The sequence below is a fragment of the Leptotrichia sp. oral taxon 223 genome (assembly GCF_013394795.1).
Taxonomy (GTDB): domain Bacteria; phylum Fusobacteriota; class Fusobacteriia; order Fusobacteriales; family Leptotrichiaceae; genus Leptotrichia.
Genome location: NZ_JABXYU010000001.1, coordinates 2,076,172 through 2,133,842, shown reverse-complemented (window position 1 = coordinate 2,133,842; position 57,671 = coordinate 2,076,172). Strand labels below are relative to the sequence as shown.

General features: G+C 32.7%; 53 protein-coding genes, 4 pseudogenes and 1 riboswitch (1 of these 58 running past the window's edge). Of the genes and pseudogenes, 20 read left to right on the top strand and 37 right to left on the bottom strand.

Features of this window, described 5'->3' with window-relative positions; genetic code table 11:
• The 9 genes and pseudogenes from HW275_RS10040 to HW275_RS09995 form a co-directional block, all read left to right on the top strand.
• On the top strand, positions 1-76 hold the final stretch of the coding sequence (locus HW275_RS10040) for a hypothetical protein (protein ID WP_001009056.1). The gene continues 146 nt to the left of window position 1, outside the view; only the last 76 of its 222 coding nucleotides appear in the window; its start codon lies off the left edge, out of view; its stop codon occupies positions 74-76.
• A gap of 116 nt (positions 77-192) precedes the next feature.
• Positions 193-690, top strand: a complete 498-nt coding sequence (locus HW275_RS10035; RefSeq protein ID WP_000342539.1) for an antirestriction protein ArdA — start codon at positions 193-195, stop codon at positions 688-690.
• 88 nt (positions 691-778) lie between these two features.
• Positions 779-1,171, top strand: coding sequence for a conjugal transfer protein (locus HW275_RS10030; RefSeq protein ID WP_000723888.1), 393 nt, complete (start codon positions 779-781; stop codon positions 1,169-1,171).
• A complete protein-coding gene (locus HW275_RS10025) occupies positions 1,155-3,602 on the top strand; it encodes an ATP-binding protein (RefSeq protein ID WP_000331160.1) in 2,448 nt (815 codons plus the stop codon). Before HW275_RS10030 ends, HW275_RS10025 begins: the two co-directional genes overlap by 17 nt.
• A gap of 2 nt (positions 3,603-3,604) precedes the next feature.
• Positions 3,605-5,746: pseudogene (locus HW275_RS10015) on the top strand (CD3337/EF1877 family mobilome membrane protein).
• 49 nt (positions 5,747-5,795) lie between these two features.
• Positions 5,796-6,745: pseudogene (locus tag HW275_RS10010) on the top strand (lysozyme family protein).
• A pseudogene (locus HW275_RS10005) lies at positions 6,742-7,676 on the top strand (conjugal transfer protein). The pseudogenes HW275_RS10010 and HW275_RS10005 overlap by 4 nt, the downstream one beginning before the upstream one ends.
• Before the next feature lie 221 nt (positions 7,677-7,897).
• Positions 7,898-9,816: pseudogene (tet(M), locus tag HW275_RS12465) on the top strand (tetracycline resistance ribosomal protection protein Tet(M)).
• Positions 9,817-9,934: 118 nt separating this feature from the next.
• The gene (locus HW275_RS09995) at positions 9,935-10,102 is read left to right on the top strand and encodes a cysteine-rich KTR domain-containing protein (protein WP_000336323.1); all 168 of its coding nucleotides are present in this window, start codon (positions 9,935-9,937) and stop codon (positions 10,100-10,102) included.
• A gap of 59 nt (positions 10,103-10,161) precedes the next feature.
• Here the strand turns inward: HW275_RS09995 and HW275_RS09990 are convergent, their stop codons facing one another.
• Positions 10,162-10,515: a helix-turn-helix transcriptional regulator gene (locus HW275_RS09990; RefSeq protein WP_001227347.1), complete on the bottom strand. Its 354-nt coding sequence runs from the start codon at positions 10,513-10,515 to the stop codon at positions 10,162-10,164.
• Positions 10,516-11,019: 504 nt separating this feature from the next.
• On the opposite strand from HW275_RS09990, the gene HW275_RS09985 reads away from it, so the two are divergent.
• A complete protein-coding gene (locus HW275_RS09985) occupies positions 11,020-11,442 on the top strand; it encodes a sigma-70 family RNA polymerase sigma factor (RefSeq protein WP_000804885.1) in 423 nt (140 codons plus the stop codon).
• Entirely contained in the window at positions 11,439-11,669 is a 231-nt protein-coding gene (locus HW275_RS09980) for a helix-turn-helix domain-containing protein (protein WP_000857133.1), read from the top strand. Before HW275_RS09985 ends, HW275_RS09980 begins: the two co-directional genes overlap by 4 nt.
• A gap of 225 nt (positions 11,670-11,894) precedes the next feature.
• Here HW275_RS09980 and HW275_RS12520 read toward each other — a convergent pair whose 3' ends face one another.
• Positions 11,895-12,146 carry a hypothetical protein gene (locus HW275_RS12520; RefSeq protein WP_001845478.1) on the bottom strand — a complete coding sequence of 84 codons (252 nt, stop codon included), beginning with the start codon at positions 12,144-12,146 and terminating at the stop codon, positions 11,895-11,897.
• Between HW275_RS12520 and HW275_RS09975 the strand changes: the two genes are divergently transcribed.
• The gene (locus HW275_RS09975; RefSeq protein WP_000814511.1) at positions 12,130-12,333 is read left to right on the top strand and encodes an excisionase; all 204 of its coding nucleotides are present in this window, start codon (positions 12,130-12,132) and stop codon (positions 12,331-12,333) included. The two genes, HW275_RS12520 and HW275_RS09975, sit on opposite strands and share 17 nt — an antisense overlap.
• A gap of 81 nt (positions 12,334-12,414) precedes the next feature.
• Positions 12,415-13,632, top strand: coding sequence for a tyrosine-type recombinase/integrase (locus tag HW275_RS09970; RefSeq protein WP_001291561.1), 1,218 nt, complete (start codon positions 12,415-12,417; stop codon positions 13,630-13,632).
• A 177-nt stretch (positions 13,633-13,809) separates the two neighbouring features.
• On the opposite strand, the gene HW275_RS09965 is transcribed toward HW275_RS09970, so the two are convergent.
• From HW275_RS09965 to HW275_RS09955, 3 genes are all read right to left on the bottom strand, one after another.
• On the bottom strand, positions 13,810-14,316 hold the full coding sequence (locus HW275_RS09965) for a hypothetical protein (RefSeq protein ID WP_178936370.1): 507 nt from the start codon (positions 14,314-14,316) through the stop codon (positions 13,810-13,812).
• Between the two features lie 29 nt (positions 14,317-14,345).
• A complete protein-coding gene (locus HW275_RS09960; RefSeq protein WP_370464336.1) occupies positions 14,346-18,305 on the bottom strand; it encodes a PAAR-like protein in 3,960 nt (1,319 codons plus the stop codon).
• A 231-nt stretch (positions 18,306-18,536) separates the two neighbouring features.
• A complete protein-coding gene (locus tag HW275_RS09955) occupies positions 18,537-19,844 on the bottom strand; it encodes a leucine-rich repeat domain-containing protein (protein WP_178936369.1) in 1,308 nt (435 codons plus the stop codon).
• Positions 19,845-20,073: 229 nt separating this feature from the next.
• Positions 20,074-20,212: riboswitch (FMN riboswitch) on the top strand.
• 192 nt (positions 20,213-20,404) lie between these two features.
• Between HW275_RS09955 and ribE the strand changes: the two genes are divergently transcribed.
• The 4 genes from ribE to HW275_RS09935 all read left to right on the top strand — a co-directional run bounded on the left by ribE (position 20,405) and on the right by HW275_RS09935 (position 24,105).
• Positions 20,405-20,869, top strand: coding sequence for a 6,7-dimethyl-8-ribityllumazine synthase (gene ribE / locus HW275_RS09950; RefSeq protein WP_178936368.1), 465 nt, complete (start codon positions 20,405-20,407; stop codon positions 20,867-20,869).
• Positions 20,870-20,963: 94 nt separating this feature from the next.
• Positions 20,964-22,079 carry a bifunctional diaminohydroxyphosphoribosylaminopyrimidine deaminase/5-amino-6-(5-phosphoribosylamino)uracil reductase RibD gene (gene ribD, locus HW275_RS09945; protein ID WP_178936367.1) on the top strand — a complete coding sequence of 372 codons (1,116 nt, stop codon included), beginning with the start codon at positions 20,964-20,966 and terminating at the stop codon, positions 22,077-22,079.
• A 94-nt stretch (positions 22,080-22,173) separates the two neighbouring features.
• On the top strand, positions 22,174-22,851 hold the full coding sequence (locus HW275_RS09940) for a riboflavin synthase (protein WP_178936366.1): 678 nt from the start codon (positions 22,174-22,176) through the stop codon (positions 22,849-22,851).
• A gap of 33 nt (positions 22,852-22,884) precedes the next feature.
• Positions 22,885-24,105, top strand: coding sequence for a bifunctional 3,4-dihydroxy-2-butanone-4-phosphate synthase/GTP cyclohydrolase II (locus HW275_RS09935; protein ID WP_178936365.1), 1,221 nt, complete (start codon positions 22,885-22,887; stop codon positions 24,103-24,105).
• Between the two features lie 232 nt (positions 24,106-24,337).
• On the opposite strand, the gene HW275_RS09930 is transcribed toward HW275_RS09935, so the two are convergent.
• Both HW275_RS09930 and HW275_RS09925 read right to left on the bottom strand, forming a co-directional pair.
• Entirely contained in the window at positions 24,338-24,766 is a 429-nt protein-coding gene (locus HW275_RS09930) for a hypothetical protein (RefSeq protein WP_178936364.1), read from the bottom strand.
• Positions 24,767-24,882: 116 nt separating this feature from the next.
• A complete protein-coding gene (locus tag HW275_RS09925) occupies positions 24,883-26,202 on the bottom strand; it encodes a hypothetical protein (protein WP_178936363.1) in 1,320 nt (439 codons plus the stop codon).
• Positions 26,203-26,391: 189 nt separating this feature from the next.
• Here HW275_RS09925 and HW275_RS09920 point away from each other — a divergent pair, with 189 nt between their 5' ends.
• The 3 genes from HW275_RS09920 (at position 26,392) to HW275_RS09910 (ending at position 30,126) form a co-directional block, all read left to right on the top strand.
• Positions 26,392-28,104 (top strand): proline--tRNA ligase, encoded by a 1,713-nt coding sequence (locus tag HW275_RS09920; RefSeq protein WP_178936362.1) that lies wholly within the window; start codon positions 26,392-26,394, stop codon positions 28,102-28,104.
• A gap of 134 nt (positions 28,105-28,238) precedes the next feature.
• Positions 28,239-28,865: an HAD family phosphatase gene (locus HW275_RS09915; RefSeq protein ID WP_178936361.1), complete on the top strand. Its 627-nt coding sequence runs from the start codon at positions 28,239-28,241 to the stop codon at positions 28,863-28,865.
• A gap of 172 nt (positions 28,866-29,037) precedes the next feature.
• The gene (locus HW275_RS09910) at positions 29,038-30,126 is read left to right on the top strand and encodes a glycerol dehydrogenase (RefSeq protein ID WP_178936360.1); all 1,089 of its coding nucleotides are present in this window, start codon (positions 29,038-29,040) and stop codon (positions 30,124-30,126) included.
• 153 nt (positions 30,127-30,279) lie between these two features.
• Here HW275_RS09910 and HW275_RS09905 read toward each other — a convergent pair whose 3' ends face one another.
• The 30 genes from HW275_RS09905 to HW275_RS12450 form a co-directional block, all read right to left on the bottom strand.
• Positions 30,280-31,071: a viral A-type inclusion protein gene (locus HW275_RS09905; protein WP_178936359.1), complete on the bottom strand. Its 792-nt coding sequence runs from the start codon at positions 31,069-31,071 to the stop codon at positions 30,280-30,282.
• Positions 31,072-31,310: 239 nt separating this feature from the next.
• Entirely contained in the window at positions 31,311-32,051 is a 741-nt protein-coding gene (locus HW275_RS09900; protein ID WP_178936358.1) for an amino acid ABC transporter ATP-binding protein, read from the bottom strand.
• Positions 32,051-33,616: an ABC transporter permease subunit gene (locus HW275_RS09895; RefSeq protein ID WP_178936357.1), complete on the bottom strand. Its 1,566-nt coding sequence runs from the start codon at positions 33,614-33,616 to the stop codon at positions 32,051-32,053. Before HW275_RS09895 ends, HW275_RS09900 begins: the two co-directional genes overlap by 1 nt.
• Before the next feature lie 6 nt (positions 33,617-33,622).
• On the bottom strand, positions 33,623-34,621 hold the full coding sequence (locus tag HW275_RS09890; protein WP_178936356.1) for an aspartate-semialdehyde dehydrogenase: 999 nt from the start codon (positions 34,619-34,621) through the stop codon (positions 33,623-33,625).
• Positions 34,622-34,802: 181 nt separating this feature from the next.
• On the bottom strand, positions 34,803-35,633 hold the full coding sequence (locus HW275_RS09885) for an NlpC/P60 family protein (RefSeq protein ID WP_178936355.1): 831 nt from the start codon (positions 35,631-35,633) through the stop codon (positions 34,803-34,805).
• Positions 35,634-35,659: 26 nt separating this feature from the next.
• A complete protein-coding gene (gene dtd, locus HW275_RS09880; protein ID WP_178936354.1) occupies positions 35,660-36,100 on the bottom strand; it encodes a D-aminoacyl-tRNA deacylase in 441 nt (146 codons plus the stop codon).
• Between the two features lie 28 nt (positions 36,101-36,128).
• On the bottom strand, positions 36,129-36,776 hold the full coding sequence (locus HW275_RS09875; protein WP_178936353.1) for an MBL fold metallo-hydrolase: 648 nt from the start codon (positions 36,774-36,776) through the stop codon (positions 36,129-36,131).
• 49 nt (positions 36,777-36,825) lie between these two features.
• A complete protein-coding gene (locus HW275_RS09870; protein ID WP_178936352.1) occupies positions 36,826-37,902 on the bottom strand; it encodes a mechanosensitive ion channel family protein in 1,077 nt (358 codons plus the stop codon).
• Positions 37,903-38,208: 306 nt separating this feature from the next.
• The gene (locus HW275_RS09865; protein ID WP_178936351.1) at positions 38,209-39,762 is read right to left on the bottom strand and encodes a methyltransferase regulatory domain-containing protein; all 1,554 of its coding nucleotides are present in this window, start codon (positions 39,760-39,762) and stop codon (positions 38,209-38,211) included.
• An 86-nt stretch (positions 39,763-39,848) separates the two neighbouring features.
• The gene (gene trmB, locus HW275_RS09860; protein ID WP_178936350.1) at positions 39,849-40,673 is read right to left on the bottom strand and encodes a tRNA (guanosine(46)-N7)-methyltransferase TrmB; all 825 of its coding nucleotides are present in this window, start codon (positions 40,671-40,673) and stop codon (positions 39,849-39,851) included.
• A 40-nt stretch (positions 40,674-40,713) separates the two neighbouring features.
• The gene (locus HW275_RS09855; protein ID WP_178936349.1) at positions 40,714-41,988 is read right to left on the bottom strand and encodes a 3-deoxy-D-manno-octulosonic acid transferase; all 1,275 of its coding nucleotides are present in this window, start codon (positions 41,986-41,988) and stop codon (positions 40,714-40,716) included.
• A gap of 199 nt (positions 41,989-42,187) precedes the next feature.
• Positions 42,188-42,469, bottom strand: coding sequence for an HU family DNA-binding protein (locus tag HW275_RS09850; protein ID WP_026749552.1), 282 nt, complete (start codon positions 42,467-42,469; stop codon positions 42,188-42,190).
• A gap of 230 nt (positions 42,470-42,699) precedes the next feature.
• Complete coding sequence (gene cmk / locus HW275_RS09845; protein ID WP_178936348.1) at positions 42,700-43,344, bottom strand: (d)CMP kinase; 645 nt, start codon at positions 43,342-43,344, stop codon at positions 42,700-42,702.
• A gap of 186 nt (positions 43,345-43,530) precedes the next feature.
• Positions 43,531-44,454, bottom strand: coding sequence for a 50S ribosomal protein L11 methyltransferase (gene prmA, locus HW275_RS09840; RefSeq protein ID WP_178936347.1), 924 nt, complete (start codon positions 44,452-44,454; stop codon positions 43,531-43,533).
• Positions 44,455-44,476: 22 nt separating this feature from the next.
• Positions 44,477-45,256, bottom strand: coding sequence for a TIGR00282 family metallophosphoesterase (locus HW275_RS09835; RefSeq protein ID WP_178936346.1), 780 nt, complete (start codon positions 45,254-45,256; stop codon positions 44,477-44,479).
• A 219-nt stretch (positions 45,257-45,475) separates the two neighbouring features.
• Positions 45,476-47,050, bottom strand: coding sequence for a ribonuclease Y (gene rny / locus HW275_RS09830; RefSeq protein WP_178936345.1), 1,575 nt, complete (start codon positions 47,048-47,050; stop codon positions 45,476-45,478).
• Between the two features lie 12 nt (positions 47,051-47,062).
• Positions 47,063-47,464 (bottom strand): hypothetical protein, encoded by a 402-nt coding sequence (locus HW275_RS09825; protein ID WP_026749547.1) that lies wholly within the window; start codon positions 47,462-47,464, stop codon positions 47,063-47,065.
• Positions 47,465-47,553: 89 nt separating this feature from the next.
• Entirely contained in the window at positions 47,554-48,417 is an 864-nt protein-coding gene (locus tag HW275_RS09820; protein WP_178936344.1) for a lysophospholipid acyltransferase family protein, read from the bottom strand.
• A 73-nt stretch (positions 48,418-48,490) separates the two neighbouring features.
• Positions 48,491-48,754, bottom strand: coding sequence for a 30S ribosomal protein S15 (gene rpsO / locus HW275_RS09815; RefSeq protein WP_178936343.1), 264 nt, complete (start codon positions 48,752-48,754; stop codon positions 48,491-48,493).
• Positions 48,755-48,866: 112 nt separating this feature from the next.
• A complete protein-coding gene (locus HW275_RS09810; RefSeq protein WP_178936342.1) occupies positions 48,867-49,364 on the bottom strand; it encodes a TlpA disulfide reductase family protein in 498 nt (165 codons plus the stop codon).
• 150 nt (positions 49,365-49,514) lie between these two features.
• Positions 49,515-50,330 (bottom strand): tetratricopeptide repeat protein, encoded by an 816-nt coding sequence (locus tag HW275_RS12460; RefSeq protein ID WP_255460063.1) that lies wholly within the window; start codon positions 50,328-50,330, stop codon positions 49,515-49,517.
• 2 nt (positions 50,331-50,332) lie between these two features.
• Complete coding sequence (locus HW275_RS12455) at positions 50,333-50,902, bottom strand: hypothetical protein (RefSeq protein ID WP_255460062.1); 570 nt, start codon at positions 50,900-50,902, stop codon at positions 50,333-50,335.
• A gap of 143 nt (positions 50,903-51,045) precedes the next feature.
• Positions 51,046-52,947, bottom strand: a complete 1,902-nt coding sequence (gene metG, locus HW275_RS09800) for a methionine--tRNA ligase (protein ID WP_178936341.1) — start codon at positions 52,945-52,947, stop codon at positions 51,046-51,048.
• Between the two features lie 65 nt (positions 52,948-53,012).
• Positions 53,013-53,687 (bottom strand): lysophospholipid acyltransferase family protein, encoded by a 675-nt coding sequence (locus tag HW275_RS09795; protein WP_178936340.1) that lies wholly within the window; start codon positions 53,685-53,687, stop codon positions 53,013-53,015.
• A gap of 76 nt (positions 53,688-53,763) precedes the next feature.
• On the bottom strand, positions 53,764-54,324 hold the full coding sequence (locus HW275_RS09790) for a TetR/AcrR family transcriptional regulator (protein ID WP_178936339.1): 561 nt from the start codon (positions 54,322-54,324) through the stop codon (positions 53,764-53,766).
• A gap of 30 nt (positions 54,325-54,354) precedes the next feature.
• Entirely contained in the window at positions 54,355-54,876 is a 522-nt protein-coding gene (locus HW275_RS09785; protein WP_178936338.1) for a dihydrofolate reductase, read from the bottom strand.
• A gap of 24 nt (positions 54,877-54,900) precedes the next feature.
• Entirely contained in the window at positions 54,901-55,770 is an 870-nt protein-coding gene (gene thyA / locus HW275_RS09780) for a thymidylate synthase (protein ID WP_178936337.1), read from the bottom strand.
• A 23-nt stretch (positions 55,771-55,793) separates the two neighbouring features.
• Complete coding sequence (locus HW275_RS09775; protein WP_178936336.1) at positions 55,794-56,255, bottom strand: tRNA (cytidine(34)-2'-O)-methyltransferase; 462 nt, start codon at positions 56,253-56,255, stop codon at positions 55,794-55,796.
• 50 nt (positions 56,256-56,305) lie between these two features.
• On the bottom strand, positions 56,306-56,875 hold the full coding sequence (gene ruvC / locus HW275_RS09770) for a crossover junction endodeoxyribonuclease RuvC (RefSeq protein ID WP_146997146.1): 570 nt from the start codon (positions 56,873-56,875) through the stop codon (positions 56,306-56,308).
• A gap of 73 nt (positions 56,876-56,948) precedes the next feature.
• Complete coding sequence (locus HW275_RS12450) at positions 56,949-57,449, bottom strand: hypothetical protein (RefSeq protein ID WP_255460061.1); 501 nt, start codon at positions 57,447-57,449, stop codon at positions 56,949-56,951.
• Positions 57,450-57,671 lie beyond the last annotated feature (222 nt).

Here is a 57,671-nt window from a genome sequence, read left to right as displayed (position 1 = left end):
GGTTGGCTTAGTCTTCAACGCTGCTGGAGTAAAAGACATTTTACTAGAGCTATTCAATCGCATTATTGGTGCTTAAATAAAACCGTTCTTTTGTGGAATATAAGTGGTTTTCTTATGTTCCGCAAAGGAATGGTACACCAAACGAAGTGCGGTAGGGATTTTTGAATCTCTACAAAGAAAGGACGTGAATATATGGACGATATGCAAGTCTATATTGCGAATTTAGGCAAATACAATGAGGGCGAATTGGTCGGTGCGTGGTTTACCTTTCCCATTGACTTTGAGGAAGTCAAAGAGAAAATCGGCTTGAATGATGAATATGAGGAATACGCCATTCATGACTACGAGTTACCCTTTACGGTTGACGAATACACTTCCATTGGCGAACTCAATCGACTATGGGAAATGGTATCGGAATTACCCGAAGAATTACAATCGGAGCTATCTGCTCTGCTCACTCATTTTTCAAGCATTGAAGAACTAAGCGAACATCAAGAGGATATTATCATTCATTCCGATTGTGATGATATGTATGACGTGGCACGCTACTACATTGAAGAAACGGGTGCTTTAGGCGAAGTACCAGCTAGTCTTCAAAACTATATTGATTATCAAGCCTATGGTCGGGATTTAGACCTTTCAGGAACGTTTATCTCAACCAATCATGGGATTTTTGAAATCGTCTATTAAATCTGTCGGTACATTACTACTGGCAGATTTTCTATTTTACGGGGTGGCTCAATCAGCTACCCCTATTTTTTATGAAAGGATTGATTACATGAAGAAAATACGAAGCTATACCAGTATCTGGTCTGTGGAAAAGGTACTGTATTCTATCAATGATTTTAGACTTCCGTTTCCCATAACCTTTACGCAAATGACATGGTTTGTCGTGTCACTCTTTGCAGTGATGATACTTGGCAACTTGCCCCCTCTTTCCATGATAGAGGGAGCATTTCTCAAATACTTTGGGATTCCTGTGGCTTTCACATGGTTTATGTCTACAAAAACTTTTGATGGTAAAAAGCCTTATGGATTTTTGAAGTCTGTCATTGCTTATGCACTGCGACCAAAGCTGACCTATGCAGGAAAAAAAGTAACGCTTGGCAGAAACCAGCCACAAGAAGCCATTACAGCAGTTAGGAGTGAATTTTATGGCATATCCAATTAAATACATTGAAAACAATCTCGTCTGGAATAAAGACGGGGAATGTTATGCTTACTATGAGCTTGTTCCTTACAATTACTCATTTCTAAGTCCAGAACAGAAAATACAAGTGCATGATTCTTTCAGACAGCTTATCGCACAAAATCGTGATGGCAAAATTCATGCTTTACAAATCAGTACAGAATCCAGCATACGTTCTGCACAAGAGCGTTCCAAAAATGAAGTCACTGGCAAGCTCAAAGCGGTTGCCTATGACAAAATCGACCAACAGACAGACGCTTTAATATCCATGATTGGCGAAAATCAAGTGAACTACCGTTTCTTTATCGGCTTTAAGTTGCTTCTCAACGATCAGGAGTTTTCTATGAAAAGTCTTACCGTTGAAGCAAAAAATGCTTTGTCTGATTTTGTCTATGATGTGAACCATAAGCTGATGGGCGATTTTGTTAGTATGAGTAATGATGAAATCCTGCGTTTTCAGAAGATGGAAAAGCTCTTAGAAAATAAAATCTCTCGTCGTTTCAAAATCCGCAGGTTAGATAAGGACGACTTCGGCTATCTGATTGAACACCTTTACGGACAGACAGGCACTGCCTATGAAGAGTATGAGTACCATCTATCAAAGAAAAAGCTGGATAATGAAACGCTGATTAAATACTATGACTTGATTAAGCCTACTCGCTGTTTGGTGGAAGAAAAACAGCGATATTTGAAAATCCAGCAGGAAGATGAAACCGTCTATGTAGCTTACTTTACCATTAACAGCATTGTCGGAGAACTGGACTTCCCGTCCTCTGAAATCTTCTACTACCAGCAACAGCAATTTACATTCCCGATTGATACGTCAATGAATGTGGAAATTGTAGCGAATCGTAAAGCCCTATCTACTGTCCGCAATAAAAAGAAAGAACTGAAAGACTTGGATAACCACGCTTGGCAAAGTGATAATGAAACCAGCTCCAATGTGGCGGAAGCTCTGGAAAGTGTGAATGAGCTGGAAACCAATTTAGACCAAAGCAAGGAATCTATGTACAAGCTGTCTTATGTGGTAAGGGTATCAGCAAATGATCTTGACGAACTCAAACGTCGTTGTAATGAAGTGAAAGATTTTTATGACGATTTAAGCGTAAAACTGGTACGACCATTTGGGGATATGCTCGGCTTACATGAAGAATTTTTACCTGCCAGCAAGCGTTATATGAATGATTATATTCAATACGTGACCTCTGATTTCCTCGCTGGTTTAGGTTTTGGTGCTACTCAAATGCTGGGGGAAAATGAGGGGATTTATGTTGGCTACAGCTTAGATACTGGACGCAATGTCTATCTGAAACCTGCTCTTGCCAGTCAAGGGGTTAAGGGTTCAGTAACCAATGCGTTAGCGTCGGCTTTTGTTGGTTCGCTGGGTGGTGGTAAATCCTTTGCGAATAACCTTATCGTCTATTATGCGGTGCTTTATGGGGCACAAGCAGTGATTGTAGACCCAAAAGCAGAACGTGGCAGATGGAAAGAAACCTTGCCAGAGATTTCCCATGAAATCAATATCGTCACTCTGACTTCTGATGAGAAAAACAAAGGCTTACTTGACCCTTATGTGATTATGAAAAATCCCAAAGATTCTGAATCACTGGCTATTGATATTCTGACATTCCTTACGGGGATTTCCTCTCGTGATGGGGAACGCTTCCCAATCCTTAGAAAAGCCATTCGTGCAGTAACCAATAGTGAAGTACGAGGGTTGATGAAAGTGATTGAGGAATTACGGGTTGAGAATACGCCACTAAGTACCAGTATAGCCGACCATATCGAAAGTTTTACAGACTATGACTTTGCACATTTATTATTCAGTAATGGTTATGTGGAGCAGTCTATCAGCTTAGAAAAACAACTGAACATTATACAGGTTGCGGACTTGGTACTTCCCGACAAGGAAACTTCCTTTGAGGAATATACCACTATGGAGCTTTTATCCGTTGCTATGCTGATTGTCATTAGTACCTTTGCTTTAGACTTTATCCATACAGACCGAAGCATTTTCAAGATTGTAGATTTAGACGAAGCATGGAGCTTTTTACAGGTAGCACAAGGAAAAACACTATCTATGAAGCTGGTTCGGGCTGGTCGTGCTATGAACGCTGGGGTATATTTCGTGACCCAAAATACAGACGACCTCTTAGATGAAAAACTGAAAAATAACCTCGGCTTAAAATTTGCATTTCGTTCCACTGACCTTAACGAGATTAAAAAGACCTTAGCCTTTTTTGGTGTAGACCCAGAGGACGAAAACAATCAGAAGCGATTGCGTGATTTGGAAAACGGGCAATGCCTTATCAGTGATTTATATGGTCGTGTCGGTGTGATACAGTTCCACCCTGTATTTGAAGAACTGCTCCATGCCTTTGATACCAGACCACCTGTGCGAAAAGAGGTGTAAATGTGAAACCATCAATAGTAAACAGAATAAAATCAAACTGGACGCTGAAACGTCTAGGTAAAGTGGCAATGACAGTGGCTTTCACACTTGTGATTGCCATTTTTCTTTTAGCCATGCTGGGAACGGTGGTTCAAGCTGCGGGCTTGGTAGATGATACGGTCAATGTGGCAAATGAATACAGCCGATACCCACTTGAAAACTATCAACTGGATTTTTATGTGGATAATAGCTGGGGCTGGCTTCCGTGGAACTGGTCGGACGGGATTGGAAAACAGGTCATGTATGGACTATATGCCATTACCAATTTTATTTGGACAATCAGTTTGTATGTTTCCAATGCGACGGTTACTTAGTACAGGAAGCCTATCCTTAGACTTCATTTCCGCTACAGCAGATTCCATTGGTAAGAATATGCAGACCTTAGCTGGTGTGAGTGCAAACGGATTTCAACAGAGGGTTTCTATGTTGGATTCTCTTACTCTTGATTTTGTTCTGGGGTTATGTTGCCTATACGGACTGATAAGAGAGAAACCACAAAGGCAATTCATGCCATTATGAATTTGTGCTGGGTTTATCCTATCGGCTTCCTTTATTGCCTACGCTCCCGACTACATTAAAAAAATCATGACTTTTCATCAGACATCAGTAATGCCAGTTTATCACTTGGCACGAAGATTGTCATGCCCCATTCCGATAGTCAAGGCAAGGACAGCGTGGACTTAATCAGAGATAGCCTGTTTTCCATACAGGTTCAGCAACCGTGGCTACTGCTTCAATACAACAGTTCAGACATTGAAAGTATCGGTATTGACCGTGTGGAAAGCCTGCTCTCCACCAGCCCAGATTCCAACAATGCGAAGACAGAGAAAAATTGTTGCGGAAGAAATTGAAGACAGAAGCAATACCAATCTAACCATTACAAAGACCATTAACCGTTTAGGTACAGTCTTCTTCCTATTTGTCTTCAATATTGGGATTTCCATATTGTATTCCTATTAACAGGAATCATGATTTTCTCGCAGGTACTTTTTATCATCTATGCTATGTTTCTGCCTGTGAGCTTTATTTTAAGCATGATTCCATCATTTGATGGTATGTCAAAACGAGCCATAACAAAGCTCTTTAATACCATTTGACACGAGCTGGAATCACATTGATTATTACGACAGCATTTAGTATTTCAACCATGCTCTATACCTTATCGGCTGGTTATCCGTTCTTTTTGATTGCTTTCTACAGATTGTGACCTTTGCAGGAATCTACTTCAAGCTGGGCGATTTAATGAGTATGTTTTCTCTACAGAGTAACGATTCTCAAAGTGTGGGAAGTCGTGTGATGAGAAAACCTCGTATGCTTATGCACGCTCACATGCACCGTCTACAGCGGAAACTTGACGTTCCATGACTACTCTAGGGCTGGGTCTGCCATTGTTACAGGTAAAAAAGGACAGTCGGGTTCGGGAGTTCTGCAAGACACAAGCAGATCACTCCCGACCAGACGGAAAGGAAAAATCAACACTTGGAAAACGTATCGGTCAAACCATCGGTACAGTAGCTGATACCAAAGACAGAATGGTAGACACTGCTAGTGGTTTGAAAGAACAGGTTAAAGATTGCCGACCAATGCAAATATGCAGTATATCAAGGAAAATCCAAAGTAAAAGAGAATGTCCGTGATTAACCAGTAGTATTTCTCAACCAAAGCGGACAGAGCCAGTGGACGCAAGGAACAGCAGGAACAAAGGCGAAAAACCATTGCGAAGCGTCGCTCTGAAATGGAACAGGTCAAACAGAAAAAACAGCCTGCTTCTTCTGTTCATGAAAGACCGACTACAAGACAAGAACAATATCATGATGAACAGACCTCAAAACAGTCTAATATTCAGACTTCATATAAGGAATCTCAACAAGCCAAACAAGAGCGTCCAGCAGTTAAGTCCGATTTTTCAAGTCCAAAAGTGGAACGCCAAGGCAATACCGTTCAAGAAAAAAAACCGTTCAAAAGCCAGCAACTTCAACCATACAGCAGATAGAACTTCACAACGTCCAATCACAAAAGAACGTCCGTCTACTGTTCAAAGAGTACCACTACAAAATACAAGAAGTAGACCACCAATCAAACCGCCACCATTAAGAAAGTCGTAAGAAACCATGAAGTGAAACTTTAGTGATTGGTGGTTCTGGATTATTCTTGATGGTTTCTCACTGCTTCTGTTTGTTGCCATTTATTTTCAGATGAACAGGACAGCGGAATTTCCAATATTCATTATGGAGGTGTGAATGTTTCCGCAGAAGTGCTGGCTCATAAGCCTATGGTAGAAAAATATGCCAAAGAATATGGCGTTGAAGAATATGTCAACATACTTCTTGCGATTATACAGGTGGAATCGGGCGGTACTGCGGAAGATGTTATGCAGTCCTCGAATCCCTCGGTCTTCCACCTAATTCATTGAGTACAGAAGAATCCATTAAGCAAGGTGTGAAGTATTTCAGTGAATTATTAGCCAGTAGCGAAAGGCTCAGTGTAGATTTAGAATCGGTTATCCAGTCCTACAATTATGGTGGTGGTTTCTAGGGTATGTGGCTAATCGTGGAAATAAATATACCTTTGAACTGGCTCAAAGTTTCTCAAAAGAGTATCAGGTGGCGAAAAAGTGTCTTACCCCAATCCCATAGCCATACCTATCAATGGGGGCTGGCGATACAACTATGGCAATATTTTTATGTGCAACTGGTAACGCAGTATCTTGTCACAACAGAGTTTGATGATGATACGGTACAAGCCATCATGGACGAAGCACTGAAATATGAGGGCTGGCGATACGTTTACGGTGGAGCTTCCCCGACTACTTCTTTTGATTGTAGCGGACTGACACAATGGACGTATGGAAAAGCTGGAATTAACTTACCACGAACCGCACAACAGCAATATGATGTGACCCAGCATATCCCACTATCGGAAGCACAAGCTGGCGATTTGGTTTTCTTTCATTCTACCTATAACGCTGGCTCTATATTACTCATGTTGGGATATACCTTGGCAATAACCGTATGTTTCATGCAGGCGACCCAATCGGTTATGCCGACTTAACAAGCCCCTACTGGCAACAGCATTTAGTGGGAGCAGGACGAATCAAACAATGAGAAAGGAAGATTTAATGATGAAATTTAGAAAAAATCAGAATAAAGAAAAACAGATACCAAAGGAAAAGAAACCTCGTGTCTACTATAAGGTCAATCCTCATAAAAAGGTTGTGATTGCCTGTGGGTACTTTTAGGGCTTAGTTTCAGCTTTGCGATATTCAAGCACTTTACAGCTATAGATACTCATACTATTCACGAAACAACTATCATAGAAAAGGAATACGTTGATACTCATCATGTAGAAAATTTTGTAGAGAACTTTGCGAAAGTCTACTATTCATGGGAGCAATCCGATAAGTCCATTGATAATCGAATGGAAAGTCTAAAAGGCTATCTGACAGATGAACTTCAAGCTCTCAATGTTGATACAGTACGCAAAGATATTCCTGTATCGTCTTCTGTAAGAGGATTTCAGATATGGACGGTAGAGCCAACTGGCGACAATGAGTTTAATGTAACCTACAGTGTAGACCAGCTCATTACAGAGGGAGAAAATACAAAGACCGTCCACTCTGCTTATATAGTGAGTGTCTATGTAGATGGTTCTGGAAATATGGTACTGGTTAAGAATCCGACCATTACCAACATACCTAAGAAATCAAGTTATAAACCAAAAGCCATTGAAAGTGAGGGGACGGTTGATTCCATTACAACCAATGAAATCAATGAGTTTTTAACGACGTTCTTCAAGCTCTATCCTACAGCGACAGCCAGTGAACTTTCCTACTATGTGAATGACGGGATATTAAAACCAATCGGAAAAGAGTACATCTTTCAAGAACTGGTAAATCCTATTCACAATCGTAAGGATAATCAAGTCACGGTATCGCTGACAGTGGAGTATATCGACCAGCAGACCAAAGCAACGCAGGTATCTCAATTTGATTTGGTACTTGAAAAGAACGGGAGTAATTGGAAGATTATAGAATAACAAATATTGGTACATTATTACAGCTATTTTGTAATCACGTACTCTCTTTGATAAAAAATTGGAGATTCCTTTACAAATATGCTCTTACGTGCTATTATTTAAGTATCTATTTAAAAGGAGTTAATAAATATGCGGCAAGGTATTCTTAAATAAACTGTCAATTTGATAGTGGGAACAAATAATTGGATGCCCTTTTGGGCTTTTGAATGGAGGAAAATCACATGAAAATTATTAATATTGGAGTTTTAGCTCATGTTGATGCAGGAAAAACTACCTTAACAGAAAGCTTATTATATAACAGTGGAGCGATTACAGAATTAGGAAGCGTGGACAAAGGTACAACGAGGACGGATAATACGCTTTTAGAACGTCAGAGAGGAATTACAATTCAGACAGGAATAACCTCTTTTCAGTGGGAAAATACGAAGGTGAACATCATAGACACGCCAGGACATATGGATTTCTTAGCAGAAGTATATCGTTCATTATCAGTTTTAGATGGGGCAATTCTACTGATTTCTGCAAAAGATGGCGTACAAGCACAAACTCGTATATTATTTCATGCACTTAGGAAAATGGGGATTCCCACAATCTTTTTATCAATAAGATTGACCAAAATGGAATTGATTTATCAACGGTTTATCAGGATATTAAAGAGAAACTTTCTGCCGAAATTGTAATCAAACAGAAGGTAGAACTGTATCCTAATATGTGTGTGACGAACTTTACCGAATCTGAACAATGGGATACGGTAATAGAGGGAAACGATGACCTTTTAGAGAAATATATGTCCGGTAAATCATTAGAAGCATTGGAACTCGAACAAGAGGAAAGCATAAGATTTCAGAATTGTTCCCTGTTCCCTGTTTATCACGGAAGTGCAAAAAACAATATAGGGATTGATAACCTTATAGAAGTGATTACGAATAAATTTTATTCATCAACACATCGAGGTCAGTCTGAACTTTGCGGAAAAGTTTTCAAAATTGAGTATTCGGAAAAAAGACAGCGTCTTGCATATATACGTCTTTATAGTGGCGTACTGCATTTGCGAGATTCGGTTAGAATATCGGAAAAGGAAAAAATAAAAATTAAAGAAATGTATACTTCAATAAATGGTGAATTATGTAAAATCGATAAGGCTTATTCCGGGGAAATTGTTATTTTGCAGAATGAGTTTTTGAAGTTAAATAGTGTTCTTGGAGATACAAAGCTATTGCCACAGAGAGAGAGAATTGAAAATCCCCTCCCTCTGCTGCAAACGACTGTTGAACCGAGCAAACCTCAACAAAGGGAAATGTTACTTGATGCACTTTTAGAAATCTCCGACAGTGACCCGCTTCTGCGATATTATGTGGATTCTGCGACACATGAAATCATACTTTCTTTCTTAGGGAAAGTACAAATGGAAGTGACTTGTGCTCTGCTGCAAGAAAAGTATCATGTGGAGATAGAAATAAAAGAGCCTACAGTCATTTATATGGAAAGACCGTTAAAAAAAGCAGAGTATACCATTCACATCGAAGTTCCACCGAATCCTTTCTGGGCTTCCATTGGTCTATCTGTAGCACAGCTTCCATTAGGGAGCGGAGTACAGTATGAGAGCTCGGTTTCTCTTGGATACTTAAATCAATCGTTTCAAAATGCAGTTATGGAGGGGATACGCTATGGCTGTGAACAAGGATTGTATGGTTGGAATGTGACGGACTGTAAAATCTGTTTTAAGTATGGCTTATACTATAGCCCTGTTAGTACCCCAGCAGATTTTCGGATGCTTGCTCCTATTGTATTGGAACAAGTCTTAAAAAAAGCTGGAACAGAATTGTTAGAGCCATATCTTAGTTTTAAAATTTATGCGCCACAGGAATATCTTTCACGAGCATACAACGATGCTCCTAAATATTGTGCGAACATCGTAGACACTCAATTGAAAAATAATGAGGTCATTCTTAGTGGAGAAATCCCTGCTCGGTGTATTCAAGAATATCGTAGTGATTTAACTTTCTTTACAAATGGACGTAGTGTTTGTTTAACAGAGTTAAAAGGGTACCATGTTACTACCGGTGAACCTGTTTGCCAGCCCCGTCGTCCAAATAGTCGGATAGATAAAGTACGATATATGTTCAATAAAATAACTTAGTGTATTTTATGTTGTTATATAAATATGGTTTCTTGTTAAATAAGATGAAATATTTTTTAATAAAGATTTGAATTAAAGTGTAAAGGAGGAGATAGTTATTATAAACTACAAGTGGATATTGTGTCCTGTATGTGGAAATAAAACACGATTAAAGATAAGGGAAGATACTGAATTAAAAAAATTCCCCCTCTATTGTCCGAAATGCAGACAAGAAAATTTAATTGAAATAAAGCAGTTCAAAGTAACTGTGATTACAGAGCCAGACGCAAAGACGCAGAGCCGATAAAATGAGATTAATACAATCTCATTTTATCGGCTCTTTCCGTTATGTATGGATTCTTTTAATTAGTCTTCGATGTTTCTTGCTTCGTTGATACCGCTGGCTAAAGATTCCATTAAGGATAGTTCTTTGTCTGTAAAGCTATCCATGTATTTCTCTATCTGTAATCGTCGGGTGCTTTTTACCAAGTTATTAGCAGGTAAGAAAAATTCATCAACGGAAACATGAAGTAACGATACAAGGTCATAAAGAACTTGTATGCTGGGGTGTTGCCCTTTATTTTCAATATTAGTTAAGTACCGTGGGTCAATTTCAATCAATGCTCCCACTTGTTCACGAGTTAAACCTCGTTTCAATCGAGCTTCTTTAATGGCTAAACCAAAGGCTCTAAAATCATATTTATCTTCTTTTTTACGCATAGTAGACCACCTCTATACATTTTATTGTTCCTACTGAATTAAAAACAGGTATAGAAAAACGTGTTATATGGTTTATAGGTTTATATTTAATAAAAAGCACTACTAAACGCCAATAAAAAAAACCGTTATATGGTAGTGCTATTTACGCTGTTAAAATATTGTATATTACTTCCAAATGGCGGTTTGTTGGAGGTCAACGTCGCCATGAAGTACATCATATACAATAAATTTCCTTACATTGGGTTCTTGTCAAAAAAAGTCGTCTATCTGCAATAGATAAGTACGTCCACCAATGTGGTTTTATAAATCATATAGATAGAATAACAGAAGCATGTAAACAGAGAAATAAATCTGTTTATATGCTTTTTTGGCTATTCAGAACTTTTTTACAAAGTTTATTTATCAGTAATGCAACAAATCCCCCTTTCACATTGGGACTAAGAGTGAAAGGAGATAAACGAGCAAGGCTCACTTCCTTTCCTAGACAGAAAGGGGGTGAGAAACATGAAACCATCTTCTTTTCAGACCACAATAGAAAATCAGTTTGACTATATCTGTAAACGTGCTATGGAAGACGAGCGAAAGAATTATATGCTTTATCTTTCAAGGATTGCAAAGCGTGAGGTGTCCTTTTCGGATGTTGGCGATTATCTTGTTAGCCAGTTTGCGACAACAGATAACTATTCAACTGACTTTCAGATTTTTACACTCAATGGGTTATCAGTAGGCGTTGAAAATGATTTGTTGAGTGAAGCATTACGTGAGTTGCCAGACAAGAAACGTGAAATTCTACTGCTGTTTTACTTTATGGACATGAGCGATTCAGAAATTGCAGACCTGTTGAAATTGAACCGTTCTACTGTCTATCGGCATAGAACCAGTGGACTAGCCTTAATTAAAAAGTTTATGGAGGAATTTGAAGAATGAAAACACAATATCCTATGATTCCCTTTCCTCTCATTGTAAAGGCAACAGATGGCGATACCGAAGCGATTAACCAGATTCTACATCATTACAGAGGGTACATAACGAAGCGTTCCCTACGACTTATGAAAGATGAATATGGCAATCAAAGTATGGTCGTTGATGAAGTCTTACGTGGAAGAATGGAAACCAGACTGATTACAAAGATTTTGTCATTTGAAATTAAGTAATATCCTCTCTCCTTTCGTGGAAGCGTGCTAAACCATTCCACGCTTCCCGAACAGGGAGGTTTGTTATTCCACCAAAGCATATTGAGCTTTCAATGTGTTTTGATAGGCTAACGAGCCATTGTTCTTTGAAAACTGAATAAAAGTAATCGAATACGTTTCGATAAGAAAAGAGCCAACGGAACTAACCGCCATGACCTATCTTATAAAGATAGCGAGCGATTCATGTTAGTGATCCGAGAAGCAATCTTTAGCAGGATTGCCTGCAACGACATTCTTATCGTGATAATGATACTCCCATACAGTCAATAGTCCGAGCGTGATAAAACCGTCGCAGGCAATGAGTATGGCTACATGAGAACCATGCAGGGGTGGAACTCCCGTGAGCTTTGCTAAAGCTGTTCGATTGCTGGTAAAACAACTTTTATGAAATCCAAATAAGTGATTTGGAAAGGAGGATTTTATGAAGCAGACTGACATTCCTATTTGGGAACGTTATACCCTAACCATTGAAGAAGCGTCAAAATATTTTCGTATTGGCGAAAACAAGCTACGACGCTTGGCAGAGGAAAATAAAAATGCAAATTGGCTGATTATGAATGGCAATCGTATTCAGATTAAACGAAAACAATTTGAAAAAATTATAGATACATTGGACGCAATCTAGCGTCGCCAAAGGGTCTTGTATATGATAAAATAGTATTAAGTCGTATCAAGGCTCTTTCCATAAAGGAAAGGAGCAAATGCCATGTCAGAAAAAAGACGTGACAATAAAGGTCGAATCTTAAAGACTGGAGAGAGCCAACGAAAAGACGGAAGATACTTATACAAATATATAGATTCATTTGGAGAACCGCAATTTGTTTACTCGTGGAAACTTGTGGCTACAGACCGAGTACCAGCAGGAAAGCGTGATTGTATCTCACTTAGAGAGAAAATCGCAGAGTTACAGAAAGACATTCATGATGGTATTGATGTTGTAGGAAAGAAAATGACACTCTGCCAGCTTTACGCAAAACAGAACGCTCAAAGACCAAAGGTTAGAAAAAACACTGAAACTGGACGCAAATATCTTATGGATATTTTGAAGAAAGACAAGTTAGGTGTAAGAAGTATTGACAGTATTAAGCCATCAGACGCTAAAGAATGGGCTATTAGAATGAGTGAAAATGGTTATGCTTATCAAACCATCAATAACTACAAACGTTCTTTAAAGGCTTCATTCTATATTGCTATACAAGATGATTGTGTTCGGAAGAATCCATTTGACTTTCAACTGAAAGCAGTTCTTGATGATGATACTGTCCCTAAGACCGTACTAACAGAAGAACAGGAAGAAAAACTGTTAGCCTTTGCAAAAGCTGATAAAACCTACAGCAAAAATTATGATGAAATTCTGATACTCTTAAAAACAGGTCTTCGTATTTCAGAGTTTGGTGGTTTGACACTTCCAGATTTAGATTTTGAGAATCGTCTTGTCAATATAGACCATCAGCTATTGAGAGATACTGAAATTGGGTACTACATTGAAACACCAAAGACCAAAAGTGGCGAACGTCAAGTTCCTATGGTTGAAGAAGCCTATCAAGCATTTAAGCGAGTGTTAGCGAATCGAAAGAATGATAAGCGTGTTGAGATTGATGGATATAGTGATTTCCTCTTTCTTAATAGAAAGAACTATCCAAAAGTGGCAAGTGATTACAACGGCATGATGAAAGGTCTTGTTAAGAAATACAATAAGTATAACGAGGATAAATTGCCACACATCACTCCACATAGTTTGCGACATACATTCTGTACCAACTATGCAAATGCAGGAATGAATCCAAAGGCATTACAGTACATTATGGGACATGCTAATATAGCCATGACGCTGAACTATTACGCACATGCAACATTCGATTCTGCAATGGCAGAAATGAAACGCTTGAATAAAGAGAAGCAACAGGAGCGTCTTGTTGCTTAGTAGTACAAATGAATTTACTACTTATTTACCACTTCTGACAGCTAAGACATGAGGAAATATGCAAAGAAACGTGAAGTATCTTCCTACAGTAAAAATACTCGAAAGCACATAGAATAAGGCTTTACGAGCATTTAAGAAAATATAAAAAGATAATTAGAAATTTATACTTTGTTTTACTTAAAAAATTTCCTTTCCGTCTTTAACATTATTTTTATACTCCGATATTCGTTCTATATTTCCATTTTCACCATACCAATACTCTTTTCCATTCAATTTTCCATTTTTGTAATTTATTTCTCTATATTTTTTACCATTCACTAAAAAAGAAATCATCTTACCTTCTCTTTTTGTTTTTTCAGAATTTTCTTCAAGTTCGCAATCATCCATACTTCTAGATTGGTAAATACTATTTATCTTTCCATTCATAAAATGTTGGGTTATCAAATACACTCCATTATTTTCAGAATGCAAAATTCTGTAATATTCTGCTTTTCCTTTATCGTCTATCCTGTTACAAGAATCATCAAAATATCCAATAAATTTCCCTTTTTTCTCAAATTCTTTTATATCTGAAATTATTTTTTGATATTTTTTATCAATTTTATTATCTGCCATACAGGATATACTAAAAATAAAAAAATACATCATTATTATATTTTTTATAATTTTATTTTTTAATCTCATAATTACCACTCTCCATAATTCTATATTTTTTAAGGTGTATAACTCAATTTATTTCCTCTATCTTTATAATCTTGGTAATGTTGACTTGCTGTTTTACCAAATCTAAATTGAAAATGTGGTTTGTCTTTAAACTTAATTCCCCATTCTGCACCAAATTTTACAGCTTCATTATTAAATAATTTATAATCTTTTTCTCTCCAGTATGCTTTCCCATTTTCTATTGTACAAACATCAATAGCTAAACCATAATTATGATAACTATACCCTGCTTTAACCCATGTTACTACAGGTCCTTTTGTTGTTCTTCCTTTTTTATAAAGTTCATTTTGCTGAGCGTGACTTCTGTATCCATCTGTGACTCTCATTCTTACCTTATATTTATCTTCCATAAAATTTATCAAATGTTTTACTGTACATCTAATCCTAGGATCTAATTTTTTTATTCTTTCATTAGTAACTTTATCCCAAGTATCTCTACAATCCAATTTCTGGTTCTCATGCGGACAAGTTAAACAATTTTTCTTTTCACTTTCTTTTGGATTTAAAGTTTGAATCTGTTTTGAAGTCGAAATATTTGAAGTATTATTTTGACTCTTAGCATTACTTTCTGTTTTTATATTTTTACTAACAGATTTTACAATATTAGATTTTGAGTTCAGAACATTTGACCGATATTTAGCTGTATCCTCCTTTATTTCCATTTTAGGAGTATTATCAGTTTTTTTCTGTGTAGTATTATTAGATTTTGAAGAACTATGAGTTTCATCCCACACTCCTTGACTAAACGGGCACGCCGCCACACTTCTTCCATTTTTTCTTATGGCATTTAACACATCTCCCGCAGTTGGAGCATATTTTGTAGAGGTATAAAGCATTTTCCCTATTCCAATCCAGTTTGACACATCTGATGATTTTATTCTTTGTTTTGGAATTACCTTTGTCTGTTTTACATTATTTTGTATTTTATAGTTCTGTAATTTTATCTGTTCTGTATTTGTAGTATTTACATCACTATTTAATTCTGATTCAATCAGTCTTTTTGCATTTTCTGTTACAGCCAGATTTCCAGCTCGCATTAAATAGCCGTAAGTTATTACAGGCAGCATTTTTGCAGAATAAAAACGTTTTCTTTCGTAATCACACAAACTTAAGCCATAATTTTTTATTATCCCTTTAGTATCAAATTTAGGTCCTGATTTTTGTTTTACACTTTTATAGGCTTCCTTGAATGTGGCATAAATTCTTTTTCTTAAATATTTTTCTTTTTCCGAAGTAACTTCCTGATTTGCAATTTGCATTTTTGCCTTATTTTTCTTTATGAAATTTTCTTTATCTTTCTTTTCAGAATCAGTTAATTTTCTCATTCCAAGCATATTTTTTACATCCTTCGCAAAATATGAACGCATGTTGTTCATTACTCCAGTTTTATATCTCTTCCACTTAGCAAAGTTCTGTGCCTCTTTTTTTAATTTCGTCTGCATAAAATTATTGTTTACATCACTACAAATGTTTATTAACAGCCTATATTGACAATCCGCATCTCTTACAGCTGCCTTAAATTCCTTAGCCTTAGTAACTGCTGTTCCCACTTCCTTTTGTCCAGCGTCATCAATGCTTATGATTCCACCGTGCATGCATTGTATAGTTGAAATATCCAATAATGCAGGCGTATCCCTCACTTTTACATCTGTATTTTTCTCCCATGCCCCTATTAACGCAGGTTGGCAAATTCCAATAGCACTACAGGACTTAAACGGCTGTATTTTAGTATCATTTATATTTGCCTGCTTTCCTCCTTTAAGCATAACTCTATCCTCATTTATTATTAATCTGCTGATGTCCTTCCCAAGTGTACACTTTAACATGCAGTTAGTATTTACAAACAATTCTCCAGTAGGATTTATAACATTCTGCAAGTCATAAAATGATTTATAAAAGGCGTACAAGTCCATAGAATCAATATTTGCCGCATAGTCTCTTAATTCCTTGCTGTCCTTAAATAAAGCCTGAATAATACTTTTATCTTTCTCAAAATCTGAATTATCCCTATAATTTTCATAGACTTCATCAATCAAATTGCTTATTTTTCTGATATTTCGCACTTTTATAGCTGATTTTGAAGTTATCCAGTCATTCAGAACAGTAGTTACCCTTATATCTTTTCCAATTTTTTGAAGCCTGCCAAATAGTCCCATTTCACTTTTTGAAGGCAAATCTATTCCCTTGTGTTTTTTTATATACCATAACAAATAATTTCTTACAATGTTACTATCCCTGTATTTATGGTTATCAAAATACTTAATTTCATTTTCTTCTTTAAATCCAGTCTGCACTTTCAGAAACTCAATTATTATATTGTCAATCAGTCTTCTCGACAGAGGAAACTGCCTAATTCCATTTTCATCCATAGAATAAGTTTTTTCATATTCTGATATATTTTCTCCAAGTTCCCTTATCAAATTTTCACATCTTGTCTTTTGTAATTCTGATGGCTGTTTTTTACTAATTTTTATAATAATTTCGTCAATATCCTTTATTCCTTGCATGTATTTATCATATTTTTCAGGCAATTGATTTTTTTCAATCTTAACTTCCTCATCTTTTACATGTATTTGAATCACGCCTTGTATTTTATCCACATAATCATTTTGCTTCTTAAATTTATTTACAGGCTTTTTATCAGGAAATTTCACATATTTTGCCGAATATTGACTAAGCACATATTCTAAAGATTCCACAGCACTTTTATTTGGAATAGGATATGAATAAATATAATAAACTATATCCTGAATCCGCAAAACTTCATTATTTTCTTCCCTTCCTCTTAAAATATCAAACCCATGCTGTCTTATCACATTTCCAATATTCTCGTTATCTTTGGTTGCCTCGTCATACATTTTCAAAATGACATTTATATCTTCCTTATTCTCTTCCAGCACTTTTTTCCCAGTCTTAGTTTCCAAATATTTCACATAATCCTGATTATAAACATTTTCATCGTTAAACTTAGCTTGCAACCTTTTTAAAACAGCTTCTTCAGGATTTACAAAGGCTAGTTCAGGAGCTTTGCTATTTTCACTCCTATCCCTTTTATACTCTTCACTATCCCAGACTTCCTCAAATTTCTGCCCATTAAATGTAAACACTCCTACTTTGCTGTTATTTTCAGCATTTGATGTTGAGGCAGGTGTTTGTGCTGATTTTTGTTGAGAATTATTTGAAACATTGGTTTTAGGTTTCTGCTGAACCACAGCCTGTTTATTTATGTTTTTGTTATCAGTCTGGGTATGATTCTTCTCCACAACTTTATGCCCAATTTCACAATTATCTTTAAATCCAATAATGACTGATAAATCATATCCTGCTAAATTTTCAGCATAAAGTAAGGAAGGCATTGCATTTCCATCTACTGGTATTCCCCAGACACCTTTAAAATTATTCTCTAAAGCATTAGACATCGCACCTTGCCCACATAAATGTGATGCCGCCATCATCCCAGATGATGTAAGCAAAAAACTTTTTCCCCTCAAATCTTCTGCTTTATATCCATACTTTCGTTTTTTCATCATTGTTTCTTTTACTATTTTTTCAGAAACCGTCACTTTTCCTGGACCTTTATAAATCGCATTTTTAGGAACTGATATGTTTTTACAAATTTTATCCTTATGTTTTTTCATAGTTGCCCATCTCATCTTTACAGAACGCATCATAACTTCATCCTGAGCTGCAGGCGTATTTAAAAAACTACGTTTACCTGTTAATTTCCACTTGGTTGCACCTTCACCAATAAATCTGGCATTTGCCCAAGTTGAACCTTTTGGAAGCCAACCCATATCCATCAGAACATCTGTTCCAATTTGATACTTTCCAATATAATATTTTTGATCTGCTAAATTATATTTTCCTCCACTTTCCAGCTTAGCCAATTTTTCAAAAAATTCAACTGCACTATCCCCAATATCTACCCCTTTAAATTTCCTGTTTACCACAATTAATTTCCCCCTTTTAATTTTAAAACTTTCACAAAACTAATTTTATTAATTTTAAAAAAGCTATCACATCCTTTCTTTTATACTAAATACTAAATCTCATTAAAAAATAGAAATTATATTAATGATAAAAAGTTTTAAACTAATAATATATAATTTAAAATTTATAAAATATCTACTATTTAAACGGAGAATAGTATAAAATTCTTATTTATAATTACTTTTTATAAACTATTTTAACTGACTCTTATGTATATAACCTTTCATATAATATCCCCCATCTTTATTATAAAAATACACATATTTCCAACCTTCTTCATTTGAAATTTCCTCAACTGCAACATTATTCGCTAATTTATGAATTATGGAACTGTCTGAACCATGGTTTTTTCTTACATTAATAACATTTTCCTTTGAAGCTGTTATAAAAATTTTACCTGTTCTCTTAGATGATATTAGTCCAAAATCCCTAAATTCTTCACGCCACATCTGTTCACTTTTCATATCCGTTATTGCATAATTTGTCCCTCCACTTGCTGCAACTATTGATAAAAACAGATTGTTTCCATCGATACTTTCCAATTGTGAATTTAAATTTACTATATCTTTTACAATCACTTTTCCATTTTTCGTAAAAATAGTTTCACTATTTGATTGTCCCGCATAGGCAAAAGGATAAGTAAGAGTGTATATTGAGTAAACATTATTTGTAAAAAAAGCTGCTCCCTCCACTTTATCATCTGCTTCTTCAGAATTTTTATTATATTCATCAACTATCTTGTAAACTTCTTTTGGAAGTTTATCCAGTGCAATTTCCTTTGTAGAAAGTTCTTTTATAATCTTTACTGTTTCAAAACCTTTTATTTTACTTTCAAATTCTGAAAAATTAGGATATTTTACTTCATTTTCCCTTTTTGCAGTAAGTTCCGGGTATCTTTGCTCAATAAATATTTTTTCAGGAATCATGAAATTACGATAATTTTCATATACATAATCTACTATTTCTTTTGGAACTTCACGTAATTCCAGCCTTTTTAAGTTTTTCAATCCAGAAATTTCCTCAACTCCATTTTTTAACGGATTAAAACTTACATCCAGATGTTCCAACTTTGTTAATTTTCCAATTCCTCTAATATCACTTATTTTATTGTTATGTATCCATAGTTCCTTTAAATTTGGCAAATTTAATAATGGTTTTACATTTTCTATTTGATTAAAATTTATTTTTAAAACTTCCAACTTTTTCATATTTTCCAGTGGTTTTATATCCTTGATTTTATTCCAGCGTAAATCTAGAGCTTTTACATTTTTATAATTTGCAATACAGGTTATCTCCTCCAATCCCTTATTTTTTAGTTCTATTTTTTCAGCATTAACGTTATATTTTCTAAGTTCAGTACAGCTTTTTCCTTGTTTGGGAATTGTATGAATTTGTGCCATTTGTTCTTCTGTTTTTTTATTTTCTTTCAATTCTTCACTTTTACTGTTACTGCAAGCCATAAATACCATAAAAATTAATACTCCTATTGTTTTTCTCATTTTACCTCCTATTATATCGTTATTTTTAATTAATAAATAATTTAGCGTATATAAATCTTTTTTATTAGTTTTTATATTTATTAATTTAATATTAATTTTATATAATAATACCTTATGTTTTAAATTTTGTCAATAAAAAAAACTGATTTTTCTAAAAAAATTTCATATAATTTTTAAAAAGTACTTGTAATTATAATAAAAAAGTGATATTATTAATTTAGAAATAAATTTAAAGCTTCAGGGCAGGGCGAAATTCCCGACCGGTGGTAAAAGTCCACGAGTTGTTTTTCTTTTAAATGAAATGAAAACGACATGAACTGGTGTGATTCCAGTACCGATAGTTACAGTCTAGATGGTAGAAGTGAAATGATTAATTTTTAATCCGAATTTGTTAAGTAATTTTGTGATATATAATCTGAGTTATCTAAATAAAATTCAGAATTACAATAATTACAAATTAAAATTACCTACCTTTATATTGTAAAAGCCTTGAATCCAGTATTCTTGGCTTTTTTGCTTTAAATGAAAATAAAAATTAAATAATGAGAGGATGATTTGAAATGAGAACTTTTGAAGGAAAATTCGATGGGAAAGATATAAAAATAGCAATCGTAGCTGGAAGATTTAATGAGTTTATTACTTCCAAATTAGTTGGCGGAGCTTTGGATGTGCTGAAAAGAAATGATGTTTCCGAAGAAAATATCGACATCGCCTGGGTTCCAGGAGCTTTTGAAATACCATTGATTACAAAAAAATTAGCAAATACGCAAAAATATGATGCAATAATTGCTCTTGGCGCTGTAATAAAAGGTTCCACTCCACATTTTGACTACGTCTGTGCAGAAGTTTCAAAAGGGGTTGCTCAAATTTCATTACAAAGCGAGCTGCCTGTAATTTTTGGAGTTTTAACTACAAACAACATCGAAGAAGCCATTGAAAGAGCAGGAACAAAGGCTGGAAATAAAGGGGCAGATGCGGCATTTTCTGCAATTGAAATGATTAATTTAATAAAAGAAATTGGATAAAAAAATATTTTTGTAAAATTTTCAAAAAATATTAATAAAGATGAAATCATAAAATTAATTGACAGCAGTTATGAATTAATAAAGGAAAAATAAAATGAATGAAAATATTGACGAAAAATATATGAAAATGGCAATTGAACTGGCAAAAAAAGGGGCTGGGGCAGTTAATCCCAATCCAATGGTTGGAGCTGTTGTCGTTCAAGATGGAAAAGTTATTGGAACTGGCTATCACAAGTATTTTGGAGGGCCTCACGCCGAAGTTTACGCTTTGGACGAAGCTTCAAAAAATTCAGAAGATTTGTCAAATGCAACAATTTATGTTACATTGGAACCTTGCTCACATTATGGAAAAACACCACCTTGTGCAGAAAAAATTGTAAAAATGGGATTAAAGCGATGTGTCATCGGTTCCTCTGATCCGAATCCAAAAGTAGCTGGAAAAGGAGTACAAATATTGAAAAATGCTGGAATTAAAGTTGCTGAAAATGTTTTAAAAACCGAATGTGATGCAATAAATCAAGTGTTTTTCAAATATATAATTACAAAATTGCCATATTTATTCTTAAAATGTGCGATTACACTGGATGGAAAAATTGCTACAAAAACAGGAAATTCCAAATGGATTACAAACGAAGCGTCACGTGAAAAAGTTCAATTTTACCGAAATAAATTTATGGGAATAATGGTTGGAATAAATACTGTCCTAGCCGACAATCCAAGCCTTACCGCAAGAATCAAGGATGATATAAATCCATACAGAATCATTATTGATCCGCATTTAAAAACTGAAAAAAATAATAATGTTATTAAGGAAAATATTGATGAAAAGACGATAATTATTACGTCCCACAACAATGAAAATTCTGAAAAGCAGTTAGATTTTTTTGAAAATAACAAAGTTAAATTTATATTTTTGAATGGTACAAAATTTAGATTTGAAGAAATTCTGGAAAAAATCGGAAAATTAGGAATTGACTCAGTTTTATTGGAAGGTGGACAATCTCTTATTTCACAGGCTTTTGAAGAAGATGTTGTTGACGCTGGAGAAATTTTTATTGCTAATAAAATTTTGGGCGATAATGACGGAAAATCTTTTATTGCTGGATTTGATAAGGAAAATATGAATGAAGCCATCATCTTGAAAAACGTAAAATATAATGTTTATGGTGAAAATGTTGGAATGGAATTTTTACAAAAAAGTTATAATTAGTAGATTGGCTATAGATACAGACTAACCTTCTGCTATCATTTTAAATTGGAAGTACTATAATTTAGAATAAAAAATTGAAAATCAGGAGAAAATTATGTTTACTGGTTTAATTGAAGAAACTGGAAAAATTATTGATATTGCGAAAAAAACTGCAAGTATCGAAATTACAATAAGGGGGAAAAAAGTCACTGAAAAAGCACAGATTGGGGATAGTATCGCTGTAAATGGCGTGTGCCTGACTGTTACAAAACTAAATGGAAATGACTTTACTGCCGATGTAATGTTTGAAACCATTGAAAGAAGCGGCTTGAAGCGTGCTAAAGCTGGAGACATTGTCAATCTTGAAAAGTCACTTACACTTACGACTTTTTTAGGCGGACACCTTGTAATGGGGGATGTTGACTGTGAGGCTAAAATTGTATCAATTACAGATAAGGGGATTGCAAAAGTGTACGAATTCCAGCTGGATAAAAATTATAAAAATAATATGAAATACATCGTTGAAAAAGGGCGTATAACGATTGACGGAGCGAGCCTTACAGTAATTGATGTAAATGATAATGCTGGAATTTTCTCGGTTTCGCTTATTCCACACACGATTGAAAATATTACCGTTGGAATGAAAAAAACCGGGGATTTTGTAAATATTGAAACAGATTTATTTGGAAAATATGTTGAAAAAATATTAAAGTTTGACAATTTTGAAAATACAGAAAATAAAGGTAAAAAATCTAATTTAACAATGGAATTTTTACAAAAACATGGATTTTAATTAAAAGTATAAAACAGAAAGAAGTGATTTTAAATGTCAGAAAAAAAGATGAATTTTGACAGCATTGAAGCTGCCATTGAAGATTTGAAAAATGGTATTCCAGTAGTGGTTGTCGATGATGAGGACAGAGAAAATGAAGGGGATTTTATAATTCCAGCTGATGCAGTAACTTATGAAACTTTAAATTTTATAATTAATGAGGCACGTGGACTCATGTGTGTCCCAATGTCCAAAAAACGTGCAGAAGAACTGGAACTAAACCCAATGGTTCAGCACAATACTGATTATTACGGGACTGCTTTTACAGTGTCAGTTGACTCGCTGGAAGGTACAACTACCGGAATTTCCGCTGGCGACAGACTAAAAACAATAAAAGACTTGGCAGATCCTGCAAAAACCGCAAAAGACTTTAGAAAACCAGGTCATATATTCCCATTAATCGCACGTGAAGATGGCGTTCTTGAAAGAAAGGGACATACTGAAGCCGCTGTTGACTTATCTAGGCTTGCAGGATTTTCCGAAGTGGCTGTCATTATGGAAATTTTAAAGGAAAACGGAAAAATGGCTCGCCGAAATGACTTGTTTGAATTTTGCCAAAAGCATAATTTAAAATTAATTACAATTGATGATTTAATTGTTTATATAAAAAAAAACGAAAAATTAGTCAAAAATGAGGCGATTGTTGATATTCCAACACAGTTTGGAAAATTCACTTTTTCAGGTTACAGTGATAAAATTGAGCATAAGGAATATATCACTGTTATGAAAGGAGAAATTAGAAATAAAGAAAATATCACAGTCAGACTTCACTCTGAATGCCTAACAGGCGATGTTTTTGGCTCAAAACGGTGTGATTGTCAAGAACAGCTTCATAGAGCCTTATATGAATTGGAAGAAAGTGGAGAAGGGCTTTTAATTTATCTACGTCAGGAAGGACGTGGAATTGGTATTTTGAACAAATTAAAGGCATATAAGCTTCAGGATGAAGGCTACGATACTGTGGAAGCAAATCATAAATTGGGATTTTCCGATGATTTAAGGGATTACGCTGTGGCAGCACAAATTATAAAAGATTTAGGAATAAAATCTGTTATTTTAAAAACTAATAATCCAAAGAAAATTGAAGGACTTGAAAAATACGGAATTAAAATTGCTGGACGTACAGAAATTGAGATCGCTGCTAATGATGTGGATAAAGATTATTTGAAGGTAAAGAAGGAAAAAATGGGGCATTTATTAAAACAGGAACTTTAATTTCAAGTATTTTTAAATAATAGAGACACAAATTTAACAGACTTATGTCAATTTTTCTAATCAGTTTGCCTGTTATAGCTATTTTGGAAAGATATGGGCTATTTATTCTGTTTAGTCCATATTTTTTATGCTTTTTAAAAATGTTGAATAAAATTAAAAACCTGCCTTAATAAAATAATTTAAAACAGGTTTCTAACTTTTAATTTATTTTTAAATAATTAAAATCACTTTTCTAATCTTCTATAATTTTATGAGTTTCAAAAATTCTGTCCATTTCCTTTTTAAACGTTGGAGAACCTACCAAGTCAAAGTCTTTTTGTGAAGGCTTTTTACATACTGCCGCATAGTAAAATTCATGTATTTTATCTGTTCCGCCATTAATATCCCTAAGTCCAGTTTCTCCCAGCATTTTGTTAAAATCTTTTATTCCCTGCTGAACTTCAGCAAGAGTGTGAGTCATCTTTTTGCCATCTTTTATATAGCTTTCCTCCATAATCATAGAACCAATAACAAGGCACACCGCAACATCCTGTCCATCCTTATTATAAAATTTAACCCATTCATCTTCATTCATAAACAGCACACCTCTATTATCCTTATAAGGTTCTGCTATTCCTAACATTGTAAAAGTTAGTAATCCTAGCATAATAAGTTTTTTCATACGCATCGCTCCTTTGTTATTAATTTTAAATATATTTAACTTTTATTTCTAAGATAATTATACCACATGTTATACAAAATTCAAAATATTTAAACTTCTATTTTTTTAATAATTTTTTATTCCCAGTAAGAATTAATCAATTCCAAAACAGGATCATCCCTATCTTCATTATAAACTATGTAATCAATAAATATCTGCTCTACTTCGGAATTATTCTTCATTTGAAATAAAATATTATAAATCATTAATTTTAAATCTTTATCAATTTTATGATTTAATGAATTTTTAGCATATTTTATAACAATTTTCTGTAATTTTTCCAGACTTTCTGTATACATCAAAATATAAATAATTTTTTTCATCATTTCCTGACTATTTTCATCAAAAATATTCACATATTTTTTTATTAATTCATCTGTTATTTTAAATTTAAAATTAATTGAAGCATTTACAATATTTGCATATTTTTCAAGAGATGGAAAATTTTTTACAGAATCCAAATATTTGTTTTCCCATTTACGTTTATTCACTTGTCCATTTTCCAATTTTATTTCATTTAATTTTTCTATCTCCATTTCATCTTTTTTAAATGGCAGGTACTTTTTAGGAACATTTTTAAGTATTGATTTTTCAAAAATTGAAAAGAAATATAATTTACTTGTCCATTTTCCTTTTTCATAACTGCTAAAATAACCTGCTTTTTTTATTAAAATACATTTTAATGGTTTTCCGAGCAATGCGGCGGCACAGGCTTTATGATGTCCATCAATTATAAAATTTATAAATTGTCCAAAATTATAAACAATTGCTCTAGGCTCATTATTGTCATTCATTTTTTTAAATTTTTCAATATAATAGTCAATTCTTTTGGGATTATAAACGTCTGTTGTCTGTGTGGGATACAAATATGCTGGTTGTCCTGCTATATACGTAAAATCATCATCCATTAAACGTTTTTCAGCTGTTGCAGGATTTAAAACCATATTATTTGGGACATTCCAGAAAAAATTTCCATTTCCATCGGTCGGATAACATTCGGCATCTGCAATCATATAAAATCCATTACCTAAGAGCTTTAGCAAAGGAGTCATTGTCTTTATGGAATTTTCTAATGAAATAAAATCTGAATTTATTTTTCCCTGTATTTCTAAAATTTCTTTACAGTTTGCATTTTCTATTCCATATCCCGTTGCAAGCAGTGATTCTATTGTAGGAATGTACTCTTTATTCATTTGAATTAAAGGAACATTATTTAACCTTATTTGAGAAAGATACCCATTTTTTAAATTTTTGACTTCCTTGCGAACTTCCCTAAGTTTCCCTGCACCATTTATATAAACCACTCTTGAATCTTTAATATTAATCATTTCCGATGTGTCAACTTCCACATCTACCAACTCAACTGACAATTCTTTCTCATTTTTTCCAAAAAACATAGTTGATCTCCTTTTTTATTTCATTCTTGCTTTATTATAACTTAAAATCATTCTACAGTAAACTCATTTTAAATTAAAAATTTACTTTTTCATAACATTATTTTTCAAAAAACTATTGCTAAAAATTCAAAAAAAATATACAATATAAGCATTACAGTACAATATAAATTAAATATAGAAGGAGAAAATATGAGATTATCAAAAGCGTTTTTAAAAACATACAAGGAAGCACCAAAGGAAGCTCAAATTGTGAGTCATCAGCTTATGCTTAGGGCATTTATGATTAAACAGCTTACGAGGGGCGTTTATACTTATTTGCCATTGGGGTATAGGGTTCTTAAGAAGATAGAAAATATTACGAGGGAAGAAATGGATAGGGCAGGGGCTCAGGAACTGCTTATGCCTGTACTGCAGCCGGCTTCACTTTGGGAAGAATCTGGACGTTGGTTTGCATATGGACCTGAACTTATGAGATTGAAGGATAGAAATGAACGGGAATTTTCGCTTGGACCTACTCACGAGGAAGTTATTACAGATATTGTGAGAGATTCGATTTCATCATACAAGGAACTGCCTTTTAACGTTTATCAGATTCAGACAAAATTTAGGGATGAAATGCGTCCAAGATTTGGTCTTATGCGTGGAAGGGAATTTGTGATGAAGGATGGCTACAGCTTCCACTTGACACAGGAGTCGCTTGATAAAGAATATTTGAATATGAAAGACACTTATTCGAGAATTTTTGAAAGAATGGGACTTGGTTACAGAGCGGTTGAGGCTGATACAGGTTCTATCGGAGGAGATGCTTCACATGAATTTATGGTGCTTGCAGAAAGTGGAGAAGATGACATTTTATACAGCGACTCTTCAAACTATGCGGCAAATGTTGAAAAAGCAACAAGCATTATTGAATTAAAAGAAAGTAATGAAGAAAAACTTCCAAAAGAATTAGTCGAAACTCCAAATGCAAAAACAATTGAAGATTTGGCTAATTTCTTGAATATCCCTAAAGAAAAAACTGTAAAGGCGGTAATGCTAAAGGAAATTCTTGAAGATGGGGAAAAATTTGTGCTAGCTTTAATAAGAGGAGATTTAGACGTAAATCCTATAAAATTGAAAAATGCAGTTGGAGCTTCTACAGAGCTTGAAATGATGAGCGAGGAAGAATGTGAAAAATTTGGACTGGTTGCTGGATATGCAGGTTCCTATGAGAAAAAGGAAGGCTTATACGTTGTAATTGATGAAACTGTAAAATATGTGAAAAATTTTGTTTTAGGTGCCAATAAAGCAGATTATCACTATATAAATGTCAATCTTGAAGACTTGGCATACGACTTAGTTGCAGATATCAGAACTGCCAGAGCTGGAGATCTTTCCCCTGATGGAAAAGGTGTCCTAAAAATTGCACGTGGAATAGAAGTTGGGCATATTTTTAAGCTTGGAGAAAAATATTCAAAAGCTCTAAACGCTACTGTTCTTGACGAAAATGGAAAACAGGCAGTTATGAAAATGGGATGCTACGGAATGGGAATGTCCAGAATCATTTCAGCTGCAATCGAACAAAACCACGATGAATACGGCATAATCTGGCCAAAAGCAATAGCTCCTTACCACGTTGATATAATAATTGCCAATATGAAAGATGAAACACAGGTAAATATAGGCGAAACATTGTATAATGAGTTAAATCAAAATAAAATTGAGACAGTATTAGACGATAGAAATGAAAGAGCAGGATTCAAATTTAAAGATGCTGACTTAATTGGTTTTCCACTAAAAATAGTCGTTGGAAAAGGCGCAGTTGATGGAATTGTGGAAATAAAGGATAGAAAAACTGGAGAAAGTTCAGAAGTTAAAATTGAAAATGTGTTGGAATTTGTAAATGAGTTTTTGAAAAAATAACTTTTATCAAAAATTTTATTCCAGCTTTATCTGCAATGTATTCTATATCTTTAATATCAATTATTTTTGTAAATGTCGATTATCAAAAACAGAAAGAAAATATAAAATAAAAAATAGTTAGAGGTGCAAACAAAATGGAAAATATAAATTCTAAAAAAATAAAAAACATAGTATTTGATTTAGGAAATGTTTTAATAAAATTTGATAAGGATACATATTTAGAAGAAAAATTGCCGAAAGAAAAAAGAGAGGCATTTCATCAAAATATAATTAATACAAAAGAATGGCAAATGCTTGACAGGGGAACTTTGACTTATTCTGAAGCTAAAAAAATTTTTAAGGAAAGAACTCCATATTTAGCTGCTGAAATTGATAATTTTTTTGATAAGGACTTTTTTAAATTGTTAAAGCCTATAAAAGAAAATATTGAACTTCTTTACAAATTAAGAGATCATTATGAATACAAATTATATGTGCTTTCAAATTTTCACAAGGATTCATTTGAATATGTCTTTAAGCATAATGATTTTTTTAAACTGTTTGAAGGCTGCCTAGTTTCGTGCTATTTCAAACTGTTAAAACCAGAAGAAAAAATTTACGACACGCTTCTTTATGAATTTGGCTTAGTTCCAGAAGAAACATTATTTATTGACGATATTAAGCAAAATATTGAAGCTGCTGAGAAAAAACATATCAAAGGGCTTTATTTGCCAGATTACACTAAACTAAAACAGGAACTAGAAAAGATTTTAGAAATTTAATAAAATTTAAAAGTCAGCAAATTGTCTTAAAACACTAAATTTCAGTAATTTTCTGATTTTTATGGCAAAATTACTATTGACTTTATTAAAAAATATGTTATAACAATATTAACGTAATAACAAAAAATTATGGATTTTAAAAACAAATAAATTTTATAGGAGATGATTTTTTATGGCAAAAATTATTAATTCACCATCAAAATATATTCAAGGAAGAAATGAAATTGCCAATTTGGCATCTTATTACAAATTACGTGGCAACAGCGGAGCCTATCTGTTAGTAGACAAATTTATTTTTGATAATTTTAAGGACAAAATTGTTGAAAGTTTTGAAAAGGAAGGCGTAAACTACCATGTTGAAGTTTTTGGTGGAGAATGCTCTAAAAATGAAATTAACCGAAATATTGATATTTTAAAAGAAAAAAAATGTGATGCAGTATTTGGAATCGGTGGAGGAAAAACTCTTGATGCAGCAAAAGCAGTGTCTTATTACGAAAACATTCCTGTATTCATCGTTCCAACAATTGCTTCAACAGATGCTCCATGCAGCGCTTTGTCAGTAATTTACACTCCAAACGGAGAATTTGAAGAATATCTGTTCTTAAAGGCAAACCCTGATATGGTAATAATGGATACAGACATAATCGTAAATGCGCCTGCCAGACTTCTTGTTGCTGGAATCGGAGATGCTCTTGCCACTTACTATGAAGCCAAAGCCTGCGTTGATTCAAATGCTGTTTCAATCGCTGGAGGAAGCATTACGAAGGCAGCCATTGCAATCGCAGAATTGTGCAAGGATACATTATTTGAAGACGGACTAAAAGCCAAAATTTCAGTGGAAAACAAAGTAGTTACAAAAGCTTTGGAAAATATAATTGAAGCAAATACTTATTTAAGTGGTATTGGATTTGAAAGTGGAGGACTTGCAGCAGCTCACGCTATTCACAACGGACTTACAATTTTAGAAGAAGGGCATCATATGTATCACGGTGAAAAAGTGGCATTCGGAACAATTACACAATTAGTTCTGGAAAACAGATGTCTATGTGAAATTAAAAAAGTTGTAGAGTTCTGCAAGAGCATGGGACTTCCAACAACATTGAATGAATTGGGAATGGGAAGCGTTTCTAAAGAAAGACTGTATGAAGTGGCAAAAGCAAGTACAGCCGAAGGTGAAACAATCCATAATATGCCATTCAAAGTTACTGCTGATGACGTTTTTGCAGCAATATTAGTAGCAGATGAACTTGGAAAAAATTAATTTAAAATTTTCAAATAATTTGGGGTACTACATTGTACTCCTTATTTTTTATGTATAAAAAAAGATAAATTTACTTTCCTTATAAAAAATAAAAAACTTGGATTTCATAAATTCACTACTTTCCAAGTTTTCATATAATCACTTAATTAACACTTATTCAGCTTCAGTATATTCTTTTGCAACTTCTTCAATTTTATATTCTTCTGAAATTTTGTTTATTAAATTATTTCTTTCTTCAATTGCTCTGTTATTTAACAATGCGTTGGCAATTTGTTGATATGCACTGTTTGGAGTTACATTTCCTAATTTTGCTTTTTCATTTTCATAAATTTCAGCAATTTCTTCTTGAGTAACTTTTACATTTTTTCTTACTTGCAAGTCTAAATAATAGTTCATGTATACGTTATCTTTAATAATTTCAATATCGTTTTTATTATTTTCTTCAAAGTTTTCTTCTGCCATTTTTTTAGCAATTATTTTACCAACAATTAAAGTTTTTAATACTTCAGAATTTCCTTTAGAGAACAATACTTCCTTTTTAGAAATTTCTACCTTATCTTCCATTCCTTCAACTAATTTGTTTAATTCTTCAGCTTCAAGTGTAGCAAGCTGCTGATTTAACAAATCTCTTTGAATAATTTCCCTTGCTTCTGAAAATGGAATATTTTGTGCATCAAAGTTTGCTTTGTTGTCAGTGTATAATTTTGTAACATCATTTTCATTTACAGAAATTTTATCTTCAATTGCTTTTGCAATAAAGAATTTATTTTTTTCATTTTTAAAGAAGTATTCAAACTCTTCTTTTTCTTCATCATTAAATTTGTATTTCTTAGCTGTTTCTAAAATTGCTTTATTAATTAAAAGTCCTTTTATTTCTTCAGCGTTTAAACCTCTTGCTTTTTCTTCTTCAGTCAAAGCTAATTTAGTTTCATTTTTTTTAGCCATTTTTTCTCCTTATTTTTTATAATTCCTATTTATTTTTTTAACCTTTACTATTTTACACTATTTTTAAAAAAAATTCAAGGAATTTTCTCATTTTTCTTATTTTTTAAATATAATTTATAAAATGACAATAATTTTCATATCATCCAATCTCCGTAATTTACCTGCTCTCTAGAGATTTTTTAAATAATTTTAAATTATATTTTTTCGTAAAATTTTAATTTCTATAATTTATTTATAATCTATTTTTTTAACATTCTGCTCAAAAATTCCTTAGTTCTCTCATGTTTCGGATTTTCAAAAATATTTTCAGGCTTTTCATCTTCCACGATTACACCCTGATCCATAAACACAACTCTACTTGAAACATCGTGTGCAAAATCCATTTCATGCGTTACAACAATCATTGTAAGTCCACTTTTTGCCAAGTCCTTCATTACTTTCAGAACTTCTCCAACCATTTCAGGATCTAATGCTGATGTTGGCTCATCAAACAGCAAAACTTCCGGCTGCATTGCCAATGCCCTTGCTATTGCCACACGTTGCTTCTGCCCACCCGAAATTTGATTTGGCTTTGCGTGAATAAAACGCTCCATTCCTACTTTTGCCAAAAATTCCTTTGCTATTTTTTCAGCTTCTTTCCGTGATTTTCTTAGAACTTTCATTTGTCCTATTACGCAGTTTTCCAGAACGCTCAAGTTATTAAACAAATTAAACTGCTGAAATACCATTCCTACTTTTTCACGCAAATGTACAAGTGATACATCTCCTGCCATTGCATCTTTCCCATGAATTAGAACTTGTCCACTCGTAGGCTTTTCAAGCAGGTTTATACATCTTAAAAGTGTTGATTTTCCACTTCCAGACGAACCAATTATACTTACAACTTCCTTTTCATGAACATCAAAGTTTACATCCTTTAAAACAGTTCTTTTTCCAAAATCTTTTCTAATATTTTTTATTTCAATAACTTTTTTCCCCATTATTTTTCCTCCCCATTAGCGTCATCCAGAATTTCAAAATTTTGAGGCCCGTCAATTCTTTTTTCAATTTGTTTTAATATTAATGACAATGTAAACGTTAAGAAGAAATAAATCACGCTTGTTATAATAAACACTTCATAATAACGTGAATAAGTTCCCGCAACCGAATTTGAAATAAAGAACAGCTCAGTAACACTTATTACATTTAATACAGATGTATCTTTAATATTTACAATAAGCTCATTTCCAATCATTGGTAAAATATTTCTAAACATCTGCGGAAAAATAATACTTTGCATCAGCTGAAAATTCGTCATTCCAATAGCTTTTGCCGCTTCAAACTGTCCACTATCAATCGAATCAATCCCTCCACGGATAATTTCACTCATATATGCACCCGTATTTATTGATACAATAAACAATGCTGCTACCAGTGGAGACAAGTTCAAATGAAATACTTGAGAAAGTCCATAATAGATTACCATTGATTGTACAATCATCGGAGTTCCTCTAAATACTGCAATATATATTGAAGAAAACCAGTTTAAAACTTTTAATCCATTTTTTTTATATTTATGAACTTGTCCATCGATTTCTGCTTCTGAATATCTCAATAATGCAACCATTAATCCAATGAAAAACCCTACTACTGTACCTGTAATTGAAATATACAGTGTTGAAACTGTACCTTTCACAAATGTCATCCAGTTATTTTGAATAAAAAATGCTACCCATCCAAAAAACGAACGTGAAGCTTCATTTGGCTGATTTTGTATAGCCTTTTCCATAATACGTTGCCGTGCTTTAGAAGTTAAATCTTCATCTAATATTTTATTAATTTGCTCCTCCAGCTCTGTATTTCCCAATTTCATTCCAACAGCCACATTCACTTCTTCTGTATCATATTTAAATCCTGTATTCTTATCAAATGAAATGAACTTTAAATTAGGATTTGAAAACTGAGCTGCCATAGCTCCAGGTCTTTCTGATATATACCCATCTATTTTCCCAGAATTTAATGCAACTATCATAGCTGGGAAACTTTCCATAGCAGTCTGCTTTTGAACACCTTTCATCTGATCAATGACATCATAGTGAAGTGTATTTAACTGCCCTGTAATTTTTGCTCCTGTGAAATCATTAATTGATTTGGCGTTTGCATATTTTCCATTTTTTTTCACGACTACCACTAAATCTGATTCATAATATGGTTTTGAGAATGTTAGGCTTTGTCTTCTTTCAGGTGTTGCAGACATTCCTGCTATAACTAAATCAACTTTTCCAGAATTCAATGCAGGACCAAGTAATGCATCCCATTTCGTTTTTACAATTACCAGATTTTTATTCAGTTTTTTTGCAATAACTTTGGCTATTTCAACGTCATATCCGCCACAATAACCTCCATCCACTTTCACAGCACCATTTTTGGCGTCATTTTGAAACCAGTTGAAAGGAGCATATCCACACTCCATTCCAACCTTTATATCATCACTGTAGCCTGTTATGAAAGTGGCAACAAAAACTAATAATACTAGTATTTTATTTTTTATTTTGCTAAATTTCATATTTTACTATAATGCTCCTTTTTTTATTAAAGTTTCAGCAATTTGAATTGTATTTGTAGCTGCGCCCTTTCTTATGTTGTCTGCTACAACCCATAGATTTAAAGCATTATCAGCCGAAAAGTCTTTTCTGATTCTTCCAACATAGACTTCATCAGTATCCTGAGCATTTATAGGCATAGGATAAATGTTATTCTTGCCATCATTCTGCACTATGATTCCTTCTTTTTCCTCAAATGCGCGAATTACATCTTCCAATTCAAAAGGTTTTTCCAATTCCACATTTACAGACACTGCATGCCCGTATCTAACTGGCACTCTTACACAAGTTGCTGTTACCTTTAAGTCTGGCAAGTTTAATATTTTTCTAGTTTCATTAATCATTTTTTCTTCTTCTTTTGTATAGCCGTTATCCAAGAAAACATCAATGTGCGGCAATGCGTTAAATGCTATTTGATGTGGATACCCTTTTGATGGCTCCCCTTTCAAATTAGCTTCCAAATCATCAATTCCTCTCTGTCCAGAACCTGCCACAGCCTGATAAGTCGAGTAAATTACTCTTTTTAATCCATATTTATCCTGCAGTACCTTTAGCACAGGCATCACCTGAATTGTAGAACAGTTTGGATTTGCAATGATTCCTGGATGATTTTCCAGTGCCTCAGGATTCGCTTCAGGAACTATTAACGGAATATTTTTATCCATTCTCCAAGCACTGCTGTTATCTATTACAACTGCACCTTTTGCCTTGAATTTCGGTGCATATTCCAATGATACTCCTCCACCGGCTGAAAATAAAGCCACATCAATATCATCTGCTATTGTTTCATCTTTTAATTCCATAACAGTGTATTCTGTCCCATTAAACTCAATTTTTTTCCCTGCCGAATTTGGCGAAGCATAAAGATATAGTTTTTCTACTGGAAAATTTCTTTCTTTTAACACTTTTAAAAATGTTCTTCCAACAAGTCCAGTTGCTCCAATAATTGCCACTTTGTAATTTTTCATTATTTTTTCCTCCTAAAAAACTTTTTTGATTAAGGTTTATCTACCTAAGAATTAATTATTTCATTACTAATTACCCTAAATCTAATGTATATATAATACACTATTCTTATCTCTTTTTCAATATAAAAATGCAATAAATAAAAAATATGTATCAAGATTAATACATATTCTTTACATTTTATTAAACTGATCTGACTCTTACTCCATATCTAAAATATTTATTCCAATATGTATTTTCCAAAGTAGAAATTACAACTCCTTTAGATGACGAGGCATTTATGAAAAGCGTATCCCCTAAGTAAACTGCCGTATGATTATTTCCTTCAGGCCTAAAAAATACAATATCTCCCGGTTTCAAGTTTTCCTTTGGAATATGGGCTCCTACTTTAATTTGCTGTATAGTCTGTCTTGGCAATTCATATCCATAAACTTCCCGATAAACCCTTCTTGTCAATGCTGAACAGTCCATTCCTCTTTCCGAATCTCCGCCAAGCGAATATTTTGTACCTTTCCAGTTGCTATATGACTTTAAAAGCTGCGTCTGTAAAGCTACTGTTTTTTTCTGGCTAAATGTACCATTTAATAAAATTTCCTGATGTTTTTTCTTTAATTCTGCCAATTTTTGCAATACTATCTGTGAATTTGGCATTGAACGGTCTACCAGCTTATTTTCATCAAATAATTTTGTTACCCTTAAATTATCTATACTTTTATCTATATAGTCATTGCTGTTTTTATTTGAACGATCTGATTTTTCCACTTTAACAATTTCTTGCCCTGAATGTTTTTTTTCATTTTTAATATTATTTTTCCTGTCTTTATTTTGAACTATCTCAACAGTGATAGTTTCATTATCTCCATTATTTTCTACCGAGAAATCATTGTTATGGCTTCTCTTTCCCGTCTTTGTTTCACTTCCTCCAACTCCTTCTCCTACTCCTTTTGTCTGTAATCCTGTACACCCTACTGTTAATAGCATGCACGCCATTGTAAATGTTGATTTTCTTACCATTTTTACTTTTCTCTCCCTTCCTTATTTTAATGTGAATCGATTATCAAATTTACAGGCCCATCATTTTCAGAAATAATTTTCATATGCTGCCTAAACTCCCCAGTTTCAAATTTAACATCTGTCCGTCTTAATTTTTCAACAAGCAGATTATAAATTTTCTCTGCTGTTTCAGCTGGTGCCGAATCAGTATAGCTTGGCCTTCTTCCTTTTTTTGTGTTTCCATAAATCGTAAAATTACTTACAACCAATAATTCTCCATTTATATCCTTCACTGATAAATTCATTTTATCATTATCATCATTAAAAATTCTTAAATTAACTAATTTATCAATACAAAAATCAATATCCTTTTCAGAATCTTTGCTAGAAATTCCCACATATGCGACTATTCCCTTACCAATTTCTCCTTTAAACTTGTCATTCACAAATATTTTTGCATAATTTATTCTTTGAATTATTATTTTCATTTTTTTCCTTAATTTATAAGCTGTAATTTTAGTAATACTTTTTTTCCTTACCAATTGTAGTATCGAAAAAATGTCCAGGATACACCCTCACATCTTCATCTAATGCCAACAATTTTTTCAATGATTTTCCCATCTGAATCGGATCGCTTGTGGGAAGATCCACTCTTCCATAAGTTCCAGCAAACATTGTATCTCCAGAAATTAACATCTTGTTAGCCCTGTCATAATAGCAAATATCTCCTCTGCTATGCCCCGGCGTTTCGATTATCTCAAAATTAAAACTCCCATCACCAGTGCCTTCGGATATTTTCCCATTTTTGCCCAATTTGTCATTTTCCTTCAGGGTTATAATCTGAGCTTCATCACTTAACTCAAATTTTCCTTCACTCCATGCAAAAAGCGATAATTCAGGATTAAATAAAAACTCATAGCCGCCTTCGCTCACATAAATCGGAACTTTCTTATATTCCAATATGGACGGAATTCCTAAAATGTGATCCCAATGCCCATGAGTCAAAAGAACTGCCAGCAAGTTCAAATTATTTTCCCTAATATAGTTAATAACTTCTGTCATTTTCTCCTCTCCAGGATCCACGACATAACAATCATTTTCATAAGAAATCACATAGCAGTTGCTTTGCGCTAAATTGTCATTCAAAAATCTCCTTATTTCCATTTTCTCTCCTTATTGTCTATTAATTTTATATATATAATTTAAAATTTTCCTAATACATGACTGTTTTATCTACCATATGTACATCCATTTGTGGAAACGGTATTTCAATACCTTCCTTATCAAACTCTGTTTTTATTCTTTCATTTAATTTAAATTTAAGAGTTAAATAATTTTCTGAACGTGTATAAACAAAAATATAAAATATTATTGCAGAATCAGCTAGTTCTCCTACTCCAATAATAGGATCCTTTGAAGCTAAAATTAATTTTTTATTATCATTATCAGCTTTTTTCATATTATTAATTTTATTATCTTCTTGATCTTCTTGATCTTCGTTATTGGCATTATGCCCATCTTTATTAGCTTCTTCTTCCATTTCCTTCATTTTTTTGCTTGAAAAAACTATCGAAAAAATATTAATTTTACTTTTATTTTTCTTTTCAAGAATACTATTTTGAAGTTTAGTCAGTAAGTTATTTTTAATTTCTGTTTCATCAACTTCATTCATTGTTTCTTCCTGAACAATTTTATTTAAAATATTTTTTACTTTCTGGATATCGCTTTTATACGAAATTCCTATTGTTAAATCCAGCCTACGTTCACCATTTTGCTTAATATTCCGTATCTCAGTATTTGTAATTATTCCGTTAGGTATAATTACAAGTTCATTTTGCGGATTTAATATTTTTGTATAAAACAGTTCAATTCTCTTTACTGTTCCAATATAGTTATTGTACTCAATAGTATCTCCAACTCTAAATGGCTTAAATGTCAAAATTATAAGCCCACCGCAGAAATTCCCCAAAGTTTCTTTAAATGCAATCCCTAATACAATTCCAGCCGCTCCTAAAAACGTTGTAATAGAAGTTGTATTTATACCGAGAATTCCAATTGAAATATAAACTAGAATAAAATAATATAAAATGGAATAAATTGAAATTAGAAAAGAGGCAAGGCTTTTGTCTGTATTTGACTTTTCCAATATAATTTTTAATATTTTTTCAACTCTAGTTTTAAATATTTTTCCTATTTTTATAATTAGATAAATTATAAATAACTTAAAAAGATTTGTTTTTAAAAATTTAATTATGTTCTCCAATTCTAAAAACTTTTGTAATTCTCTCATAATTTCTCCTTTTTAATTCTATATTAAATCCGCTTTAAAACTAAACTCAAAAGCTTCAAAAGCTATTACTGTTCTATTTATTATTTACTTTGCCAGTTTGGTTTTGAAAAGATTTAAATACAGTATAAGTTAAAGAATTTTGTACATAATTTGAATATTCAATGAAATTGCTTAACTATCCCTCAGTTTTTTTATTATATCATATTTTTTTTATTCTGTCTATTAAAAATATAATAATTTTGAAAATAGAACAAATTTATTACAAATAAAAAATGTGACAAGCAGCGCCCATCACATTCCAACATTTTATTTTTTCGCAACAAAATATCCTAAAAATTCAAATTTCTTTAGACTTTCAGGCAAATATTCCGAAGCCTGAACTTCTGTTCTTTCGCCATCCGGCATTGTTCTATAAATAGTTGTTTTTGATAACTCTTCCAAAATTTCTGATTCGGGTTTTGGCTCTGATAAAATATCTGCAACTATTACATCTACATCATTCAAATCGCTTATAATTTCATTTCTGGAATTTGCTATCCCAATTATGTTGGCTCCTTCTCCTACAATAAGAGTTCTCAGATAATTTCTAAATGTTTCTGGTATATACACATTATTTTCTTCATAAGGCACAGTTTCATTTTCAGAACAGTAAAATTTTATTTTACCGTTAATCATGCTGTTCAAAATAAATTTTCTCAAGTTTGCAATAATTTCATCGTCTTTTTCTTCATTTTTAGCATTTTCATCTTGTGTCTTTAGATTTTCCCATACTTTCATTGCATCTGGAACTGTAAAACTGTTATTTGGAGTTTTAATTAATTCCAGCATAATGGACTTTGTATTCTCTTCATTTAATGTCTGTAATTCTTCTTCTGTATATTTCAATGTCAAGAGGAATGAATCTAATATTTCATTTGGAAAACTCTCAGTAAAGTTAAGCTTTTCAGCCTGACTTTTTTTACAAATTAATGCCCTTCTAAATTTAGTATCAAGTATGTAGTCAAGACATTGTTCCTTTATAACGTGATCCCCTTGAGAAAGTTGCTGTAATTTTTCTACTGTACTTTGATTATAAATACTTGCAATTGACAGTCTTAATGCAACATCAGATACGTATTCCAGGTTTTCCTTTCTCATCAAATCCACAAATTCATGCAAGTACATTGGATTATTAAAAACTTCAAGATATTCATGTCCTACATAATAGTCCTGCATTTTCAGAATTTCTTCTATTTGTTTAATAAAATCCCCTTTTTTCTCAGCAATATCTGTATAACTTTTCATTTGATCTGCTACAATTGATATAAATGCTTTTCCACGCTGAGTTTTATCTCCTAATGAAAAGTCAGGGAAGTATTTATTGGCATATATCATCATTTCACGTACTTTATCTGGTTCTTTCCATCCTGGGTATGTATTATATGAAATATATGCAATTCCTTCTTCTGTCAAATTTTCATTACAAATTTTAACAATTTTTTCCTTTACAATATCAGGTACCCAAGAAAATACACCGTGGACAATAATGTAGTCAAATTTTCCAAAATCCTCATTTATTTCCAAAATATTCTTTTCAAGCAGTTTTATATTTTTTAAACCAATTTTTTCAATTACTTCATTTCCTTCCTTTACCTGCTCTGCCGTCAAATCAACACCAATAAATTCAGATTCAGGATTATAAAGCGCCTGCGTTATAATATTTCCTCCAAATGAAGAGCCCAATTCCAAGACTCTCGCTTTTCTTGAATCTTTTGGCGTCAATCCATACAAACGTCCATATGCTTCCAGTAACGCTGGAATCGTATAATTAAATGGATTAGATTTATAAAGCAGTTCATTGTACGTATTTTTATTTTCCATAATTATTTATAAGAATTTTTGATATGCAGTTTTTTTATTCCTGCTTTTCAAAATATATTCTTAATTTTCTCTCCTTTCAACATCTATTATTTAATTTTTTTTATTTCAATATATTTAATATTCATATTATGTTTACTTAAAAACATTTGTTCAAATTCAGTTTTAATATTCTCATTTGCCTTTTCTGAATTGTGCAAATCTCTTGTATGGTAGACAATTTCATAGTTTTCAAGTGTTTTTACCAATTCCAGAACATCTTCGTAATATTGTTCGTGATCTGTTTTAAAAAATAGTTTTCCATCTGTTTTTAAAATAACATCTAATTTGGAAAACAGGTTCTCATTTATAACTCTTTTCTTCTCTTCACCTTCCCAGGGATCTGGAAAATTAATATATACACCTGAAATTTCGTTTTTACCAATAAAATCTAAAATGGTTTCCCCTCTTTTTCTCACAAAAAGGATATTGTCCAAGTTTCTTTTCTTAGATTTTTTTGCTCCAAGAACAAGCCGCTTAAATCGTAATTCCAGTGCAATATAATTTCTGTCCTTAAATTTTTCTGCATTCTGCACAGTAAAATTACCGCTTCCACAGCCAATTTCAAGATAAATGTCATTGTTATTTCCAAAAAACTCATTCCATTTTCCGCAATACTTATCTACATCTTTATTATTGTACATCAAATACTCAGGAAATTCAAGCATTTCATACATGTATTTATTATAATTCTTTTTTGGTTTTTCAAAAAAATATTTCCAAAGCTCCTGCTCATTTATAATTTTGCTTTTTTCTGCATTTATTTTCTTAAATTCATCATTTACTTTTTTTATATTTGCTCTTTTTTCTTTTTCAGCCTCTGTAATTTCCATCCTTTGTCCGTTTTTCCCTGTAATTTCAATTTTATTTTCCATTTTTTAATTACTTTCCTTAAATTTTTATTTTTATAATTTTTTATTTTCCAAAATTTAGCTGATGTATTTCTTCCAGTATTTTATCAATTTCATTATTTTTTTCAAAAAAACTTCTTGTATCGACATTTTCAGACTTTTTCAAATACTCAACAATTTCATCTTTATCTTTTACAATCTCAACAAATCCCAGTTCTTTAGCATCTTTTACAATTTCCTCTATATTCTGAAAATATTTTCCAATAATCGGCTTTTTCCCATAATACAGCGGTTCCAAAATCGAATGCCCTCCAATATCAGCAAGTGTCCCGCCAACAAAGACAAAATCAGCCAGCTGATAAAAATCAGTCAGAACTCCTATTTTATCAACTACTATTATTTTTTTCAAGTTGTCAGTTTTAGCTTTTGCTGTATTTTTTTCAAGTTGTGTCATTAATGAATAATCAGCCTTTGAGAACTTTTTCAAAATTATATTTTCAATTTCATTGACTCGCTCCAGATGTCTTGGCACAAGCACTAACTGGTATTCATTATTAATATTTATTTTTTCAAATACTTCAAGCCATATTTTTTCCTCATCAGGACGTGTGCTACCACATACAATTACTTTTTTATTTCTATTTACAACCGTATCATAATAATGCTTTTTCTGCTCATCAGAAATTTTATTATATTTAATCGAGTATTTTAAATTTTTATAAACTTTAATTTTAGTTTTATCAAGCCCCAGTTTCTCATATCTTTCCTTATCAGGAATACTTTGTACCATTATTTCCGTTGCACGGTTTAATGTTTTTCTTATAAGCCATCCAAATTTTAAATATGACTTCAGTTTTTTTTCAGTTAACCTTCCGTTTACAATGAATAATTTACCACTTTTTGCAGCAAAATAATACAAATTTGGCCAAATTTCCGTTTCCACAACAATCGTCTTTTCTATTTCATATTTTTTATAAAGTTTTTTTATTGCAAAAAAATCATCAAGCGGAAAATAAAATATTTTTACATTCTGATTTTCTGAATATTTTTTGCTAACTGCTTCAAAACCAGTATCAGTCATAACAGAAAGTATTACCTTCTGATTTTCCCCAGCCTTGCCGCCTTGCAATATTTTTTCAATTAATTCTTTTGATAAATTGAATTCCCCAACTGACGAGAAATGGATAAGTGCTGCTTTTTCATCATTATTTAGGAAATTATCATTCCCCATTTTTTGGAACAGACGTGAATTAAAGAATTTTATCAGCTTATTATTAAATATTGATAAGATTATTATTATAAGATACAATAAAAATCTCAATAAATTATATAAAATCATTTTTTTCCTATCTAATCTATAAATTTTTATATTTTATATTCCAGCTTTTTCAAAATTGAACTAATAATCTAAAGTTTGAGACGTATAACCATAACTTTTAAGTTCAGTTTCAAAGCGTTGCTGTTTTTTATGTAAAAAGACTATCTCTTAATGATTTTTCATTTAGAAATAGCCTTCCTGTTAATTTGTGAAGTAAAAATTATTTTCCTTCTGCTACGCTGTCAGCTAATTTTTTACCTACTTTGAATTTAACAACATTTTTTGCAGGTATTTTAATTTCTTTTTTAGTTTGTGGGTTAATTCCAGTTCTTGCTGCTCTTTCTTTTACTTCAAATGTTCCCCATCCAACGAATTGAACTGAATCTCCATTTAATAAAGTGTCTTCAACTGTATCTAAAAATTGGTTTACCAATTCTTCAGCTCTTTTTTTAGTTTCTCCTGTTGCTTTTGCGTAAGCATCTACAAATTCTTTTTTTGACATATTAATCAAACCTCCAATTTTTTTCTTTTTGTAAATTACTAAACTATTATACACTATTTTCAATATTTGTCCAGTGTTTTTTTTAAAATTTCTCATTTTTTTTCATTTTTTTACATTTCTATGAATTTTCTAATTTTAAAAAAATATAAATTATAACAATTTTTAGACTAAAAAAAATTATATATATGATTAAAATAAGATTTCTATTTCAAATAAAAAATGACACTGCTTTAGACTTTCTTCTTAATTATTTTCAAAATTTCATTTTTTACTTCTTCAATATTTTTAGAAGTTGTATCCACTTCAATTGCATCCTCAGCTTTTTTTAGCGGACTTTCCTTCCTTGTAGAATCAATTTCATCCCTTTTTAAAATATTTTCATAAATTTCCTCAATTCTAACATTTTCCCTTTTTTCAATAAGCTCTTTATAACGTCTATTTGCCCTTTCCTTTGCATCCGCAACTAAAAATATTTTTACATCTGCATTTGGAAAAACAACAGTTCCAATATCACGTCCATCCAGAATAATACTTTTTGATTTTGAAAGTTTTCGCTGCAAATCCACCATTTTTTCACGCACTTCACGTATTGCCGCAATATCAGACACATTTTCTGAAACAACAGGCTTTCTAATTCCCTCACTCACATCAATATCATCCAGATAAAATCTATTTCCCCTAATATCAATATTCAAATTATTCAGCATTTCCTCAATTTTTTCTAAATTACCTAAAATCCCGTCATTTAAAGCCTTTAACGTAACGAGCCTATACATTGCCCCCGTATCAAGATAAACGAGCCCCAAATCGTCTGCAATCAATTTTGCAATGGTGCTTTTCCCGCTTCCAGCAGGCCCATCAATAGCAATTATCATATTTCCCTACTTTCTATTTTATTTAGTTAATTTCAAGAGTCTACAAAATCCCATTAATACTGTTTTTTTATTTTGATTTTTCATAATTTTCTCCATTTTTCAATAAACAGTCATGATTTGCTGCTATAAAATACTATTGTCATTCAATTTTTATAATCTTTACTTTTACAATTATCTAGCTTTTTATTAATTTTCATATTTAAAAACAAGCGATACCCAATTATTTTTTTCTTTTCTGTCAATTTGCCTCAAATTATAATTTCCAGCCTTTTTCACAAATGCCTCTTCCTTTTCATTCAAAATTCCAGAAAAAATAACCGTTGCACCTTTTTCCAAAATCTTTTCTATATCCTCAAGCAATTTTTCCAGAACATCCACCAAAATATTTGACACAACCAAATCATATTTTTCATTCACATCATCTACCAGATTTCCAATTATAACTTCAAAATTATCATCTATATCATTTTTAGAAAAATTTTCCAGAACTACATCCCGAACTTTTACGTCAATGTCAATTCCACCGACTTTTTTCACACCCAGCTTTTTTCCAATTAACATCAAAATTCCTGAGCCGCATCCTATATCCAACAGCTTCTCCCTGCCTTGTGCATATTTTTCCAAAAACTCCACACATAACGAAGTCGTTTCATGCGTCCCTGTCCCGAAAGCAAGCCCTGGATCAATTTCAATCACGATTTCATTGTTAGATGGCTCATACTTATCCCAGCTAGGCTTTATAACAATATTGTCAGTTATATTTACAGTATGGAAATATTTTTTCCATTCATCCTGCCAGTCTGTATCATTGCATTTGGCTGTATAAATTTCATACATAAATTCTGTGTCTGCATTTTGAAGTTCCTTTAAATTATTAATAATAATATTTAATTTTGTATTTGCAAATCTATTGTCAACAACATAGCCAATAATGCTCCAAACGTCATTTTTACTAGAAAAATTGGCATTATAGTCAAGCTCATTTTCAGAAAAATAATCTATAACTTCAATTTGCTTAATCCCAATTTCGTCAAACATATTTACCAATTTTATTTTAGTTTCTTCCAAATTATCTGAAAAATAATCTATTTTTACTTTTATCCATTTCATTTTAAAAATTTTCCTCTATTTTTTATATTTCGTCATATCCCATGTTTATACGTTTTATATAGACAGCTTTTCCAGTATTCTCATCTACTTCCAGCTCAATCCCGTTAATTCTCAAATTTTCTTCACATACAGAATATCTTGTCGGCATTCCATCTTTAAACCTTTGAATGCTCTCACGTCTGTTCATTCCTAAAATACCGTCATGCCCGCCAGTCATTCCTATATCTGAAATATATGCAGTGCCTCCTGGCAAAATTCTCTCATCTGCTGTCTGTGTATGAGTATGCGTCCCATAAACAGCCGACACTCTTCCGGTCAAATTCCATCCCATGGCCTGCTTTTCAGAAGTTGCTTCTCCGTGAAAATCAAGAATAATAATATCAGTTTCTTCCTTTATTTTAGGCAGAGCTTCCTCTACCGCCAGAAATGGACAAGCAATCGGCGGCATGAACACTTTGCATTGCGCATTTATAACTGCCACTTTCACTCCATTTTTTGCAACAATTGTATAACCGTTTCCCGGCGCTTCCTTCGTATAATTTATTGGTCTAATCAAATTTTTTTGCTCATTGATATAAGCGTAAATTTCCCTTTTATCCCAGCTATGATTTCCAAGAGTAATAACGTCCACTCCTCTCTCAAACATTTCCTTCGCAATTTTCACATTTATCCCAAATCCGCCAGCGGAATTTTCACCGTTTACAATAATAAAATCATAATCCTGTTTTCGTTTTTCCAAATATTTAAACAGCGTATTTCTACCTGGTCTACCAACAATATCGCCAATTATCAAAAATTTCATTTAAGATCATTCCTTTTCATTCCAAATTTATTCAACATTTCTATTTATAATATGTATTATACTACATATTACCATTTTTTTATAGTTTTTCTTAATTTATTTTTTCTATATTTTAATTTTTCAATTTTAAGCTTGTTTTATTATAAAAAGAGCCCCCCGAATAAAAATTATCTCAAAGATATTTTTAACGGATAAGCTCTCTTTTTAACTCATTTTTATTTATTTTGCATATTCCACAGCTCTAGTTTCCCTGATAACAGTAACTTTTATCTGTCCTGGATACTGCATTTTCTCTTCGATTTCTTTTGCTACTTCTCTAGCCAATATTGTAGCCTTGTCATCATCAATATTATCTGGATGGACAATTAATCTTAATTCCCTACCAGCCTGAATTGCATATGAAGTTTCAATTCCTTCGTGGCTATTGGCTATTTCTTCCAGTTGTTCCAGACGTTTTAAGTAATTTGATAATGTTTCACGTCTTGCTCCCGGCCTTGAGGCTGAAATTGAATCTGCAGCCTGTACTAGAACCGCTTCTATACTTAACAGCTCGACTTCATTATGGTGTGCTTCCACGGCATTTATCACGATTTCACTTTCCTTCGAGAATTTTCTTAAAAATTCTCCGCCGTTTAAGGCATGTGAACCTTCCTGTTCATGTGAAAAGGCTTTCCCTATATCGTGTAGCAATGCCGCTCTTTTGGCTATATCCACATTTGCCCCGATTTCTGCCGCAAGAGCCGCTGCTATATGTGCAACTTCTATTGAATGCTGCAAAATATTTTGTCCGAAAGAGGTTCTGAATTTTAAACGTCCAAATACCTTTAAGACTTCACGTGGCAATGTCGGAATTCCAACTTCAAGGATTGCCTGTTCTGCCGCATCCATTATACTTTCGTCCACTTCATGCTGTGCCTTTGCAACAACTTCTTCAATTTTTGTTGGATGAATACGCCCATCTGAAATCAGTTTTTCAAGCGCAATTCTTGCAATTTCCCTTCTTACACCGTCAAATGAAGATAAAACAACTGCTTCAGGCGTATCATCAATTATCAAATCAACTCCTGTTGCCGCTTCTATGGCTCTGATATTTCTTCCTTCACGTCCAATAATTCTACCTTTCATCTCTTCACTTGGAAGCTGAATAACAGAAATTGTCGAATCGACTACATAATCTGATGCCGCTTTTCCAATCGCAGTGGAAATAATTCTTTTTGAAATTCTATCCTTTTCCCTGTCCAAATTATACTCATAATCTCTTATTAATACAGCCTTATCGTGATCCAACTCATTTTCAAGTTTAGTCAAAATGATTTTTCTCGCATCCTCCTGTGTAAGTTCCGAAATTCTTTCCAGCTCCTTTTCCTCATTTGCAATCATTTCATCCAGCTCTTTTTCCTTACGGGACAGCTTTTCACGATATCTGTCATTCTTAAGTTCTCTTTCTTCCAGGCGTTCCATCTTTGTTTCTAATGTTTCTTCTTTTTTTGCAATTCTGTCTTCTTTTGTAGCAAGTTCTGATTTCATTTTTTTTATCTCGTCATCTGCTATTTTTTTCTCATTTAATAATTCTTCTTTTACTTTTAATGTTTCTTCTTTCCTAAATGATTCTATTTCTCTTTCAACTTCTTTTTTTGATGTTTCCAGTCTTCTTTTAGCATCAACGATTTTTAATTCCAGTTCGCTTAGCTCTCCATATTTTTTCTTAAATATCGAACTCCCAAAAAAATAAGCTATAAAAAAAGTCAAAAAAGAAAAAACAACAATCAACAGAACAGTTATTGATATGTTCATTTTTCTCCCTTCTTATTTTTTTTCAGCTACATTTGAAATCTTCCATGTATTGCCATCTGTCTTTTTCCATGTTAGTTTATAATAATTGCTCGCTGTGGCAAAATTAATTACCATTACGTTATTTGCCTTGTTTTTTGATACGACATTTACATCAGAAAAAACAAATGTCAATCCCGAAAGATCGTATTCTTGCATTTTTTTTACAATAATATTATTTTTAAATGTAGGTAAAAAAATTTCTTTTAATTTATCATATTCATTTAAGCTGGCAGCCTCCTTCAGATCTTCCGTAACTTTCATTATCTCTGTACTGATCGCATTCGTTTCAGTACGTGATATTTTGTTAGTGGAAGCCGTTAAACTGGTACAGCTCATTAGAATTAACAAAATAAATAGACATAAATACTTTTTCATATTTTCCTCCAAAAACTTCGTCATTTAATTTTATCATAATTTTTTCACATATTCAAGTTAGAAAAAATAAATTTTTACTTTTTTCTGCACTATTTCTTCTTATTTCTCCATCTGTTATGCTGCCACATGTACTGCTCCGGATATTCTCTAATAATTTCTTCAAATTCATGATAAATTTTTTGCATATTGTACTGCATTGTTTCCTTTAATTTTGACTGCTTTTCAATTTCAATAATTTTCTTATTCTTAACACGGATTATATCGCCGTCAAACACTGCGTAAGCCAGAACTATCGGAATTTTATGTTTCATCGAAAGCAGTACAGGCCCTGCCACTCCAGTCGTTTCCCTTCCGAAAAAAGTTACATTCACATCTTTCCCGTAATGATCTGAAGCCAGCGCAATAATTGATTTTTCATTTATTGCTCCGCTTAACGCCTTGCTGTCGTGCAATGGCAACGAATTAAGTCCACCCTTTTCACGCCATTTTGTCATTAAATCATTAATTTTTTTATTTTTCTGATTTCTAAAAACCGCATAAAACTTCCTAATATCCCTCATTTTGCTCCCAGCTTCAAATCCGCCAAGATGGAGTGACACAATTAAAACAGCCTTTTCATTGTTTTCACAAGCCTTCCTCATAAGCTTATCGTTTTCCACAACTGTATTCCCATTTTGTGTAATTTCCTCCAAAAAAATCGAAGTCATAATCATTTTTCCCATCGTTTTATACGATTCTTTTGCAATCTTCTGGACTTCTTTCCCATCTTTTTCAGGAAAAGCATTTTTTATATTATTTATCGCAAGCAACCGCCTTTTCTTTATGGCATAATAGGCAATTACTCCAAAACTCTCAAAAATTTTATACCTCATTTTAAGAGAAAAAATTGACAAAGCTTTTTTTAATAAAATAACAAAAAGTCCTGTTATTTCCTCACTTATTTTATATTTCATCCTATTTTTAAACTCCTTGAAATTTATTTTTAAAAAAAGAGCATACATAAAATACGCTCTTTTATATTAATCACTATTTTCTGATTCCTAATTTACCAATTAATGTTCTATAATCATCTACATTTCTATTTTTGATATAATTTAATAATCTTCTTCTTTTACCAACCATTTTTAATAATCCTACTCTTGAATGAACATCTTTAGGATGTGTTTTCAAGTGAGCTGTCAGATGGCTGATTCTGTCTGTAAGTAATGCAACCTGTACTTCAGCAGATCCTGTATCCTGTGCATTCTTTCCGAATTCTTCAATAATTTCTTTTTTTGGTTTTAATGCCATTGTATTTCCTCCTAATATTTATTATTTAAACCAAGAATATAGCGGCAAACTTATATTCATAGTATAAATTCAAGTGTTATTCTATCACATATTTCCTTATTTGTAAAGACTTTTATTTTGCAAATTCAGCTGTCAATGAATCAAAATCTACAGGCAGTTCAAGAGTTTCCTCAACTTTTCCATTATTTATCTTAACATTGAATGGGAATCCTGTAACATTAAATCCTCTTGCAATTGCACCACTCTCATCGTAATATATCGGGAATGTATATTGGTTATTTTTTACATAAGTTTGTACTTTTCCAAGACTTGATTGAGAATTAGAAAACACAACTACGATATTTACTTTATCTTTATTTGCATCATAGAACTTTTGCACTTCTGGCATTTCCTCCTTGCAATGAGGGCACCATTCAGCCGCTACAATAAACAATGTTTTTTTACCATTCTTCATTATTTTCGCACTTTCAGCCGTTTTGCCATTTAAATCCTTTAATTCAAAATTAGGCACCTTACCTTTTCCCTCCACATCAACACTAAATTCATTTGAAGTCCCACAAGACGCTATGAATAGCAGAAGTAAAGACATCATTAAAATTATTTTTTTCATTTTATCTCCCTTAATTTATTTTTTTGTTCAAAATTATTTTACTATACAAGTATATACTACTATTATTAGAATTTCCTATAAAAATATTTATTTTTACATCTATTTTTTCAATATAAGTCAACTTGATCTTTTTAATAACAAAGTTTTATTTTAATTGGCTATATACGCATCAAAAATTTCTCCAATATCATATCCATTTTCCTTAGCAACTCTAAAATAAAATTTTGCCTTATCCTTATTTTTTTTATTATAATAATAAACTCCCAAATTATAAAAAGCTGTTGTATTCAGTTTTGCGGCTGCTTTTAAATTTAGTAATCTTACCATTTTATCTGTTTCAGGATAATAAAGGCTCAAATCGACCATTGAGTAATCATCTCCGCTGCTTGCCAGGTTTTCCAGTATTTTCTTGGCTTCCTTGTTTTGCTTTACTTCTGTTTCATCAGCCTTTGCAGGATTTTTTTCTTTTTCCATGTCTTCAAGGATATAAGCAAGTTTGTAGCCAGCAGAAATTGAGCCTAATAAGTATGCCTTGTTATAAATATTTCTAGCTTTCTTTATTTCCTTTTGCGTTTCATATAAACGCCCTAAATAGTTCATTGCGTCAATGTCATCCTTATTTGCCGCCTTCTGGTAAAATTCTTCAGCTTTTGTAAAATCCTTTAAATTTTCATAAATAAACCCTTTGTAACCTAAAATAAGAACTTCATCCGAATTTGTATCATCCAGTATTTTTAATGCCAGATCATAGTTCTTTTCACCTTTTACAAGCCGTGAAGCCAGTTCAAAGGCTGCAAGATAGTATTTATTCTGTGAAAATATCTGATTATAAATTTGCACCGCTTCTTCTTCCTTATCATCTTTTTCCAATAATTTTGCTTTTGCATAAAGTGCAGGCGAGTAATTTTCAGACAGGAAATCTTTTAAAATTTCATATGCTTTTTCGATATTAGAAACTTTTTCCAAAACTAAAGTTCCAAGTTCCTTTTTTCTTCCATTGAAATTGTTCCATCATTTAACTTTTTATTTAATTCTTCTATCCGTTTATAAAAATTCATTAGCTTTTTATTGTATTCATAGGAATAAAGGGCATAAATTTCTCCAGCATCCTTACCTTTCTTTAAGTATTCCTGCGCCTTTGTAAATTCCAGCTTATCTTCATAAATACTTCCAATTAAGTAATATGCTTTTATATTCCCCTGCTTTATCGCACTTTCAAGCAAATCTAGAATTTGACTTTCATCGCCATTTGTCTGTTGCAGTAAAAGTGCCTGATAGTATTCGGCAATCCCCTTACTTTTCTTCATATATCTATTAAAGAACATTGTCCCATTTTCAGCCAGGTAAGTGTAGGCAAGTCCATAAACGTCCTCATTTCCTGCCTTCGCTGATTCGTTCATATTTTTCATTATATATTCATAGTCTTTTTTTTCTAAAATTCCAATAAGACTTTTTTCAAGCGCATCATAACCGGTATCAGTTTTTGAGCAAGATACTGAAAGTAATAACACAAATAATATATTTATCCATTTTTTCATATTCTTATCACATTTCCTATTCGTTTAAAAATTGTCCCCCCACTTTTTTATTCTTTACATTCTTTGTATTCCTTTAATCTTTAATTCTTTGCTTTGCTTTTTTATTTTTTTAGTTTACAAATTCAGATTCACACTCAAACTGCTTATTTTACAGCTGTCCCAACTTTTACTTCATCATTTACAATTACCAATTTCGTTTTTTTCTTTTCTGTCGTTGTCAGAAGCATTCCCTGCGACAGTTCACCTTTTAATTCAACTGGTTTCAAATTTAATACAGCCTGCACTTTTTTCCCGGCTAATTCCTGCTCATTTGGATACCATTTCGCAATCCCTGAAATAATCTGCCTTTTCTCTTTTCCTGTATTTACAATGAATTTTAGTAATTTATCTGCATTTTCAATTTTTTGTACTTTTTCAATTTGAACGACTTTAATTTCAACTCTGTTAAAATCATCTATTGTAATCGGATTTTCAATTTTCAAGTTCTCATTGTACTCTTTTTTAGGCTCTTCTTCCAGCTCGATTCTCGGGAACAGCGGAACTGCCTCATTTAATCTATTTCCAACAGGATAGCTTTTCCATTCTTTTATATCGTCCAGATGCAGTTTTGTAACATCCTTGTCAAGTCCTAACTGATTTATCATTTTTTGTGCAGTTTCAGGCATAAATGGCGAAATCAGCACCGCAATTTTGTAAAGCGAGTCAACTAAATTGTACATAACAGTTGATAATCTGTCCCTTTGGCTTTCATCTTTTGAAAGTTTCCAAGGCTCACATTCATCAATATATTTATTCATTCTTGAAATAAATTTCCAAATGTCCTTTAATGCCTCAGAAAATTGATAATTATTTATATGTCTATCCAAATCAGTCAACGTATTTTTCCACAATTCCTTAACTTCAATATCAAAACTTTCTTCTACTTCATTTAACACAACTTCCGAATTAAAATATTTCTTCTGCATTCCAATCGTTCTATTAAGCAAATTACCCAGATCGTTTGCCAAGTCAGCGTTTATTCTCTGAATCATCGCCTTTTTAGAATAATCGGCATCCTGTCCAAAAGTCGCCTCTCTCATCAGATAGTATCTGAAAGCATCAAGTCCGTATTTTTCCACTTCTTCCTCCGGATTTACCACATTTCCAAGTGATTTTGACATTTTTTCACCTTCCACAGTCCACCAGCCATGCGCTGCAATCGTATCAGGAAGCTTTATTCCAGCCGACATTAACAACGCAGGCCAAATGATAGCATGGAATCTTAGAATATCCTTTCCAACAACGTGATTTACAATGCCATTTGTCCAGAATTTGTCAAATTTCCCTGTATCAGTTGAAAATCCTGCTCCAGTCAGGTAAATATTCAATGCATCAAACCAGACGTAAATTATATGCCCTTCTTCCAGTTCCAATGGTATTCCCCAGTCAAATGTTGTTCTTGAAATTGATAAGTCTTGAAGCCCCTGCTTTATAAAGGCGATTACTTCATTTTTTTTTCCTTCCGGTTTTATAAAATCAGGATTTTTTTCAATATGTTCCAGCAGCGCATTTTCATATTTGGATAATTTAAAAAAGTATGAAGTTTCTTTTACGTCAATAACTTCTTTTCCCATGTATTTTCCATCAACAAGCTGATTTTCAGGAACAAAAGTTTCTTCCGAAACGCTGTATTTGCCAACATATTCTCCTCTGTAAATATCTCCTTTATCATGCACCCTTTTAATTATTTCCCTTACGGTTTTCAAATGTCTTTCCTGCGTCGTTCTCAAAAAATCTGTATTTGAAATATTTAATTTTTTCCATAAAGTTGTGAAATTAAGCGACATTTTATCAACCCATTGCTGTGGCGTGAATCCATTCTTTTCAGCGGCTTCCTGAATTTTCTGCCCATGCTCATCCACTCCGGTCATAAAACCGACTTCTTTCCCAGTTAATCTTTTGTATCTGGCTACAACATCACAAATTATCGTTGTGTACGCTGTTCCCACGTGCGGTGATGCATTAGGATAATAAATTGGCGTTGTTATGTAAAATGGTTTCGACATATTTTATTCCTCCCTCTGATTTCATAAGTTATTTATGTCTGTTTTTATATCTTTAAAATTGTTATTTATTCAAAACTTTCTTCTTTGAATTCTATGTTTTTACCTTTATTGTATTTTTTATTATAAATTTCAAATGCCTTGTTTCCAGCTTCGTGTATTTTTTCCTTTACTAATTTTATTGAATCTTCCAAGGAGGTTTCCCTTGTTAAGTAAAACGGCTCCGCAACGTAATGCACGCACTTTGCAAAAGGTGCCGGTATTTCTAGCCTATCCCACATATTCTTAAAAATCCATTTTTTACTGCAATAGGAGCTGACTGGAACGATTGGCATCCCTGTTTTCTGCGCTATAAAAACTGCACCTGCCTTTGGCTCGAAAATAGGTCCTCTTGGCCCATCAATCGCAATTCCAAGCGTATAATCATTTTTTGCATATTTCATAGCTTCCTTTAAACTTTTTATATTATCCCTGTTTGATGAACCTCGAATTAGTTCATTTCCTTCTCTTCTAAGTAATTCTGCCAATATCTCACCATCTTTTGACGCACTTACGATAGAGGCCTTTTTCTTAATAATCCTTGTAGCATTGCATACTGTAAAAATTTTTCTATGCCAAAAAACAATAATATTTGGAGCATTCATTTCTACTCCGTCTGCATAAAAATATTTCTTTCGTGTCATAAAGCTAAGTATTCTGTACACAATGTGAAGAATTGCACCTAAAAGTTTATATTTGTTCATTTTTTCTCCCATTACTTTTTTATTACAAAAATTATATGCTCAAACTTTTTAATAATCAAATAAATCTATAATATTTTTAAATTTGCATTTTAAAATGGTTTACTATTTCTGCTATCTTGTTTTCTATAATTTCATTTGTTTCATTTCTTCTATAATTATCGTCAAGCCTTGTACAAAGTATAGTTGCATAGCCAAATAAGAAATACCATATTTTAGTTACAGCATTTTTTGCCTCATCTTCTTCCAAGGCAGGAAAGCTTTCCAGCAGATTTTCCTTTGTCAAAAGTTCCCTTAGAGTTTCTTCGTAAATTTTTTCAAACCGTTCTGTCGTATCTAGAAAAATTGTCCTAAATAATTCCTTTTCTTCCCTTGCAAATATTACAAAACCAATTGCAACGCTTAATATTTTTCTTTCAGAATAATTTCCAAATAAATATTTTTTTAATTTTTCCTTGCACATATTTATGATTTCTTCCTTCAACTCATCAACTGTACTAAAGTTAAAATAAATCGGTGCCGTCGAACATTTCAGATAATTAGCAATTTTCCTAACACTAACATTTTGAAACCCCTCTTTTTTCATTAATTCATATCCCGCCTCAATTACTACTTCCTTCGTAAATTTAAGCCTAGACATTGTTTTCTCCTTTTTAACTTCTCATTTACTCTATATATTAACTTTTTCATAAATACAAAATTTCCAGCCATCATATTTTCCCTCAGTCAAAGTTATCCATTCATTCAAATTGATTTTTGGAAAATAAGCGTCAGCCTCATTATCAGAAAAATCAACATGGCTCATATAAATCCTCTTTATAATTCCCATTTCAAGAGATTTTTTATAAATCTCCCCTCCTCCGATAATAAAAACTTCTTCTGTCAAATCTTTATACCTTTCAATAACTTTTTGAAAATCGTCATAAAACTCCAGCCTTGTAGTTTCATTTTCATATTTTTTTCTATCTTCCCTAAATTTCTTCTCCGCTTCCAAAAAATTTCTGGACAAGACAATATTTTTTCGGTTTGGTAAGGCTCTGCCTATGCTTTCATAAGTATTCCTCCCCATAATAACTGTTTTCCCTGCTGTTATTTTCTTAAAGTTCTTCAAATCTTCGGGAATATGCCACAAAAGCTGATTATTCTTTCCAATTTCATTATTTTTCCCAACAGCAACTATTAAACTAAACATCAAAGCTCCTCACTTATTTAATTTTTAAACTGCAACTTCAAATTTAATCGCAGGATAGCTTTCATAATTCTCCAGCGTAATATCCTCAAATGTAAGTTCATTAAAAGGTTTGTCTGCAATCTTGATTTTTGGAAGTTTTAACGGCTCTCTTGTCAACTGCTCCTTTAGCCCTTCAATATGATTTTCATAAATATGGGCATCAATTATTGTATGAGCAAATTCTCCAGCTTCATATCCGCATTCCTTTGCAATCATCATTGTAAGCAATGAGTAGCAAGCTAGATTAAATGGTATCCCAAGTGCAATATCTCCACTTCTTTGAGTCAAATGGCAGTTAAGTTTATTACCAAGAACATTAAACGCAAAAGTATAATGGCACGGCGGTAATTTACTAATTGTTGCATTTCCCGGATTCCAAGCTAAAACTATCATTCTTCTTCCATTTTTATGATTGGGATTAGTTTTCATCTCCTTCAAAGTGTCAATAATATATTGAATCTGGTCAAATACAAGCTGTCCATTTTCTTCTCTTGTAACCCAAGGATTATTCTCATCAGCAAAAACTTCCCCATCTAACGAAATTTTAGGTACTGGATATCTTCTCCAGAATCTTCCATAAGCCGTTTCCAGCCTTCCTTCCTCGTCTGCCCAGGCATCCCAGATTTTCGTCTTTTTTCGCAAGTTCTTAATATGCTCTTCTCCCGATAAATACCAGAACAGCTCGTGCAGCATTGAATTAAAATACATTTTTTTCGTTGTTAAAAGCGGATAGCCTTCACTCAAGTCAACTTTATATGAATAGGCAAAAGTTGAAATTGTATCAACTCCTGTCCTGTTTCCCTTTTTTACTCCATTGTCAAGCACATGCTTAACCATATCTAAATATTGCTTCATTTTTTCTCCTAAATTTATCTAAATTAATATTCAAAATTATTCTGCCTCAAAGCCTCAAACAGCACCACCGCCACAGCATTGGACAAATTCAGCGAACGTCCAAGCGGAAGCATTGGAATCGTAATATTGCTTTCCTTGTATTTATTTAATATTTCTTCAGGTATTCCACGTGATTCAGGCCCGAACATTATATAGTCATTTTTATTAAATTTTACATCCGTATATCTTTGATTCGTTTTAGTTGTTGCAAAATAAATTTTTGCATTGCTATTTTCAATATTTTCCTGCCAGAAATGTTCTAAACTTTCCCATACGAAAAGCTGCACGTTTTTCCAGTAGTCCAGTCCTGCACGTTTGATTTTTTTATCATCCAGTTCAAAACCGAGAGGTTTTATCAAATGTAATTTTGTATTTGTCAAGACACAGGTTCTTCCGATGTTTCCTGTGTTTACGTGAATTTCTGGATTTAATAGAACTATGTTCATTTTATCTACCATTCTTTCTATTTTAAGTTTATTTTATCATACAAATTTATTCATTTCATTAATTTTTTGTAATCTTCCAGTTTTATTCGGTTGGAAGTAATTTTATTTAATTTTTTTGTAATGTTATCTCCCCTGTCAAATCCGCCAAATCCTATTTTGGAATTAATGTGGGTAATTGCTATTGCAAGAGCATCCGCAGCATCATCAGGCTTTGGAATTTCGTCTAGTTTTAAGATTATTTTTACCATTTCCTGAATTTGTTTCTTGTCAGCCCTTCCATAACTTGCAATCCCCATTTTTACTTGAAGCGGAGTGTAGCTGTATAAATTCAGCCTATTTTTCTGCCCTGCTAAAGTTATAACTCCACGAGCCTGTCCCACTTTTATTACCGTCTTCTGATTTTTAAAGAAAAACAAATCCTCGATAGCCATATCTGCTGGTTTCCAGAGCTTTATAATATTTTCCAGTCCGTCGTAAATTTTTTCCAGCCTTACCGGCATATCCTCATCCTTATCTGTAAAAATACATCCATAGTCAAGTGGCGTATACTTCCCATTTTCATAGTCCACAATAGCGTATCCTACTATCGCAGTACCAGGATCTATCCCCAAAATTCTCATATTTCTCCTACTATTTTTATGCATTTTTTATTATATCACACCTCAAGTTTGTATGCAAGAGCGCTCATATGTTCTAAAAATATTTTTGTATATAATTCTGAGCGTAGTCTGCATAACTTTTTAAGTCAATATCCTTATAATCAGTAAATTCCTTTACACTTGTCCCCACTTTTTTCACTTTGTATAAATTGCTGTTTATATCGCCAAAACCGTATTTTTCATAATATTTTTCCTGCTTCTGCATAACAGCTTTATGTAGTCCTGTTTTTGCAAAATATAGCCGGTATTTTCTGAATTTGTCCAGTACGTCCGTGCTTTCAAACAGCATTTGTCCATTTTCATCGCAGGCGTAAATATTTTCATAAACTGATGCATACATAAAAAATACGTCAGGATTTTTTACAAAAATCTCTTCTACAGCCATTGTTATATCTTTTTTCTCCCAAAAATACAATTTAAGCACTTCCGCTATCCAAATATGATTTTTTGGCATAATCAGTTTATTGTAGCGGTATTCATTTGTTCCTTTTGTCTTATCCTTTATCTTATACAAGATAGAATTTTTATTTTTCAAAAAATTATCCACATTTTTTAATACAAAAATATCGTTATATTTTTCATTTATCTGAATTTTTATTTTATCTAAAATATTATCTTCAACATTTGTTATAAAAATATCATTTTCAGATACTGCAACTACATCTATCCCTTCTTTTGCAAAAACCTTCTTTATCCGCCTTACAATACTTACCCGGTATCTGTTTAATGTGGCTTTTACAAATGAAGATTTTAATAA

Bases quoted from the DNA above. Each gene is read 5' to 3' on its own strand.
- prmA (WP_178936347.1), bottom strand. From the start codon at position 44,454: ATGAAATGGATAAAAGTAAAAATAGATTATTTTTCAGATAATTTGGAA.
- HW275_RS10030 (WP_000723888.1), top strand. From the start codon at position 779: ATGAAGAAAATACGAAGCTATACCAGTATCTGGTCTGTGGAAAAGGTA.
- HW275_RS09985 (WP_000804885.1), top strand. From the start codon at position 11,020: ATGAAACCATCTTCTTTTCAGACCACAATAGAAAATCAGTTTGACTAT.
- HW275_RS09905 (WP_178936359.1), bottom strand. From the start codon at position 31,071: ATGGCTAAAAAAAATGAAACTAAATTAGCTTTGACTGAAGAAGAAAAA.
- HW275_RS10025 (WP_000331160.1), top strand. From the start codon at position 1,155: ATGGCATATCCAATTAAATACATTGAAAACAATCTCGTCTGGAATAAA.
- HW275_RS09930 (WP_178936364.1), bottom strand. From the start codon at position 24,766: ATGAAAAAACTTATTATGCTAGGATTACTAACTTTTACAATGTTAGGA.
- HW275_RS09850 (WP_026749552.1), bottom strand. From the start codon at position 42,469: ATGTCAAAAAAAGAATTTGTAGATGCTTACGCAAAAGCAACAGGAGAA.
- HW275_RS09970 (WP_001291561.1), top strand. From the start codon at position 12,415: ATGTCAGAAAAAAGACGTGACAATAAAGGTCGAATCTTAAAGACTGGA.
- HW275_RS09915 (WP_178936361.1), top strand. From the start codon at position 28,239: ATGGAAAATATAAATTCTAAAAAAATAAAAAACATAGTATTTGATTTA.
- HW275_RS09895 (WP_178936357.1), bottom strand. From the start codon at position 33,616: ATGAAATTTAGCAAAATAAAAAATAAAATACTAGTATTATTAGTTTTT.
- HW275_RS09975 (WP_000814511.1), top strand. From the start codon at position 12,130: ATGAAGCAGACTGACATTCCTATTTGGGAACGTTATACCCTAACCATT.
- HW275_RS09785 (WP_178936338.1), bottom strand. From the start codon at position 54,876: ATGTTTAGTTTAATAGTTGCTGTTGGGAAAAATAATGAAATTGGAAAG.
- cmk (WP_178936348.1), bottom strand. From the start codon at position 43,344: ATGATAATTGCTATTGATGGGCCTGCTGGAAGCGGGAAAAGCACCATT.
- metG (WP_178936341.1), bottom strand. From the start codon at position 52,947: ATGTCGAAACCATTTTACATAACAACGCCAATTTATTATCCTAATGCA.
- HW275_RS09790 (WP_178936339.1), bottom strand. From the start codon at position 54,324: ATGTCTAGGCTTAAATTTACGAAGGAAGTAGTAATTGAGGCGGGATAT.
- HW275_RS09825 (WP_026749547.1), bottom strand. From the start codon at position 47,464: ATGAAAAAGTATTTATGTCTATTTATTTTGTTAATTCTAATGAGCTGT.
- HW275_RS09980 (WP_000857133.1), top strand. From the start codon at position 11,439: ATGAAAACACAATATCCTATGATTCCCTTTCCTCTCATTGTAAAGGCA.
- ribE (WP_178936368.1), top strand. From the start codon at position 20,405: ATGAGAACTTTTGAAGGAAAATTCGATGGGAAAGATATAAAAATAGCA.
- HW275_RS09820 (WP_178936344.1), bottom strand. From the start codon at position 48,417: ATGAAATATAAAATAAGTGAGGAAATAACAGGACTTTTTGTTATTTTA.
- trmB (WP_178936350.1), bottom strand. From the start codon at position 40,673: ATGGAAAATAAAATTGAAATTACAGGGAAAAACGGACAAAGGATGGAA.
- dtd (WP_178936354.1), bottom strand. From the start codon at position 36,100: ATGAAAATAATAATTCAAAGAATAAATTATGCAAAAATATTTGTGAAT.
- HW275_RS09990 (WP_001227347.1), bottom strand. From the start codon at position 10,515: ATGCGTAAAAAAGAAGATAAATATGATTTTAGAGCCTTTGGTTTAGCC.
- HW275_RS09965 (WP_178936370.1), bottom strand. From the start codon at position 14,316: ATGAGATTAAAAAATAAAATTATAAAAAATATAATAATGATGTATTTT.
- HW275_RS09875 (WP_178936353.1), bottom strand. From the start codon at position 36,776: ATGGAAATAAGGAGATTTTTGAATGACAATTTAGCGCAAAGCAACTGC.
- HW275_RS09920 (WP_178936362.1), top strand. From the start codon at position 26,392: ATGAGATTATCAAAAGCGTTTTTAAAAACATACAAGGAAGCACCAAAG.
- HW275_RS09940 (WP_178936366.1), top strand. From the start codon at position 22,174: ATGTTTACTGGTTTAATTGAAGAAACTGGAAAAATTATTGATATTGCG.
- HW275_RS09900 (WP_178936358.1), bottom strand. From the start codon at position 32,051: ATGGGGAAAAAAGTTATTGAAATAAAAAATATTAGAAAAGATTTTGGA.
- rny (WP_178936345.1), bottom strand. From the start codon at position 47,050: ATGAACATATCAATAACTGTTCTGTTGATTGTTGTTTTTTCTTTTTTG.
- HW275_RS12455 (WP_255460062.1), bottom strand. From the start codon at position 50,902: ATGAAAAAATGGATAAATATATTATTTGTGTTATTACTTTCAGTATCT.
- HW275_RS09775 (WP_178936336.1), bottom strand. From the start codon at position 56,255: ATGAACATAGTTCTATTAAATCCAGAAATTCACGTAAACACAGGAAAC.
- HW275_RS09910 (WP_178936360.1), top strand. From the start codon at position 29,038: ATGGCAAAAATTATTAATTCACCATCAAAATATATTCAAGGAAGAAAT.
- ruvC (WP_146997146.1), bottom strand. From the start codon at position 56,875: ATGAGAATTTTGGGGATAGATCCTGGTACTGCGATAGTAGGATACGCT.
- HW275_RS09835 (WP_178936346.1), bottom strand. From the start codon at position 45,256: ATGAAATTTTTGATAATTGGCGATATTGTTGGTAGACCAGGTAGAAAT.
- HW275_RS09955 (WP_178936369.1), bottom strand. From the start codon at position 19,844: ATGAGAAAAACAATAGGAGTATTAATTTTTATGGTATTTATGGCTTGC.
- HW275_RS09925 (WP_178936363.1), bottom strand. From the start codon at position 26,202: ATGTTTTTTGGAAAAAATGAGAAAGAATTGTCAGTTGAGTTGGTAGAT.
- HW275_RS09795 (WP_178936340.1), bottom strand. From the start codon at position 53,687: ATGAACAAATATAAACTTTTAGGTGCAATTCTTCACATTGTGTACAGA.
- HW275_RS09870 (WP_178936352.1), bottom strand. From the start codon at position 37,902: ATGAGAGAATTACAAAAGTTTTTAGAATTGGAGAACATAATTAAATTT.
- HW275_RS09935 (WP_178936365.1), top strand. From the start codon at position 22,885: ATGTCAGAAAAAAAGATGAATTTTGACAGCATTGAAGCTGCCATTGAA.
- HW275_RS09885 (WP_178936355.1), bottom strand. From the start codon at position 35,633: ATGGTAAGAAAATCAACATTTACAATGGCGTGCATGCTATTAACAGTA.
- ribD (WP_178936367.1), top strand. From the start codon at position 20,964: ATGAATGAAAATATTGACGAAAAATATATGAAAATGGCAATTGAACTG.
- HW275_RS09890 (WP_178936356.1), bottom strand. From the start codon at position 34,621: ATGAAAAATTACAAAGTGGCAATTATTGGAGCAACTGGACTTGTTGGA.
- HW275_RS12520 (WP_001845478.1), bottom strand. From the start codon at position 12,146: ATGTCAGTCTGCTTCATAAAATCCTCCTTTCCAAATCACTTATTTGGA.
- HW275_RS09810 (WP_178936342.1), bottom strand. From the start codon at position 49,364: ATGAAAAAAATAATTTTAATGATGTCTTTACTTCTGCTATTCATAGCG.
- HW275_RS09855 (WP_178936349.1), bottom strand. From the start codon at position 41,988: ATGATTTTATATAATTTATTGAGATTTTTATTGTATCTTATAATAATA.
- HW275_RS09865 (WP_178936351.1), bottom strand. From the start codon at position 39,762: ATGGAAAATAAAAATACGTACAATGAACTGCTTTATAAATCTAATCCA.
- thyA (WP_178936337.1), bottom strand. From the start codon at position 55,770: ATGAAGCAATATTTAGATATGGTTAAGCATGTGCTTGACAATGGAGTA.
- HW275_RS10035 (WP_000342539.1), top strand. From the start codon at position 193: ATGGACGATATGCAAGTCTATATTGCGAATTTAGGCAAATACAATGAG.
- rpsO (WP_178936343.1), bottom strand. From the start codon at position 48,754: ATGGCATTAAAACCAAAAAAAGAAATTATTGAAGAATTCGGAAAGAAT.